This window comes from Lutimaribacter degradans, assembly GCF_023703375.1.
Lineage (GTDB): Bacteria > Pseudomonadota > Alphaproteobacteria > Rhodobacterales > Rhodobacteraceae > Lutimaribacter > Lutimaribacter degradans.
The window spans coordinates 111,793-168,638 of sequence record NZ_JAMQGO010000001.1 but is presented as its reverse complement, the minus strand read 5'-3'; the positions used below and the strand labels follow the sequence as shown (position 1 = coordinate 168,638).

Sequence of the window (56,846 nt, the reverse complement as noted above, 5' to 3'; positions counted from 1 at the left end):
ACCGCACCGCCCTCGCCCGGCATATCGATATCCAGCACACCGCGCCCGATATTCCCGGCCAGCTGGGCATCGCGCCCGGCCTCCTGCAACAAGTGATGGATCAGCGCGGCCGTGGTTGATTTCCCGTTCGAGCCCGTCACCGCGATCACCCGGGGCGGGCTGTCATAGGCGTCGAATCCCGCCGCGAAAGAGCGAAAGAACAAGCCGATATCATTGTCCACCGGCACGCCCGCCACCCAGGCCGCCGCAACCACCGGGTTGGGCCTTGGGTAAAGATGCGGGATGCCCGGGCTGACGATCAATGCCGACACGCCGTCAAGGGCACCCGCCCGCGAAAGATCACGAACGGTCAGCCCTTCGGCCTCGGCCCTTGCGCGCGCATCGGGGTTGTCGTCCCACGCCACCACCTTGGCGCCCCCGGCCTTCAGCGCCCGCGCTGCGGACAGGCCCGAACGCCCCAGCCCCAGAACCGCAACAACCTGTCCTTCGAACCCTTGCACCGGGATCATGCGTGCCTCCGCCATTGCCTTGGGCCAGATCGCTACCGCAAAGCAGGCGACGGCGAAAGCCCCTGCAACACCGGGGCCCGAAGTCTCAGCGCCGTTCGTCGGGGCCGGGCACCAGCCCGTAGTGCGCCGCAACACGCCAGACATGGGCCGGCACCATGTTCTTGACCCGCGCCGGATGGGCGCGGCGCAGATGCAAGATACTCTCGATCGCCTTCATCTCGACACGCGCCCGGGCGAATTCCAGGCCGCGCGGCCCGATACGCGGCTGCAACCACGCCACGATTGGACGCACCCAACCGGGCATCCGCCGCAATGGCAAGCCGCCTGCCGCACGCTCGGTATTGGCCAGGAATCCCTTTACAGCCGCCTCGCGCCGCCCCTTGTCGACCAGCGGACGCGTGACAACGCGCTCTCCCATTGCGGCCAACATCTCGGCCCCGCGCGCGTTGCGCACGATCAGCCATTGGTCCCCGTCACCGCCCATGTAGCCCACCGTGATATCGGCCAGCCGGTTGGTGTAATCCACGCATGTCTTGCAGGTCATCGGAAAGAAATCCGCCGGCAAGTCCGAAATCGGCAACTTGAGAAACGGGATGAACCGCGGCTTGCGCCCGTCGTCAAAGCGCAGCTCGACCCGGTAATCGGCACGAAACTCCAGGTAGGTGACGCGCTCGGGCCGATCCTCCAGCAAGGCAAGAAACTCGTGAAACCGCGCCGTGGTGGTATTGTCCGAACAGGGCGTACCAATCACGTAAAGCCGCTCCAACTCCAACTCGGCCTCGAGCGCGCGCAGCGCGTAGACCTGGCAGGGGATACCAACAACCGCCAAACGCCTGTGACCTGCCGCAATCGCGGGCTCCAGCAGCGCCAGTAACGGGCCAAACCCCATGCGCATGCCCCGGCACTCAGCCATCGCTTGCGGGTCGGTCACGATAACCGGGCGTGGCGCCCACCTGTCATCGGGGTCTGGCGCGGTGGCCAGAACCGCGTCGACCACGCCGGTGCGCAACAGCTCGGCCGCCAGCCCGGTGGTCAACCCGGTCCATTGCGCCCCCGGCGCGGGCGGGGCAAGCCGCGCGCGCAGCATGGCCTGCGTCACACCGAAAAACGCCTCGTCCCCGACGCCCGGCCGGCGGCCATGCACGCGCGCCTCGGCCGCCTCGTAATCGGGTTGAATGAACTGGCAGGCGCGCCCGCAGGCCCGGCCATCCCCCATGCGCGACACGCCGCAATCGGTGCACAGCCCGGCACGCGGCGCGCCCGACAGGGCTGGCGCCTGCAGTCCCTTTTCCGCATCGAACATGGCCAAACCTCCCGTCAATATGTGTCAACCATAGTTGACAGCGCAGGGTTTGGCCAGCCTGCCCGCTTCCTCTTGCCGCAAATACCCCGGGGGAGGCGCGCAGGGCGCGCCGGGGCAGCGCCCCCATCATCCGAGCCGCAGGCGAGATGTCATGCGCGCGGCACAGCCGCGCCCATTCGGATCAGCGCACCTTCAAAGTCGCAAGGCCGATCATCGCCAGGATCAGCGCGATGATCCAGAACCGGATCACGATCTGCGACTCGCTCCAGCCCTTCTTTTCATAGTGGTGGTGGATCGGCGCCATCAGGAAAACGCGCTTGCCCGTACGTTTGAAATAGCCGACCTGGATGATCACGCTCAATGCCTCGACAACGAACAGCCCACCGACGATTGCCAGCACGATCTCGTGCTTGGTGGCAACGGCAATGGCGCCCAGGGCACCGCCAAGGGCCAGGCTGCCGGTATCGCCCATGAACACCGCCGCCGGCGGCGCGTTGTACCACAAGAATCCCAGCCCGCCGCCGATCAGGCCGGCCACGAAAACAAGGATCTCGCCCGTTCCGGGCACGTAATGCACATCAAGGTAGTCGGTGAAATCGACCCGCCCCACCGCGTAGGCGATGACGCCGAACGTGCCGGCCGCGATCATGACCGGCATGATGGCCAGGCCATCCAAACCGTCGGTCAGGTTCACCGCGTTCGCCGCCCCCACGATCACGATCATCGCGAAGGGAATGAACAGGTAGCCCAGGTAAAGCAGCGTTTCCTTGAACACCGGGAAAGCCAGGTGGTTCGACAACGGCGTGGGGTGGTAGTGAGCGGCCCACCAGGCCGCGATACCCGCGATCAGAAAGCCCAGACCAAGGCGCAGCTTGCCCGACACGCCCTTGGTGTTCTGCTTGCTGACCTTGGCGTAATCGTCCGCGAACCCGATCAACCCGTAGCTCATGGTCACGAAAAGCACCATCCAGACGAACGGGTTGTCCAGCCGCGCCCATAGCAGGGTCGATGACAACAGCGCCCCCACGATCAGCAGCCCGCCCATGGTGGGCGTGCCCGCCTTGGCCATGTGCCCTTCGGGGCCGTCATCGCGAATGGGTTGGCCCCTGCCCTGGCGCTTGCGCAAAACATTAATCAGCGGACGGCCGAACAGGAAGCCGAACAGAAGCGCGGTAAAGAACGCCCCGCCCGAACGGAAAGTGATGTAGCGAAAGAGATTGAAGACATCGCCGCCATCCGACAGCTCGGTCAACCAATACAGCATCTATTCGGCCCCTTTTTCAGATGATCGCGCGGCATGGCCCAGTTTGCGCAGCGCGTCAACCACCGCGGACACCTTGCTGCCCTTCGATCCCTTGACAAGCACCACGTCCCCCGCGTCAAGCAGGCGCCGCACGCGGGCTGCCATGGCACCGGCATCGGCGTGCCATTCTCCACGCATGTTCGCGGGCAATGCCTCGTGCAGGTGGCGCATCCGCTGGCCAACGCAATGCACCCTGTCCAGGCTGGCGATCCATGGCAAGTCGGCGATGGCCACATGCATGGCGATCTCGTCCTGACCCAGTTCCAGCATATCGCCCAGTATGGCAATGCGCCGCCCCTTCGAGACACGCCCGATGCCATCGTCGGTCCGGGCGGCGGCCAACACTTCAAGCGCGGCCGCCATCGAACTGGGGTTGGCGTTGAAGGCATCGTCGATCAGTTCGAACACCAGGTCCTCGTTGACCGTGTCCATGTGAATGCGTTCGCGCGCGCCGCGCCCGGCGGGGGGCGCCCATCGACCCAGGTCGCTGGCGGCGATGCCGAGGTCAAGCCCAAGCGCGCTGACCACCGCCAGCACCCCCATGCCGTTGACCGCGAAGTGCCGGCCCGCGGCCTGCACCTTGAACAGCATCGGCCGACGCCAGGCCCGGCCACGCACGACCGTGGTTGTGTCGATCAACCGGATCACGGTCGCCCGGTGGTGGTTTCGCGCGGCCTCGCCGAATGTCAGCACCTTCGCGCCCATCGCGCGGGCGCGGTCTTGCAGGATATGCGTCGTGTCGATGTCGCCGTTCAGCACGGCAAAGCCCGCGGGTTCCAGCCCGTCGGCGATGCTGGCCTTTTCATGGGCGATACCATCGAGGTTTTCAAAGGCTTCCAAGTGCGCTGCGGCCACGGTTGTGACCATCACCACATGCGGGCGCGCCAGCCTTGACAGCGGCGCGATTTCGCCCGGTGCGTTCATGCCGATCTCGATCACCGCGAACTCGGTATCCGCCGGCATCCGCGCAAGGGTCAGCGGTACGCCCCAATGGTTGTTATAGCTTGCCTCGGCCGCATGGGTGCGGCCCTGCCCCGACAACACCATGCGCAGCATTTCCTTGGTCGAGGTCTTGCCGACCGAGCCGGTCACCCCGATCACCTTGGCCCGCGTGCGATCCCTGGCCGCCCGGGCCAGGTCCTCGAGCGCCGCCAACACGTCCGGCACGATCAACAGCGGCGCATCGGGGGGCACCCCATCGGGCACATGGCTGACAAGCGCGGCAGCGGCCCCCTTGGCCAGGGCCTGCGCGACGAATTCATGCCCGTCGCGCGCCGCCTTGAGCGCCACGAAAAGATCGCCCTCCTGCAGGGTGCGGGTGTCGATCGAAACGCCGGTGGCCGACCAGGAAGCGGTGGCGTCGCCGCCGGTGGCGCGGGCGGCATCCGCCGCAGTCCAGAGCACGGGCGCGTTCATGGCATCAACCCGTCCAGCGCGGCCACGGCGACGCTGGCCTGTTCGGCATCATTGAAGGGATAGACCGTGTCGCCCACGATCTGGCCGGTCTCGTGCCCCTTGCCGCAGATCAGCAGGGCATCGCCGGGTTGCAGAGCATCGACGCCGCGCAGGATGGCCTCGGCCCGGTCGGCCACCTCGATGGCCGAGGCGGCCGATGCAGTGGTGGCCAAACCTTCCATCACCGCCGCGCGAATGGTGGCGGGGTCTTCGCTGCGCGGGTTGTCATCGGTCACGATCACAAGATCGGCGTTTTCGCCTGCCGCCCGCCCCATCAGCGGGCGCTTGGCACGGTCTCGATCGCCGCCGGCCCCCACGATGGCCACCAGCCGCCCCATCACATGCGGGCGCAATGCGCGCAGCGCGGTCGCCACCGCGTCGGGCGTATGGGCGTAATCGACGAAAACCGCTGCCCCGTTGTCGCGCGTGGCCGCCAGTTGCATCCGGCCCGGCACGGTTTCCAACTGTGGCAAGACGCGCAGCACCGCCTCGGGGTCGGCCGCCCCCGCCGCGATGACCAACCCCGCCGCGATGGCCACGTTCTCGGCCTGGAAACCGCCGATCAGCGGCAGTCGAAGCAGATGCACCTCGCCCTGCCAGGCCAGCCGCAATTGCTGCCCGGTGGCATCGAACCGCTGCGCCTGCAATTGCAGGTCCATGCCGGGATTGTGCCCCACGCGGATAACCTGCTGGCCGCGATGCTCGGCGATTTGCGCCATGTCGGGACCGCGCGGATCATCCATGTTGATCACGGCGGTGCCATCCTGGGGCAGAACGCGACCAAAAAGCCCGGCCTTGGCGGCGAAATACGCGTCGAACGTCTTGTGATAATCAAGGTGATCCTGGGTGAAATTCGTGAAACCCGCCGCGCGCAGGTGCACGCCATCCAGCCGTTTCTGATCCAACCCGTGGCTGGATGCTTCCATGGCGGCATGGGTAATGCCGGCGGCGGCGCAATCGGCCAGGGCACGATGCAACGTGATGGGCTCGGGCGTGGTGTGGGCCAGAGGCGCGGTATAGGCCCCCTCGACCCCGGTCGTGCCCAGGTTGACGGCCTGCGCGCCCAACGCGATCCAGATCTGGCGGGTGAAGGTCGAGACCGATGTCTTGCCGTTGGTGCCGGTCACCGCCACCATCGTGGCAGGCTGCGCGCCGAACCACAGCGCCGCCGCCCCGGCCAACGCCTCGCGCGGATCTTCCGCCACGACCACGGCGGGATCATGGGCGTCGATCTGCTCGGCCGCCAAGGCTGCGCCTGCCGCATCTGTCAGCACCGCCACCGCGCCCAGGCCCAGCGCGTAGCGGATGAACTCGGCCCCGTGCACCCGGCTGCCGGGCAAGGCTGCGAAAAGAAAACCCGCTTTCACCTCGCGGCTGTCCACGGCAAGGCCCGTGATCGAAACCTCGCGGCCGCCTGAAGCGGTCAGCCCCAGCTGTGCCAGTGTCTTTGTCTGCCCGCCCATGCACCCTGCCCGCGTTCATTCAGATGATGTGAGCGTTATATCAGCCAGGTTGCCCGGTTCAATCTCGGGCCACAGGCCAAGCAGGGGCGCAACCCGGCGGATCATCTCGGCGGCCACCGGCACGGCTGTCCAGCCCGCGGTGCGGCGCGGCTCGTCGCCGCTGGTTTCCACCGGCTCGTCCAAAGTGACGACAAGAACGTATTTCGGATCATGGGCTGGGAACATGCTGGCGAAGGTCGCAATCACCTTGTCCTCGTAATAGCCGCCGCCGCGCTCCTTGGGCTTGTCAGCCGTGCCGGTCTTGCCGGCCACGGCGTATCCCGGCACGTCGCCAAAGCTGGCAGTGCCCTCGGTCACGACCTTGCGCAACATCTGCCGGCTGGCCTCGGCCACGTCGGGCGACAGCACGCGCGGCCCGTATTGCGGCCGGTCCTGCTTGATAACGGTGGGTGCGACATACATGCCCCCGTTGGCTATCGCGGCGTACCCGGCCGCAAGATGAAGTGGCGTTGCCGACATGCCGTGGCCATAGGAAACCGTCATGGTGCTGAGTTCGGACCAGTTGGGGGGCAACAGCGGGCGCCCGCCTGCCGCCTCGACGATTTCCAGCGGTGTCGGCTCGAACATCCCGATGCTGCGCAGAAAGTCTTGCTGTCGCTCTTCGCCGATCATCTGCGCGATCCGGGCGGTGCCGATATTCGAGGATTTGACGATCACCTTCGTGGCGGACAGTTCCGGCCCGTAATTGCGAAAGTCGCGAATTCTATGCTTGCCCCAGCGCAACGGGCCCTTGGTGTCGATCACGGTCGATGGATTGATCAACCCCAGTTCCATCGCCTGGGCCACTGCGAAGATCTTGAAGGTCGAGCCCAGCTCATACACACCCTGCACCGCGCGGTTGAACAGCGGGCTGTCGCTGGGGTTGCCCTCGGTCGGGGCGCGCGGCCTGTCGTTGGGGTCGAAATCGGGCAAGCTGACCAGCGAAATAACCTCGCCGGTATGCACATCCATCAATACCGCCGCCGCGCCCTTGGCGTTCATCAGGCGCATACCGCCGTGCAACACCCGTTCGGCTGCAGCCTGCACCGACAGGTCCAGCGACAATTCCAGCGGCTGTCCGCCGCGTGCCGCGTCGCGCAGCAGCTCGTCATATTGCTTTTCGATCCCCGCGACGCCGATCACCTCGGCGGCATGCACACCCTCGCGGCCGAAACTGGCGCCGCCCAGGATATGCGCGGCCAGTTTGCCATTGGGGTAAAGGCGCATCTCGCGCGGGCCGAACAACAGGCCCGGCTCGCCGATGTCATGCACGGCCTGCTTTTGCTCGGGGCTGAGTTTTTTCTTGATCCACAGGAACTTGCGCTTGCCGGTGAAATCCTCCAGCAGATCGGACTCGTTCAGGTCGGGAAAGATCTGTGCCAATTCGCGGGCTGCGCGCGCTGGTTCGATCATCTGCGGCGGCTGTGCATAGAGCGAATAGGTATCGAGATTGGTTGCCAGCACGCGGCCCCTGCGGTCGACGATATCGGCCCGCTGCGCGATAATCGCTGCCCCTGCGGCGCTGGCGCGCGGTTCAGCCGGTTCCGACGCGGCCAGGTGGCCCATGCGCGCACCGATCACCGAAAAGGCGCAGAAAAACGCCAGGCCCAGCACCAACAACCGCCCCTCGGCCCGGCGCCGCGCGCGGTCGCGCATTTCCTCGTGGCGCAGGCGAATGTTCTCGCGCTCGATCGCGTCGGGGTTTTCGCCCTTTTGCCGTGCATCAAGGATACGCGCCAACGGGCGCAGCGGTGTGCGGATCATTCGCTTGCCTCCGTCGCGTTCATGGCCGAGGACACGTCAACCGGCTGTGTAACCGGCAGCATCTGGCCCTGCGGCGGATACGGCACCTTGTCGACCCGACCGAACTGCTCGGGCGCGAAGGGCAGCAGCCCCAGCTTGTCGAAATTCAGCGTTGCCAGCTCGCGCAGACGGTCGGGCCGGTTGAGATAGGCCCATTCGGCGCGCAGCACCGAAAGCCGGGCGCGCGCCGAGGCGATATCGCGCTGCAATTGCTCGCTCTTGGCCAATGCTTCCTGCGTCTTGTAGTTCTCGTGATAGGCCCAGAAGGCAAGGCCGATCACGGCGCAGGCGGTCAGGATTGACAGGATCGATCGCATCTCAACGCTCTCTCTTCACTTGCGGCAGCCCCAGCGCCTTGCGGTCGCTTTGCCCGGGCGGGGCATCGGTGCGAATGCCGACACGCAGCTTGGCGCTGCGCGCACGCGGATTCTCGGCCAACTCATCGGCGTCGGGGCCGATGGCCTTTTTCGTTGGCAGGGTAAATTGCGGCGCCACCTCTTCGGGTTGCGGCGCATAGCGGTTGGCACGACCGCCCCCGCCCGACCGGTCGATCAGGAACCGCTTCACGATCCGGTCCTCGATCGAATGAAAGGTGACCACCGCCAGCTTGCCCCCGGGTTTAAGCGCGCGTTCCGCGGCCTCGAGCCCGGAAACCAGTTCGCCATATTCGTCATTCACCGCCACGCGCAGCGCCTGGAAAGTGCGTGTCGCCGGGTGAGTCTGGCCGGGCTTCGGCCGTGGCAGGCAACCCTCGACGATCTCGGCCAGGCGCAGGGTCGTGGTAATCGGCGCCTCGGCCCGCGCGCGCAGGATGGCCCGCGCGATACGACGGCTCGCCCGCTCTTCGCCGTAATGGAACAGTATATCGGCCAGCGCCGCCTCATCGGCGGTGTTGACGATGTCGGCGGCGCTTTCGCCCGCCTGCGCCATCCGCATGTCGAGCGGGCCGTCGCGCATGAAGGAAAACCCGCGCTCTGCCTGGTCGAGCTGCATCGAGCTGACGCCGATATCGAGTACCACGCCATCAAGGTCTTGCCCGTATTCATCCAGCCGCGAAAACAGGCCCTCGACCATCTGCAAGCGGTCGCCGTACCCGTCGGCCCAACCCGCGGCCATCCGGAATGCCAGCGGATCACGATCAACCGCGATCACGCGCGATGCGCCCGCCGCAAGCAGCGCACGGGTATAGCCGCCCGCGCCGAACGTGCCATCCAGCCAAACGCCCGAAACCGGATTGATGGCCCGCATAAGCGGACGCAGCAAAACCGGAACATGCGGAGCGGTATCAGGGGTGGCGGCAGCAGACATCGGCCTACCCCGCCTGTGGCCCATCAAGCAGGACGAGCGGATCGAAATCCTCGGGCAATTCGTCAAGCCAGGCTTCGGTCTTGGCCAGTTCTTCCTGCTCGTATGTCTCGGGCTTCCATATCTGGAACGTGTCGCCGGCGGCGATAAAGAATGCCTCGGCCTCGATCCCGATTTTCTGGCGCAGCTTGGCGCTCAGAACGATACGGCCCGTTTCATCGACCCTGGCCGGCTCCGACTGGCCGCTGAACAGCCGCTCAAGCAGGCGGCGTTCTTTCGATCCACGCGGCAGAGCGGCGATTTTTTCGTCAACCTCGTCGATCGCTTCCATCGTGTAACATTCAAGGTATTTGCGGCGATGGTCGCCGTAGACGATCACGAATTCGGGGCTCAGCCCATCGGTCCAGTTCGGGTCGCCCGCCTCGAGCACACGGCGAAAAGAGGCCGGAATCGAGACCCGCCCCTTGCTGTCCACCTTGTGGTGGCTTTCACCTCTGAACCTGCGAACCACTGTCCCGTGATCCTCTCATTTCCCCCGGATGCAGCGATTGACCCCTTGGAAACGAAACGGCGGATTGAGCTGCTGCCACTGCCCAATCCGCCGCCCTCGTCCCGCTCTGCGGGGTGTCCGACTGCGCGCGCCACCTGGGGGGATGTCTGCTCGCTCGCGCGCCGGATCTCTCATTCTGATGAAGCGGGTGCCTGTATGAAACCTGACTTGGGAGTGTTTCGGGAGCTTGGCGCCCCTCTTTGATCCCGTCCTCATCGTGCAAACAGGGATGACATGGGAATTCATGGAAATCAACAAGAATTTGACCCCAAGCGCCACAGGATATTGTTCACGCCCTACCTGCCAAACAAGATATTGGGGTAATTTTTGACCAATTCACACCTAATATGGGAAATAATTCGAAACCCAACACAATATATTGAGAAACCCGGCGCGCCCCCAAACCTCCCACGATTTCCCGAAAAAATTTGCCGTGGCTCTGCAGGAATGGCTTTTTCCATGAATTCTTCCACGAATCCAGCCAGATTCAAGCCAATCAACCAGAGCGTGATTCGAATGTCACGGGGCCGGACCACGAATTCCCATGGCATATCCCATGGCATACTACGCGGGCCCGCGTGGTGCGGTCGCGGGCACCGAATGACGTGAAGACTTGAAGAACTGGTGCGGCGTCAGGCCATGCCGCCGGCCACAAGACCCTGTGCCAGCTTGGCATAGGCCTCGGATACCGGGCCGTCGCCCGCTGCGACGGGGGTACCGGCATCGCCCGCGACCCGTGTTTCCAGATCGATGGGCAACTGCGCCAATAGCGGCACGCCCATCTTTTCGGCCTCGGCCGCAACACCGCCATGCCCGAATATCTGCGACTCGTGCCCGCAATTCGGGCAAACGAATGTCGACATGTTCTCGACAAGGCCCAGGATCGGAGTTTTAAGCGTATGAAACATGTCGATCGCCTTGCGCGCATCCAAAAGCGCCACATCCTGCGGCGTTGACACCACGATGGCGCCGGTCAGGTCGGATTTCTGGCACAGCGTCAGTTGCACGTCGCCCGTACCGGGCGGCAGGTCGACGATCAACACATCCAGATCGCCCCATTCCACCTGCCCCAGCATCTGCTGCAGCGCCCCCATCAGCATGGGTCCGCGCCAGACAACCGCCTTGGCCGGGTCCAGCATCAGCCCGATGGACATCATCGTGACACCATGCGCTTGCAGCGGAATGATCGTCTTGCCGTCAGGGCTGGCGGGGCGCTTGCTGACGCCCATCATGCGCGGCTGGCTGGGGCCGTATATATCGGCATCCAGCAAACCGACGCGGCGGCCCTGCTTCGCCAGCGCCACGGCCAGGTTCGATGAAACGGTGGATTTGCCGACCCCGCCCTTGCCCGAGGCAATCGCGAGGATGCGGTCAACGCCCGCCGGTTTCATGGGGCCAGCCTGCGGCTTGGGATGCCCCCCGACCTTGAGGCTGGGCGCCGGCTTGGGCGCGGCCTGTGACGGGCCATGCGCGGTCAGCGCCACCGAAACGCGCCCGACACCGGGCAGGCCGGAAACCGCCTGTTCAGCCGCGGCGCGCAATGGCTCCATCTGGCGGGCGGCGTCGGCACTGGGCGCCTCGATCACGAATCGGACCGCGTCGCCATCAACCGTCAACGCACGCACAAGATCACTTGAAATCAGGTCGCGGCCATCGGGCAGGCGCAGTTTCGCCAAAGCCTGTTCCACCGCCTCTTTCGATACAACCATACCGCTCGCCTCCTTATTATACATCATAGGTGTAGATTTTGAGCCGCAACGCAACCCCCGGCCAGAAACCTATTCACAAAGCGCCCAATATCACGGCAGACGCGACGTAAAGTAGGGCAGCAATGCTTATGCATTTTCTGCATGGCAGCATTGCGCAGGAATTTATTGTGCAGCCGCAGCATTTCCCTACATAAAGCTCGTAACAGCGGCGCAACGGCGTCGGACGAGACAGCAGCAAGGACCACCAAGATGGCTTTCGCATCGAACATCCACGACAGCGTTCGCGCCCCCCGCCGGGCCGGCCTGTTTGCCAACCTTATCGAGCGTGTATCGCGCTATCGCCAATATCGCCAGACGGTGAACGAGCTTGGCGCCCTGAACGCGCGCGAATTGGCTGACTTGGGCATCTGCCGTGCGCAGATCCGCGCCCTGGCCTTTGAAGCGGCCTACCGCGACCAGGCCTGAAGAACACCGAGTTCAGGTGCTCCTCTCCTCCTCCCTGGGGCATCTGTGAACTGGCGGCAGCGTCTCTCCTCCTCCCTGACGCTGCCGCACCTTATAACGGCCCGCACGGGCCAACCGGATACGGTCCTGCCTCTCCTCCTCCCTGGCAGGCCCGTTGTAAGGTCGGCGGCACCCTCTCCTCCTCCCTGGGTGCCGCCGAACGTCACGACGCCCCGACCGGGGCACCGGATACGGGGCGTTCCTCCTCCTCCCTGAACGTCTCGTTGACCAAACGGCGGCACCCCTCCTCCTCCCTGGGTGCCGCCGTTTCCTTTTCCAGCCACCGCCAAGAATACCGCGCCCCATGACAAGGGGTCGGATACAAGCATTGCAAGGGCATTCGCCTTAGTTTGCGGGGTCCGGCCAGTCAGCGGGATCGAGCCGAAACAGCTTGCCCATCTGCGCATATATTTCCGGGGCATCGCGTTTGAGCGCTTGCGGCTTCTCAAAGAACATCTCGACCGCGACGGCAAAGAACTCTTCGTGATTTTCCGCGCCATAGGCATCGATCGCGGTCTTTCGCCCACGGCTGACCTGGTGGGTGTGGTCCTTGTAGGCGGTCAGGAACGCCTTTTCCCATTCGGCAAAACTTTGGCCCGGCCCAAGAACGGGCACCCCGTTGGTAGCTCCGGTCAGCGCGTCGATCTGGTGGGCAAACTCGTGGAACACGACATTCTGCCCGTCGCGGTCATTCAATGCACCTTGCCGCGAATGTGCCCATGACAGGATCACCGGCCCATGCAACCAGCTTTCGCCCGAGCGAACGATTTCCTTTTCAGTCACGACATAGCCGCTGTGGTGACGCTGCACCGATTTGAACGCGTTGGGATAGACAAGGATAGTGGTCAACCCGTCATACCACTGGTCCGAGTTGACCAGCAGCAAAGATGCCTGCGCCGCGATTGACAGCTTCATCTCTTGCGTCACGTCCAGGCCGTTGCACCCATGGAAATCGACCTGGTCGAGGAAACGGTTGATCCGGCCCTCCAGTGCGGTGCGCAGATCGGCGGGCAGCCGACGGGTCAACGGCACCTCTTTTTCGACCAGCGCGCGCTGCGCCGGGGTAAGCGGCGTTGACAGCAGGCCCGCGATGGCCCGTGCCCGCGCCCTGCGGCGCCAAAGCAGCAGCCCGGCCACGGCGGCGGGACCAAGGAAAAGCGCCAGATACAGCATCTCGGTCAGAACGGGATGTCATCGGCGGCCATCACGAACTTGGCCACCACCTTTTTCACCCCGGCCTTTTCGAATGCGATTTCGAGCTTGTCGCCCTCGATCGCCTCGATACGGCCATATCCGAATTTCTGGTGGAACACCCGCTCGCCCACGGTATGCGCGCTGACGGCCTGGCTGTCGATCACCGCGTGGCGGGTTTCGCTTGGCTGGCCAACCGGGCGCTGATCACGCCGCGCCTGCAACCGCCTCCATCCCGGCGAGTTATACACATTGGCCTCGGCCGCGCGGTCCATGACGCCTGCGCCGCCCATGCCCGAAGCACCGTAGCCCCCGCCATACAGCCCCGGAGGCGTCAGCACCTCGACATGCTCTTCGGGCAATTCGTCGATGAAACGGCTGGGCATCTGGCTTTGCCACTGGCCGAATACCCGGCGGTTCGAAGCAAAGGATATCGTGCACACCTCCTCGGCCCGCGTGATGCCCACATAGGCCAGGCGCCGCTCTTCCTCGACCCCTTTCAGCCCGCTTTCATCCATGCTGCGCTGCGACGGGAATAACCCGTCCTCCCAACCCGGCAGGAACACGGCGGGAAATTCCAAGCCCTTGGCAGCGTGCAGGGTCATGATCGACACCTTCTGACCGCCATCGTCGCTGTCATTGTCCATCACCAGGCTGACATGCTCCAGGAACCCTTGCAGGTTCTCGAACTCTTCCAGGTGATTCACCAGTTCCTTCAGGTTCTCAAGCCGCCCCGGTGCCTCGGGCGTCTTGTCGTTCTGCCACATGCCGGTATAGCCGGATTCGTCCAGGATGATGCCCGCAAGCTCGGAATGGTCCACGTCGGCATCACCCGCCATCCGGCCCCAGCGATCCAGGTTTTCCACCAGGAAGGACAATTGCGCCGCACCCTTGCCTGTCAGGCGCCGCTCGGCCACGGCGATGCGCGCCCCTTCGACCAGGTTGACGCCAAACTCGCGCGCGGTGCGCTGGATCGTTTGCTGGGCCTTGTCGCCCAACCCCCGCTTGGGCGTGTTCACGATACGCTCGAACGCGAGGTCATCCTCGGGGCTGATCACCACCCGGAAATAGGCCATCGCGTCGCGAATCTCCATGCGCTCGTAAAAGCGCGGGCCACCGATCACCCGGTAGGGCAGACCGATGGTCAGGAACCGATCCTCGAAGGCGCGCATCTGGTGCGAGGCCCGCACGAGAATGGCAATCTCGTCCAGGCCGAAGGGCCGCATCCCACGGGTGCCACCCTGCATCGCCTCGATCTCTTCGCCGATCCACCGCGCTTCTTCCTCGCCATCCCAATGGCCGATCAGGCGCACCTTCTCGCCATCCTCGGCGTCTGTCCACAGTTCCTTGCCCAGCCGCCCCTCGTTGCCGCGAATAACGCCGCTGGCCGCGGCCAGGATATGCGGGGTCGAGCGATAATTCTGCTCCAGCCGCACCACCTTGGCGCCTTCAAAATCCTTCTCGAAGCGCAGGATGTTGCCCACCTCGGCCCCGCGCCAGCCATAGATCGACTGGTCGTCGTCGCCCACGCAGCAGATGTTGCGATGCCCGCCCGCCAACAGCCGCAACCACATGTATTGCGCCACGTTGGTATCCTGGTACTCGTCCACCAGGATGTAACGGAACCAGCGGCGGTATTGCTCCAACACATCGTCATGGGCCTGGAAAATCGTGACGACATGCAGCAGCAGGTCGCCGAAATCCACCGCGTTCAACTCTTTCAGGCGCGCCTGGTATTGCGCGTAAAGCTCAACCCCACGGTTGTTATAGGCCCCGGCCTCGGAGGCGGGCACCTTTTCGGGCGTCCAGCAGCGGTTTTTCCACTGGTCGATGATGCCCAGCAACATCCGCGCCGGCCAGCGCTTGTCGTCGATATTGGCCGCCCTTACCAATTGCTTGAGCAACCGCAGCTGGTCGTCGGTATCGAGAATCGTGAAATTGCTTTTCAGACCTGCCAGTTCGGCATGCCGGCGCAACAGCTTTACACAGATCGAATGAAAGGTGCCCAGCCAGGGCATGCCCTCGACCTGCTGGCCCAACAGCCGGCCCACCCGCTCTTTCATCTCGCGCGCGGCCTTGTTGGTGAACGTCACCGACAGGATCTCGTTCGGGCGCGCGCGTCCGGTGTTCAGCAAATGCACGATCCGCGCGGTCAACGCCTTGGTCTTGCCCGTGCCGGCGCCTGCCAACATCAAAACAGGGCCATCCAGCGCCTCGACCGCGGACCGCTGCGCGGGGTTCAATTCGTCCAGGTAGGGCGCTCCGCGCGCAGCCATCGCCCGCGCCGACAATGACGCCCCTTCGAACGCATCCATTTCGTCAAAACTGCTCATGGGCAGACAATAGCGCGGGCCATGGGTGAATTAAAGATATGTTCAGCAATTGTTCCACTTCGCCTTGCCAAATAATTGCCGAGCAACCGCCAGACGCGCGTTTTCGACAATTCCAGGCGGCCCGACAGGGGCAGGCTGGACAATCGCGCATGGACCGCGCCAAATGCACGCATGGATCTGCACACGCTTTACCCCGGCCTTGACGACCTGAAACGCCGTGCCCGCGCACGCTTGCCGCATTTCGTCTGGGAATATCTCGACAGCGCCACGGGGGCCGAGACCACCAAGGCCCGCAACCGCGCGCAGCTTGATGAAATCCTGATGCGCCCCTCGATCCTGCATGGCCCGCTTGATCATGACCTTTCAACCCGGCTGATGGGGGCGGAATGGGCGCTGCCCATTGGCGTGGCGCCGGTGGGCATGTCCGGGCTTGTCTGGCCCGAAGCCGAGATCCTGCTGGCGCGCAACGCCGCGCGCGCGAACATTCCCTATTGCCTGTCCACCGTGGCCTGCAAGACGCCCGAACAGGTGGGCCGTCATGCGCAGGGGCGCGGCTGGTTCCAGCTATACCCGCCGAAAGACCCTGAAATCCGCCGTGACATGGTCAGGCGCGCCCGAGACGCAGGGTTTGACACGCTGGTGCTGACGGTGGACCTGCCCGCGCCTTCGCGCCGCGAACGCCAGACCCGCTCGGGCATCACGCAACCGCCGCGGCTGACCCCGCGCCTGCTGACACAGATCGCGCGTCGCCCGCATTGGGCGCTGGCCACCGCGATGAATGGCCGCCCGCGCATGCCCACCATCGCGAAATACGCCGACGACACGCCCGGCATGGCCCCGACCGAACATATCGGCTACATCCTTCGCACCTCGCCCGACTGGGAATACCTGCGCTGGCTGCGCGACAATTGGCAGGGTGCGTTCGTCGTCAAGGGCGTGCTGAACCCGCAGGATGCCACGGCGCTGGAGGCCGAGGGCGTCGACGGGATATGGGTATCCAACCACGCCGGCCGGCAATTCGACGCCGCGCCCGCCAGCATCGAGGTGCTGCCCGCGATCCGTGCGGCCACGACCTTGCCGATCATTTTCGACAGCGGCGTGGGTGGCGGGCTGGATGTCCTGCGCGCCGTGGCGCTGGGGGCCGACATGGTGATGATGGGCCGCGCATGGCATTACGCGCTGGCCGCGCTGGGGCGCGACGGCCCGCGCCACCTGACCGAGATGTTCGAGCGCGACATAATCGCCAACATGGGCCAGGTCGGCGCCACGCGACTGGCCGAGGTGGCCGATCGGCTGATCCGCGCCTGAGCCTGGATGGCGTCGCGGGGCCCATGAATTGTTGCAAGAATATTGCCAGCTCGGCGCTACAGCCTATTGCGCTGCGGCGCGGCATGACGCTAGCAATACCTGATTCACCACGCGGTGATGACCAAGAAGGAACCTCTGCATGACCGACTTCAAGAAAATCCTCATCGCGAACCGGGGCGAAATTGCCATTCGGATCATGCGTGCCGCCAACGAGATGGGCAAACGCACGGTCGCCGTCTTTGCCGAAGAGGACAAGCTGGGCCTGCACCGCTTCAAGGCCGACGAGGCCTATCGCATCGGCGAGGGTCTGGGCCCCGTGGCCGCGTATCTCGCGATTGACGAGATCATTCGCGTTGCAAAGCAATCAGGCGCCGACGCGATCCACCCGGGCTATGGCCTGCTGTCGGAAAACCCCGATTTCGTCGATGCCTGCAAGGCAAATGGCATCACCTTCATCGGGCCGAAAGCCGAAACAATGCGCGCGCTGGGTGACAAGGCCAGTGCCCGTAAGGTCGCGATCGAGGCGGGGGTGCCCGTCATTCCTGCGACCGATGTTCTGGGCGATGATTTCGACGCGATCGCCAAGGAGGCCGAGAAAATCGGCTATCCGCTGATGCTCAAGGCGTCATGGGGCGGTGGCGGGCGCGGCATGCGCCCGATCAACGGCCCGAAAGAGTTGAAGGACAAGGTGCTTGAGGGCCGCCGCGAGGCCGAGGCCGCGTTTGGCAACGGCGAGGGGTATCTTGAAAAGATGATCACCCGCGCGCGCCATGTCGAAGTGCAGATCCTGGGCGACCGTGACGGCAACATCTATCACCTGTTCGAACGCGACTGCTCGGTCCAGCGCCGCAACCAGAAGGTCGTGGAACGCGCCCCTGCGCCCTACCTCTCCGAGGCGCAGCGCGAAGAACTGTGCGAGTTGGGCCGCAAGGTCTGCGCCCACGTGAATTACGAATGTGCCGGCACCGTCGAGTTCCTGATGGATATGGACACGGGCCAGTTCTACTTCATCGAGGTCAACCCGCGCGTGCAGGTCGAACACACGGTGACCGAAGAGGTCACCGGCATCGACATCGTCCAGGCCCAGATCATGATTGCCGAAGGCAAATCGCTGGCCGAGGCGACCGGCAAGGCCAGCCAGTACGACATTCGACTCAATGGCCACGCGCTGCAATGCCGGGTGACGACCGAGGACCCGCAGAACAACTTCATCCCCGATTACGGCCGCATCACCGCCTATCGCTCGGCCACCGGCATGGGCATCCGCCTGGATGGCGGCACGGCCTATGCCGGCGGTGTCATCACGCGCTACTACGACAGCCTGCTGACCAAGATCACCGCCTGGGCCCCCACGCCCGAAAAGGCCATCGCGCGGATGGACCGCGCCCTGCGAGAGTTCCGCATTCGCGGCGTCAGCACCAACATTGCCTTTGTCGAGAACCTGCTTAAACACCCGACTTTCCTGAACAATCAATACACCACCACCTTCATCGACGACACGCCCGCGCTGTTCGAGTTCACCAAGCGGCGCGACCGGGGCACCAAGGTTCTGACCTATATCGCCGACATCACCGTGAACGGGCACCCCGAAACCGCCGGGCGCACCACCCCGCCCGCCGACCTGAAAGACCCGAAACCCCCGGCGCCCCGTGGCGAACCCACACCAGGCACGCGCAACCTGCTGGAGGAGAAGGGCCCCAAGGCGGTCGCAGACTGGATGCTGGCGCAGAAACGGCTGCTTCTGACCGACACCACCATGCGCGACGGGCACCAATCGCTGCTGGCCACGCGGATGCGGTCCATCGACATGATCAAGGTGGCACCCGCCTATGCCGCCAACCTGCCGCAACTGTTCAGCGTCGAATGCTGGGGCGGGGCCACCTTCGACGTGGCCTATCGCTTCTTGCAGGAATGCCCCTGGCAGCGCCTGCGTGACCTGCGCGCCAAGATGCCCAACGTGATGACGCAGATGTTGCTGCGCGCCTCGAACGGGGTTGGCTACACGAACTACCCCGACAACGTGGTGCAGGAATTCGTGCGCCAGGCGGCGGTATCGGGCATCGACGTGTTCCGCGTTTTCGACAGCCTGAACTGGGTCGAAAACATGCGCGTCGCGATGGACGCGGTGATCGAAAGCGGCAAGATCTGCGAGGGCACGATCTGCTATACCGGCGACATCCTCGATCCCGATCGCGCCAAGTACGACCTGAAATACTATGTCGGCATGGCACGGGAATTGCAGCAGGCGGGCGCGCATGTTCTCGGGCTCAAGGACATGGCGGGTGTGCTGAAACCGCAGGCCGCCCGCGCGCTGGTCAAGGCCCTGAAGGACGAGCTGGACATCCCCGTGCATTTCCACACCCATGACACCAGTGGGATCGGCGGGGCCAGCATCCTGGCCGCGGCCGAGATGGGCGTTGACGCCGCCGACGTGGCGATGGACGCGTTTTCCGGCAATACCAGCCAGCCCACACTGGGCTCGGTGGTCGAGGCGCTGCGCTGGAGCGACCGTGACACCGGGCTGGACATGGCCGAGATACGGCAGATCTCGGATTACTGGGAAAACGTGCGCCAGCACTACGCCGCTTTCGAATCCGCGCAGCAGGCGCCCAGCTCCGAGGTCTACCTGCACGAGATGCCCGGCGGCCAATTCACCAACCTGAAGGCACAGGCCCGCAGCCTCGGCCTGGAAGAGCGCTGGCCCGAAATCGCGCGCACCTATGCCGATGTGAACCAGATGTTCGGCGATATCGTGAAGGTCACGCCAAGCTCCAAGGTTGTGGGCGACATGGCGCTGATGATGGTCAGCCAGGGCCTGACGCGGGCGGAAGTCGAAGACCCCGAAAAGGACGTGGCATTTCCCGACAGCGTGGTCGACATGATGCGCGGCAACCTGGGCCAGCCGCCGGGCGGATTTCCCGAGCCCATCGTCAGGAAGGTGCTGAAAGACGAGAAACCCAACACGGAACGACCGGGCAAACACCTGGAGCCGGTCGACCTCGAGGCGACACGCGCCGAGTTGTCCGAGCAATTGGAAGGCCGGACCGTGGATGACGAGGACCTGAACGGTTACCTGATGTATCCCAAGGTGTTTCTCGACTACATGGGCCGGCACCGGATGTATGGCCCCGTGCGCACCCTGCCAACGCGCACCTTCTTTTACGGGATGGAACCGGGCGAAGAGATCAGCCCCGAGATCGACCCGGGCAAGATCCTGGAAATCCGCCTGCAGGCAGTTGGCGAAACCGACGAAAACGGCGAGGCCAAGGTTTTCTTCGAGTTGAACGGTCAGCCGCGCATCATCCGCGTGCCCAACAGAAAGATGAAATCCGAAACCGCCGCGCGCCCCAAGGCCGAGCTTGGCAACACCGCCCATCTCGGTGCCCCGATGCCCGGCGTGGTCGCCTCGGTCTCGGTCACCGCGGGCCAGTCGGTGAAGGAAGGCGACCTGCTGCTGACCATCGAGGCGATGAAGATGGAAACCGGCATCCATGCCGAACGCGACGCGGTGGTCAAAGCCGTGCATGTGCAACCGGGCGTGCAAATCGACGCCAAGGACCTGTTGGTGGAGTTCGAGTAGACCCGCGTGATCCAAAGGGCTGCGCCCCAAGGGCGCAGGCCGGGTATCTCGGCGCGTTCCGCGCCTCGGGCATGGGGGCTCTGCCCCCGTCGCCCGTTCCGGGCGCCCCCCCGGGGTATTTCCGGCAAAAGGAAGGGGAAGGCCAGCGACCTTCCCCCAAGGAAGACACCTCTTCCCCTTGCGCGGTCATCGGCACCCCTGCCTGTACCGCAGCAACCAGTTTGCAGAAAAATCGCAAAGAATCCGTTTTCCTCTTGCTTCAAATACCCCCGCCGGAGGCACCTGTCCGCTTCGCCTGCCCGTCCGTCCGGGTCTCTGCCGTAACCGCGCCGCCCACGGCCCGAGGTGGAAGGCGCAGCCTTTCGCCGAGACACCAGGCGCGCCGAAGGCGCACATCATGATCGCGTCGATGCTTGCCCATGCCGGGGCCGTGAAGGTCCATCTTTTTTCACCGCATCGTCATTTTTCCTCTTGCAAGCCCGGCGCAGAATTTATACCTCCTCAGCACCCAAGGACGCGGGCGTAGCTCAGGGGTAGAGCATTACCTTGCCAAGGTAAGGGTCGTGAGTTCGAATCTCATCGCCCGCTCCAATGGGTTCGGATCAAGGCGCCGACAGGCGCCTTTTCCTTTGGCCGACGGGCATCTGATGCGGGCGTAGCTCAGGGGTAGAGCATTACCTTGCCAAGGTAAGGGTCGTGAGTTCGAATCTCATCGCCCGCTCCAGATGTCGATGTACCCCCCCTGCCTTATGCCTTGTTGCCCAGCGTGACACGCCGCCCCCTTTCACACCGCGCGTCATGGCCCTATAAGCGGGCGCAAGACGGATATGGAGGCGCGAATGCGCAAGGCCGACATCACCCGCAAGACAGCGGAAACCGATATCTCGGTCCAGATCGACCTGGACGGCACCGGCATCTATGACAATGCCACCGGCGTGGGGTTTTTCGACCACATGCTGGATCAGCTCGCGCGGCACGCGCTGATCGATATGACCGTACGCTGCACTGGCGACACCCATATCGACGACCATCACACTGTCGAAGACGTGGGTATCGCCCTGGGCCAGGCGCTGGCACGGGCGCTTGACGACAAGCGTGGCATCCGCCGTTACGGTGAATGCGCCCTGCCGATGGATGACGCGCAGGTACGCTGCGCGCTTGATCTGTCGGGCCGGCCTTTCCTCGTGTGGGATATCACCATGCCGACCGGCAAGATCGGCAGTTTCGACACCGAATTGCTGCGGGAATTCTTCCAGGCGTTCAGCACCCATGGCGGCATCACGCTGCACCTGCACCAGGTCTGCGGCTTCAACAGCCACCACATTGCCGAGGCGGCTTTCAAGGCGGTGGCGCGCGCGCTGCGCGTGGCGGTCGAGACCGACCCGCGCAAATCCGATGCGGTACCGTCGACAAAGGGAACGCTCTGACCGTGACAACCGTCATTATCGATTACGAAAGCGGCAACCTGCATTCCGCGGAAAAGGCGTTTCAGCGCATGGCGCACGAAATGGACGCAGGCCCCGTCACCGTTACCGCGGACCCCGACCTGGTACGCTGCGCCGACCGGGTGGTTTTGCCGGGCGATGGCGCCTTTCCGGCCTGCCGGGCGCAGCTCTTCGACCATCGCGGCCTGTTCGAAGCGATGGAAGAGGTGGTGATCGGAGCCGGAAAACCGTTTCTCGGCATTTGCATCGGTATGCAAATGCTGGCCACGCGCGGCATGGAATACGCGGAAACCGCCGGGTTCAACTGGATCGGCGGCACGGTCAACCGGATCACGCCGGCGGATGCCACGTTGAAAGTGCCCCATATGGGCTGGAACGACCTGGTGATCGACCAGCCGCACCCGGTGTTCGACGGGGTGCAAACGGGTGATCACGCCTATTTTGTGCATTCCTACCACATGCAGGTCGTCGATAGGGCGCAGATGCTTGCGCATGTCGATTATGGCGGCCCGGTCACCGCCATCGTCGGGCGCGACAACATCCTGGGCATGCAGTTCCACCCCGAAAAAAGCCAGGCGACGGGGCTGCGCATGATCGCCAATTTCCTGAACTGGCAGCCTTAACGGGCCCAAAGGCGAGGTTCGGCCATCTCCAGCGAGTTTCCGGCAGGATCGCGAAAATAGATCGACCGCGCCCCGTTGGGCCAGGCGAAATCCGCCTCGATCTCGACCCCCGCGGCCTCCAGCCGCGCGCGCCACGCCGTCAGCGCCGGCGACTCGACCGCGAAACAGAAATGCCCCTCCCCGTGCGCACCATGCGGCGGAACGGGCATGTCGGGGTTACCGGGCGGTTTGACCGTTTCCTCGGGGTTGAAGATCAGCAAAACGCCCCCGCCTACGCGGTAGAACACGTGCCGTTCGCCGACGCGCAGGATTTTCTCCAAGGCCAGGATCTCGCCATAGAACGCTTCGGCCGCGTCCAAGTCGGGTGCATAAAGCGCGGCCTCCAGCAAGCCAAGCGGTGGAGGCGCCTTGGGCAGGTCCTTGTGTGTCATGCACGCAGGCTAACCTCTTGCGCAGACACTTGCAAAACTCAGTGAACCCGTGTCCAGCTTTGCGTTCGGCAAACAGGGCCCATACATCCCTTTAACTTCAGCCGGTCGCCTACCACACTGAACAGCCCATCAACGGTCGTCCTGTAAAGCGGCAGCAATACCTTGCCGCGGTACGTACCACTGCCTTGCGCCGTCACATCCCAGATCACGCGCTTGCCCACGTTCGGCGTGGTCACCTGCTGGCCCTCGGACCCGAAGGCCCGCAGAACCTTGCCACAGAACGATGCGCCGCAGGACGTGATCTGCATATGCGCCACCTGGTCCTTGTTGTCGGGGCCGGTAAGCCATGTGCCGACGATCGGTTCTGCTTGCGCCGCGCCGCCCGTAAGCAGCACAAGCGCAAGTATCGCACTTTTGCGTGTCATCTTGAATCCTCAAGGGTTAAGATGACTGTAATATACATGAAAACCGTTCGTCTGCCACCTGTCGGCAAAGGCCATGCGCGGTTCAGCGCCGACGTCCTAGCGCACCCGCGTCCAGTCCTGCTTGGCGCAAATCAGGCCACCGGCAACACACCCGGCCATCTTCAACGAATTGCCGTTCAGGTCGATCTTGCCGATATAGACCTTGTCGTTCGACGGTCGCCATACCCTGCCCTCGTAGCGGCTATTGCCGGCGGGGGTCATGTTGCGCACCAACTGCTTGCCGATATTGGGTGACTGGTACTCGCCATCGGCATTGAACGTTCGCACGATCGTGCCGCAATAGGCCGGGCCGCAAGGCGCGATCTCGACATGGGCATACGCGCCGTCATCTTCCTGCGTCCTCCAAAGACCTTCGATCGGGTCGGCCATCGCCCCGCCCGCCCCGGCCAACACGACGGCTGCCGCGATGATCCACTTTTTCATTGAAACTCCTCCCTCGGTACCTGGTCGCGACCCTGTGCGCCGCGAAGCCGCCGGTCAAACCCTACACGAGGTTGCGTTGCATTTCCACGCGCCGCGTGCATAACGACGCCCAGAAGACGCGAAAGGGCACATCATGATCCTCTACCCCGCCATCGACCTGAAGGACGGCAAGGCCGTGCGCTTGCTCAAGGGCGACATGGACAAGGCCACGGTATTCAACGAAGACCCGGCCGCACAGGCGTTGGAATTCGTCTCTGCGGGCTGCGAGTGGCTGCACCTGGTCGATCTCAACGGCGCCTTCGCGGGGCAACCCGTCAACGCCGCCCCGGTCGAGGCGATCCTCAGCCAAACCAAGACGCCCGCCCAGCTGGGCGGCGGCATCCGCGACATGGCCACGATCGAGCGCTGGCTGTCGCTGGGCCTGGCCCGCGTGATCCTGGGCACGGTGGCGGTGGAAAATCCCGCGCTGGTGCGCGAAGCCGCCCGCGCCTTTCCCGGGCAGGTCGCCGTCGGGATCGACGCCCGCAACGGCCGCGTCGCCACCAAGGGTTGGGCCGAGGAAACCGATATACAGGCGACAGAGCTTGCCAGATCCTTCGAAGACGCCGGGGTGGCGGCCATCATCTATACCGACATCAACCGCGATGGCGCGATGAAAGGGCCCAATATCGAGGAAACCGCGGCCCTGGCCCATGCCGTGTCGATACCGGTCATAGCGTCGGGCGGCGTCAGTTCCCTCGATGACCTGCGCGCCCTGCGTGACTGCGGCGCCCCGCTCAACGGCGCGATCTCGGGCCGTGCCCTCTATGACGGCGCCATCAACTTGCAAGAGGCGTTGACGCTTTTGCAAAGCTGACATCTTTCTCTTGCCGAAAATACCCCGGGGGAGTCGCGCAGCGCGCGACGGGGGCAGCGCCCCCTCCCCGACGCCCCACAGGGGCCCATGAAAAAAAGCGCGCGGGCGGGCGCATATCTAGAAACCGCCATCGACACGCGCCGCACCGCTGTAGCTCAGCCGCCCGCAGCATCCGAAGTCAACTTGTCCAGGGCGCCCTGCATCTTGCCAATGTAGCCCGCGTCATCGCCGATGCCCTGCATATCGCCCAGCGTCTCCGCCGGGTTCTCGTAGGCCAGCCAGACCTGGCCCTTCGCATCCTCGTAGACCAGCACCTTGAGCGGCAGATACAGCCCCGCCAGCGCATCATCCTGGATAGCGGGCGTGCCCAGAACCGGGTTGCCGAAAACCAGCACCTGGTTTGGCGCAAGCGTCATTCCGGCATCCTGCGCCCCCTTGGCATGATCGATCCGTGCGAAAACAGTGGCGCCGGCACCGTCGACCGCCGCCACCAGCGCATCCATCACCTCGGGCACCGTTCCCTGGGCTTGTCGCTTCGAAATGTCCGGCCCGGCCGCGGCCGCGGACACCGCGCCGAACCCCACAAGGACCACTGCGGTCAAAAACTGTTTCACACTCACCTCCCGTTACCATTCGATGGCACCATGCTCTGGAAACCCGCGCGCTTTGCCCATAAACAAGGCCGTGAACCGTTGTGATGGGCTGATCCATGCTGAAAACCCGTATCATTCCCTGCCTTGACGTGGCCGATGGCCGCGTGGTCAAGGGCGTCAATTTCGTAGATCTGCGCGATGCGGGCGACCCGGTGGATGCCGCGCGCGCCTATGATGCGGCCGGCGCGGACGAGCTGTGTTTCCTCGACATTCACGCAACCCATGAAAACCGGGGCGTCATGCTCGATGTCGTCACCCGCACCGCCGAGCAATGTTATATCCCGCTCACGGTGGGCGGCGGCGTGCGCACGGTCGCCGATGTACGCGCCTTGCTGCTGGCCGGCGCCGACAAGGTCAGCTTCAATTCGGCCGCGGTCGCCAACCCCGACGTGGTGCGCGAAACCGCCGACCAGTTCGGCAGCCAATGCATTGTGGTGGCCATCGACGCCAAGACCGTCGAACCGGGCCGCTGGCAGATATTCACCCATGGCGGGCGCAAACCCACCGGCATCGACGCCGTGGAATTCGCAAAGCTGGTCGAGGCCAAGGGCGCGGGCGAAATCCTGCTCACCTCGATGGATCGCGACGGCACGCGGGCGGGCTTCAACCTGCCGCTCACCCGCGCCATCTCCGACGCAGTGGATATCCCGGTGATCGCCAGCGGTGGTGTCGGCACGCTCGATCACCTGGTCGAAGGTGTCACAAAGGGCGGCGCAAGCGCGGTCCTGGCGGCGTCGATCTTCCATTTCGGCGACTATTCGATCCAGCAGGCCAAGACATACATGGCTGCCGCGGGCATCCCGATAAGGACAGGCGCATGACACTGGAAGAGTTGGAACAGATTATCGCCACCCGCGCCGCGGCCAGCCCCGATGAAAGCTGGACCGCCAGGTTGCTGGCCAAAGGACCCGAGAAAGTGGCCGAGAAATTCGGCGAAGAGGCGATCGAGGCCCTGATCGAAGCGGTCCGGGGCGACCCCGACCGCCTGGCATCCGAGGCTGCGGATGTGCTGTTTCACCTGTTGGTCATGCTACACGCGCGCGGCGTCAGCGTCGCGCAGGTGATGGACGAGCTTGCCCGGCGCCAAGCGCAATCGGGCCTTGCCGAAAAGGCCGCGCGCAAGACGTGATGCCCGTATCACGCCCGCCAGCTGTTTGCCGATCAACGGGATGGCGGGCGGGGCGCCTTGCGGCCCAGGCCGCAACAGCGGCGCGCGCCGTCACAGCTTCGACGAGATGACCCCGGTGGCGAACCCGCCCATGCGTAGCTCGCCGAACAGGCGCTGGTATTCGATCTTGGGGCACAGATCCATGATCACGTCGACACCCCGCGCCCGCGCCGTTTCCGCGGCGTCCTCGTTCACCACGCCGATCTGCATCCAGATGGTCTGCAAGTCGGGAAAGGTTGCCAGCGCCTCGTCCACGATGCCGGGCACGTGTTCGGGCCTGCGGAAGATATCGACCATGTCGACCCCGCCCTCGATCTCGGACAGGCTGCCGATCACGGTTTCGCCCAGCAACTCCTTGCCCGCATGGCCCGGGTTTACCGGCACCACTTCGTAGCCCTTGAGCTTCAGGTATCGCGCCACGTAATAGCTGGGGCGCACGGGGTTGGTGGACACCCCGACCACGGCAATGCGCTTTGTTCGCTTAAGCACGTCGCGCAGGAATTCGTCTGTGTATGTCTCGCTCATGCCCCCTTGATAGCGCGGATCGGCGAAACAAAAAAGCGCCCAAGGAAAGCCTTGGGCGCCAGTCACGGAACGAGGGACAGTGAAGAAACACAGGCGTTCCGGGCCTGTGCCTCGCTATTAGATGTAGGAAGGATGGATGATTTATGAAGGGCCACGGCCCGCGCCATGATCACATCTTCGTGGTCGCCGCTCGAATCGGGCTCGAGTCAGTCGAATATATCCTCGACCACGTCCCAAATCTCGCTCAGAACCCGCGCGCCCAGCGATTTGCGACGTTTCCCGGGTCTAGACGGGTGGCGCGGCGCGGGCCGGGCGGTGCCCTGCCCCAGGGCGTGGCGACGCTCGGCCGCCCAATCCACCGAAACCTTCTTGCGGGTTCCGGGCGCGGGCTTGGCCCGGGCCGGCTTCGACGCGGTTCCGCGCACCAGCGGCATCGGCTTCATGTCGTGCAGCGGCGCACCGCAGGTGCCGCAGACAAGTTCGTGCCGCCCCTGGTCCAGAACCAGCGCCGCGCGCGTGCCGCAATAGGAACAGGTGGCGATCTTGGTGCTTTGTGGCATGGGCTCTCTCGTTGCGCGCTACATCTAGGCACACAGCCGTGATGCGGCAAGCCCCCGTCTAGCGCGGCAAACTGGCATAGAGCGCCACGGCGGCGGCGTTCGACACGTTGAGCGATCCGAAATCGCCCGCGAAATCAATGCGCACAAGGGCGTCACAGGTATCGCGGGTCTTTTCGCGCAGGCCCGGCCCCTCGGCCCCCAGCACCAGGGCCACCGGATCGTCGCGGCGGCCCTCGGTCGCGACTTCGATGGACTGTTCGGACGTGCCGTCGAGGCCCAGAACAATATATCCCATGGCCTGCAACCGCTCGATCGCCTGGGCCAGGTTGGTGACGCGCAGATAGGGCTGGCGTTCAAGCGCGCCGCTTGCGGTCTTGGCCAGCGCCCCGGTCTCGGGTGCCGAATGATGGCGCGGCGCGATCACCGCAGCGGCACCGAACACCTCGGCCGAGCGCAAGATCGCCCCCACGTTATGCGGATCTGTCACCCGGTCCAGCAAAACGACGCGCGGCACGCGGTCAGGATGCCCGGCGCAGACATCCTCCAGCCGGCCCCAGTTCAGCGGTTTGACCTCAAGCGCCGCGCCCTGGTGAACCGATTGCGGATCGAGCGGGGCGGAAAACTTGCGCGGGTCGTTGATCTCGGGCGTGATACCGGCGGTGGCGATCGCGTCGGCCAGCTTGTCGGCGGCATTCCGGGTGACGACCAGGCGCAGCTTTTCACGCGCGGGGTTCATCAATGCATCGCGCACCGCGTGCAGGCCGAACAGCCAAACGGTTTCAGACGTGGCCTTGCGCCGTGCCTGTTCCTTTTCAATGACCCAGGTGGGTTTCTTGGCCAAGGGGGGCGCCCTCCATCCATAGTAAGCTGACAATCCCCGGTTACGCCCGTGCGGCGCGAAAGCCAAGGCTTGACGCGTCGATGCGCGGCGGCCGGCATCTGCCACGGCCGCAATGCCGCCGTGGAATCGGGGTGAAAGAATGACTTTGCGCCGCGGTGGTGATTTTTTGCGTTGACGCCTCCGGTGGGCGCTTGTAATCACGCCCCCACGTTGGCCGCAAGACGGCAACGTGGGCGACGAGCTGCAAGGTGCGGCAGCGGACTGTAACTCCGCCGGGGAGACCCATGCCTGGTTCGATTCCAGGGTCGCCCACCATTTCCTCCCCTGTCACGACGTTCAGGACAACCGTGCACGCCCATGCTGGCCTTGCGCTTGCGCCCAATGCCCACTCGGCGGTGTTGCAAAACAGGCGGGTGCCTTCAGTTTTTCTGGGCAATGCAGCACCAAATTCGCATCCCGCGCCCCTTCTGCCCCGGGGCTTTCCTGCCTATAGTGGCTGCAAACAGGTTCGGGGCAGTGACGAGTATGGGCAAAGCCACAGGCAAAAAGGAAAGCGCCGCACGCATGGAAGCCGGCGCAACGTTCAACATCGTGATCGTCGGTCAGACCGGCCGCCTGCAATACGAGGCCGTGTTGTTCGCGGCATCGCTGCGCGCCAACAGCCCCGATTTTCGAGGGCGGCTGCTGGTGGCCGTGCCACAGCCGGGGGCGTTATGGTCCGATGACCCGTCGATCCGCGATCAAGAAATCCTCGACCTTCTCGAAAGGTTCGGGGCAGAGATCGTGCCCTTCGAAAGCGTCCATTTCGGCCAGTCCTATCCCTATGGCAACAAGATCGAGGCACTGGCTGCCATGCCAAAGGACGAGCCTTTCGTTTTCTTCGACACCGACACGCTGATTCTGAACGATATCGCGCATGTCCCGTTTGATTTCGAACGGCCCGGCGCCTCGCAGCGGGTCAGCGGCACCTGGCCCGAGATCGAGCTTTACGGCCCCGGTTATACCCGGATCTGGAAATCGCTTTACGACAAGTTCGGGCTGGATTTCGAAACTTCGCTCGACCTGTCGCAGCCCGACGAGTTCTGGCGGCGCTACCTTTATTTCAACGCGGGATGGTTCTTCGGCCGTTGCCCGGTAGAATTCGGGCGGTTGTTCACCGATTACGCCGTGTCCATACGCGATGACGCCCCGCCCGAGTTGGTGTGCCAATCGCTCGATCCCTGGCTCGACCAGGTGGCCCTGCCGCTTGTCATCCACGCGCTTGGGGGCGGGCGCGACACCATTCCGCAGGGGCTGCTGGACGGGGCCGTATCGTGCCATTACCGGATGCTGCCACTGCTTTACGCGCGCGAAAGCGACGCGGTTGTTACCACCCTTGAACAGATCGCCGCGCCCAACCGTGTAAAGAAGGTCATCAAGAGATACGAGCCGATCCGGCGCATGATCTACCAGGGACGCGGCCAAAAGGTGCGCGCGCTTTTCGATCAGGACAACCTGCCCCGCAAGGAACAGGCGATCCGCAACAGGATCAAGAAAAACGGATTCTGGATGCGGTGAGCCAGCCCCGGCCCATGTGGGTGGAAGGGTCAGGCGTGCCCGGCGTCAAGTCGAGGGCATGATGTTCATGGCCGGGCGATCATGGGCTGATGTTCCAGGCGGATCAGATGCCCGGCCTGCCCCGTTCCAGAAAATGCGCGGTTTGGCGAACAAATCGCGCGCACGATCTTTATGTGGAATATCATCGTCCTTTCCGCGCGCGCCCGATTGTCGCAGCGCGGCCAATCGCGTAACCCTATGGTCAACATTCTTGATGTGAGGACGACATGACAGACGCACCCACCTACGGTTTCGACACGCTGGCCATCCATGCCGGCGCCCGCCCCGACCCTGCAACCGGCGCCCGGCAGACGCCGATCTACCAGACCACCGCCTACGTTTTCCGCGATGCCGACCACGCCGCGGCGCTCTTCAACCTGCAAGAGGTCGGGTATATCTATTCGCGCCTGACCAACCCCACCATTGCCGTGTTGCAGGAACGCATGGCGATGCTCGAGGGCGGGGCCGGCGCGGTCTGCTGCTCATCGGGGCACGCCGCACAGATCATGGCACTGTTCCCACTGATGGGGCCGGGCCTGAACGTGGTGGTCTCGACCCGGCTTTACGGCGGATCGATCACCCAGTTCAGCCAGACGATCAAGCGCTTCGGCTGGTCGGCAAAGTTCGTCGATTTCGACGATCTTGACGCGATCGAGGCCGCCATCGACGAAAACACCCGCGCGGTGTTCTGCGAATCCATCGCCAATCCGGGCGGCTACATCACCGATCTGGACGCGGTGGCCGGCGTCGCCGACAAGGCGGGGCTGCCGCTGATCGTCGATAATACCAGCGCCACTCCCTACCTGTGCCGGCCGATCGAGCACGGCGCGACGCTTGTTGTGCACTCGATGACCAAGTTCCTGACCGGCAATGGCACGGTGATGGGCGGTGTCGTGGTCGACAGCGGTAAATTCGATTGGTCGGCCAGCGACAAGTTCCCCTCGCTGTCCGAGCCCGAGCCCGCCTATCATGGGTTGAAATTCCACGAAACCTTCGGACCGCTGGCCTTTACTTTCCACGGTATCGCCATCGGGCTGCGGGACCTGGGCATGACGTTGAACCCCCAGGCCGCGCATTACACCCTGATGGGCATCGAAACCGTGGGCCTGCGGATGGAACGCCACGTGCAGAATGCCACGAAGATCGCCCAATGGCTGGAAACTCATGATGCGGTCGAGGCGGTGACATATGCCGGCCTCCCCTCCTCGCCCTATAACGACCGGGTTGCGCGCATCTGCCCCAAGGGCGCGGGCGGGCTTTTCACCGTTGCGCTGAAAGGTGGCTATGACGCCTGCGTCAAGTTCGTCGACAGCCTTGAGCTGTTCAGCCACGTGGCCAACCTGGGCGACACGCGCAGCCTGGTGATCCACTCGGCCTCGACCACCCACCGCCAGTTGACCGAGGAACAGCAGGTTGCCGCAGGCGCAGCGCCGAACGTGGTGCGGATCTCCATCGGGATCGAGGATGCCGACGACCTGATCCGCGACCTTGACCAGGCGCTGGCAAAGGCCGGCGGCTGACAAAAGGCCAAAAGCGAACCGAAGGGGCGCGCCGGCCAGGCGGCGCGCCCCTTTTTTTCTTTCTTCACTCGATCTCGTAGACCAACGTGACCGCGGCGTTCAGCGTCAACTCGCCCTCGGCCAGCGGCACAACCGACTCGGCGGCCATACGCGCCATCGGCATCGGATCGGGGTTGCCGCCGCCCACTTCGCGGATATCGCGCAAGGCGCCAAGCTGCACGCCCGCGGCCTCGGCCAGAAGCGTGGCCTTGCGGCGGGCATCGGACACCGCGTCACGGCGGGCGTCATCCATCGCCTTGGTGCTGTCTTGCAGGGCGAAAGATACACGCCCGATGCGGTTGGCCCCGTCTTCCACCAGTGCCCCGAGGATCGAACCGGCCTTGGCCAGCTCGCGCACCCGCACGGTCACGGTGTTCGAGGCGCTGAACCCGGCCAATGTCCGCTGGCGGTCGGGCTGGTTGTCATACACCGCATCAAGCGAAACCTGCGTGGTCTGAATGTCGCGCGGCGCGACCCCCTCGGCTTGCAACCGTTCTTGCAGGCGCGTCATCGCGGCCGAGGTTTCGGCCATCGCCTCTTGCGCGGTCTTCTTGCGGGATTCGACCCCCACCATGACTATCATCATGTCCGGCGCCTGCGTAGTCACGCCATTGCCCGTCACCGTCATGATGCGGGCCGTGTCTTGGGCCAGCGCGGGGACGGCGGCCATGATCAGGGCTGCGGCCAGAATCAGGTTTTTCATTTTTTTTCTTTCCTTCGGTCTGTCACGTTTGCGCATCGTCGCACCGCGGCCTACACGCAACAAGGGAATACATCGCGCCATCTTCCCCTAGGCAATAAGCTGCTATAGGTTACGGGAACGCGCCGGGGGACTCCCCCAAAACTGCAAGGGATGATAAACGCGCGGCGATGAAACCGAATTTCGCCCTCATTCTCTCGTTCAACGGCATCCGCCTGCTGCATCGCGCGCCGGCGGGTTGGCTGGTTGCGGGGGACGTGGCGCTGGATGTGCCCGACCTGGGCGCGGCGCTGGAACGTCTGCGCAAGACAGCGCATGCGCTCGAGCCCGAGGGGCTGCGCACCAAGCTGGTGATTCCCAATGAGCAGATTCGCTTTCTGACGATCGACACCGGCGATGTCGACGATGAGGAGCTGCCCGCGCGCGTGGCCGCCGCGCTGGACGGTGCGACGCCCTATGCCGTGAGCGAACTGTCGTATGACTGGGTGCGCGACGGCACGCAGACCCACGTTGCCGCGGTTGCCCAGGAAACCCTGGACGAGGCCGAGGCTTTCGCACTCGAACACGCGTTCCGCCCTGTCAGCTTTGTCGCCATTCCCGAAAGCGGCACGTTCTCCGGCGAACCCTTCTTCGGCGTGGCGCCCTCCTCGGCGTCATGGCTTTCGGCAACAGACAGCCTGTCGCGCGACATGCAGCCGATCCACGTGATCGGAACCGTCGAATCGCAAGGGCCCGACAAGGCAATGGCAGAAGTGGAAGCGCCTGCCAGTCGGGAAATGGACGCAACCAGGGATACCTCGGCGGACGGGGCGCAAACGCCCGCGGCGACCGCGTCAGGCGACACCGAACAGCCTGAAGTTCCGGCGCCGGATGATCGGGCAGGCAAAGCGGCAGATGACACACAGCCGCCCCCGTCAACCGATGCGCCGGAGGCCGAGACGCCTGCCGATGAGCCGCCCACCCAAGCGGATGAATTACTTGAATCCGATGCACCGCGCGTCAACACGGGTTCCACAGGTGACGGCGAGGCGGCCCCCTCGGCGGATGCCAGCCCGGACGTGAGCGGCGCCCCCGACGATGCCGATGACGCGCCCGATGCTCTTGCCGCGCCCTCTGACACGCCGCCTGCACCGCCGGCCTTTGCCTCGATCCGGGCCGCTCGCGACGTTCCGCCGGCGCCACCCAAGGTTGGCACCACGGCCCCGGTGATCGACATCGACGACCAGGGCGAGCCGGCAAGGGCCCCGGCCGTGACCGGAAACCCCTCGGGTGCAGTTCCCGAAGACCGTGCGCCTTCCCCGCCCCGGGCGCGGCAGGGCAAATCGGTCGGTGCCGGGTTTGGCTCGTTCCTGTCGCGCCGCGACCGTGGCCCGCGGCAGGCGCCCAAGCCACCGGCGCCGAGCCCGGCCAAGCTTGACCCGGCACCGACAACACCGCTCGCAGAAGGTGAGAGCATCAGCCCGGTGCTTGCGCAGCCGGCCATCGGCCCCGACCCCGAGGCCGAACGCCAGCGCATGACGATATTCGGGGCGCGCAAACCGGCCAAACCCGCCCGCAGCACGCAAAAGGTTGGCGGCAAACCGCGTTACCTGGGCCTGGTATTGACGGCGATCTTGCTGTTGTTCCTGGCGGGTGTCGCGGCCTGGGCCTCGATCTTTTCCGAGGATAGCCGGTTGTCGCGCTTGTTCGGCGCGCCTGTGGCCGAGATGGAAACCGCGCTCGGCCCGGAAGACCTTGAACCTGAGGGGGACACCGCGCCGCTCGATCCGGCAATGGTCGAGGGCGACGAGGCCGCAGGCGAGGACGTGGCCGCGCTCGGGCCCGATATTCTGTCCGACGACCTATCCTCGGACTTGCCGCAGGCGCTGCCGGACCCGGCGGTGCCGGACGACCTGACCCCCGAAGAGGCCGCCGTACGCTATGCGGCCACCGGCATCTGGCTCATGGCGCCGAAACAACCGGAAACGCCGGGCTTCAGTCAGTTGGACGATGTCTACACCGCGTCCATCGACCCGGACGTGAACATGGGCGATGCCGTGGCCCTGCCCCCGCTGTCGGCCCTGCAAAGCGACCAGGCGCCAGAGGAACAGGCCTCGCCCGTGGCGCGGGGCACCGCGTTCGACATGGATGACCGCGGGCTTGTGCGTGCCACCCCGGAGGGCGCTTTGACGCCCGATGGCGTGGTGGTTATCGCCGGCCGCCCGCCAATTCTGCCACCAAGCCTGCCGCAGCGTGTCGATACGGCGCCCGCGCTGGCCGCCGCCGAACAGGCACGGCTGGCCGCTTTCCGGCCCCGCGCCCGCCCGGACGACCTGGTGCAGCAGAACGAGCGAAGCAACCTGGGCGGCCTGACCCGTGCCGAACTGGGCGAAATACGCCCGCGCCTGCGCCCCGAGGTCGAGAAGGCCGAGGAAGAAACAGACGAAACCGCAACCGCGCAGGCGGTGGCGCAATCGCTGAAACCGCGCCCCCGCCCGGGCAATTTCGAACGGGTCGTGCGCCGCACGGAACAAGATCAACCCGAACCAGTGCAGACAGCCGCCGCCGTGGCGCCGCGCACGGTGGCGCCCCCGGTACCATCCACGGCAGATGTCTCGCGCGCGGCAACCGTGCGCAACGCGATGCGCATGAACCGAGTGAACCTGATCGGCGTCTATGGCAAACCGTCAAGTCGCCGCGCCCTGATCAGGCTGTCCAACGGACGCTACCAGAAGGTTCAGGTAGGCGATCGGCTGGATGGCGGCCGCGTGCAGGCCATCGGCGAAAGCGAGCTGCGCTATACCAAGGGCGGCCGCTCGGTCACGCTGACGATGCCAAGGGGTTGACCGGCACGGATGGCCCGCCAGATCGCAGCAGAAGGGTCGCCCTGCCTGACAGGCGGGCAACACCACCTGATTGCAGCGCACCATCATTGATTTCATAATGGTTTCGCGGTCGATACGCAGTATGAAGGCACCGCGCCGCATCTGTCGCCGCGCCATTTAGGCTGCCCCGCCAAGGGCCTTCGCCTTGTCCGCAACCCTGTTCCCGGCCCGACGTGCCACCCCGAAGGAGTCAGCATAGTGCAAGAGTTTCTGTTCCAGGCCTCGATTTACCTGATGGCGGCGGTCATCGCCGTGCCGCTGGCGGCGCGGCTGGGGCTTGGATCGGTCCTGGGCTACCTGATGGCTGGCATCGTGATCGGCCCGATTCTGGGCTTGATCGGACAGGACAACCAGGACGTACAGCATTTCGCCGAGTTCGGCGTGGTGATGATGCTGTTCATCATCGGGCTTGAACTTGAGCCGCGCACGCTGTGGGACATGCGCAACCGGCTGATCGGGCTGGGCGGGCTGCAAATCACGCTGACCACCCTGGCGGTGATGGCCGGCGCGATGGCGTTGGGGTTCTACTGGTCCGTGGCGCTGGCCATTGGGATGACCGTGGCGCTGTCGTCAACCGCGATCGTATTGCAAACCCTGTCGGAAAAGGGCCTCGTCCAGACCGTCGGCGGGCGCGCCACCTTTTCGGTTCTACTGACACAGGATATCGCGGTTATCCCGATGCTGGCGGTATTGCCGCTGCTGGCGATACCCTCGGCACCGCAGCTGTCGCCGCAGGGCAACGTGATGCGGTCGAGCGAACTCGAGAATGCCGGCGACGCGCATCACCAGGCGATGAGCCTGGTCGAAGGGCTGCCCGGCTGGGGCGTGACGCTGGTCACGCTGGGTGTGGTTGCCGCCATCATACTGGCGGGCATTTACCTGACGCGCCCGATCTTTGCCTTCATCCATCATGCCCGCCTGCGCGAGATGTATACCGCGCTGGCATTGCTGATCGTCCTGGGCATCGCCTTCTTGATGCAGATGGTGGGCCTGTCGCCGGCACTTGGTGCATTCCTGGCCGGGGTGGTTCTGGCCAACAGCGAGTTCCGCCACGAGTTGGAAAGCGATATCGAACCCTTCAAGGGGCTTTTGCTGGGTCTGTTTTTCATCACCGTGGGCGCCGGCATCAATTTCCGCGTGCTTTGGACAGCCCCCCTGACCCTGATCGGGCTGACACTGGGGCTGATCCTGGTGAAAGGCGTGATCCTTTACGGGTTGGGCCGCGTGTTCAAGCTGAAGGGGCGCGATCAGTGGCTGTTTACGCTCGGGCTGGCGCAGGCAGGCGAATTCGGCTTCGTTCTGCTGTCGTTCTCGGTGCAACAATCGGTCCTGCCGCGCGATCTTGCAGATCGGCTGCTGCTGATCGTGGCGCTGTCGATGCTGATCACCCCGCTGCTGTTCATCATTTACGAATGGCTGTCCAGGCACATGGCAGACGAGCACCCCACCCGCTCGGCCGACGAGATCGACGAGACAGGCCCGGTGATCATCGCCGGTATCGGACGGTTCGGGCAGATCGTGAACCGGCTTGTGCAATCCTCGGGGTACAAGACGGTCGTGCTGGATCATGACATGGAAACCATACAGCTTATGCGCAAATTCGGCTTCAAGGGCTTTTTCGGCGATCCGACCCGCCCCGAGCTGCTTCATGCGGCGGGCCTGGCGCAAGCGCGGGTTCTGGTGGCGGGGCTGGATGATCCAACGGCCACCAACCAGTTGGTGGCCTATGCGCGGCGCGAACGGCCCGACCTGCACATCGTCGCCCGCGCGCATGACCGCAACCACGTGTTCGAGCTGTATCAGGCGGGAGCCAACGACATCGTGCGCGAGATGTTCGACAGCAGCCTGCGTGCAGGCCGCTACGTGCTGGAGCAGGTGGGCCTGACCGAATACGAGGCCGCCGAGGCCGAGCGCCTGTTCTACCGCCATGACCGCGAAAGCGTGCGCGAACTGGCCAAGCTGTGGCGAAAGGATATTCCCGCCTCACAGAACGAGGCATATGTCGCCCGAGCCCGTGAACTGGAGAAAGACCTGGAGGCCGCATTGAGCCAGTTGGAGGTTGCCCGCGATTCAGCCCGCGATGAAGGGCATGACGCCTGATCGCGCCCGTCGCGCCGTGCGAGATACCTTGCCCTTTGGCCCAACTGCGCCTAAACCCCGCGAAACCTGATCGACGGGAGAAGACATGCCCATTCTCGTTATGAAATTCGGCGGAACGTCCGTCGCAACGCTTGATCGCATCAAGCGCGCGGCCAAGCGCGTGGGCGTCGAAGTGGCCAAGGGATATGACGTGATCGTCATCGTCTCGGCCATGGCGGGGGAAACGAACAAGCTGGTGGGCTTTGTCGGCGAAACTTCGCCACTTTATGACGCACGCGAATACGACGCCATCGTCAGCTCGGGCGAGAATGTGACCGCCGGCCTGATGGCGCTGACCTTGCAGGAAATGGACGTGCCCGCACGCAGTTGGCAGGGCTGGCAGGTGCCGGTGAGCACCAACAGCGCCCACTCCGCTGCCAGGATCGAGGAAATCCCCACCGACAACATTTCCTCGAAATTCGCCGAGGGCATGCGCGTGGCCGTGGTTGCAGGATTCCAGGGTGTCAGCCCCGAAGGCCGTATCACCACGCTGGGACGAGGCGGCAGCGACACCACGGCAGTTGCTTTTGCCGCGGCGTTCGGCGCCGAACGCTGCGACATCTACACCGATGTCGACGGGGTCTATACGACCGATCCGCGCGTCAGCAACAAGGCCCGAAAACTTGAAAAGATCGCGTTCGAGGAAATGTTGGAACTGGCCAGCCTGGGCGCCAAGGTACTGCAAACCCGCTCAGTCGAATTGGCGATGCGCTATAACGTCAAGCTGCGCGTGCTGAGCAGTTTCGAGGAACAATCAGACGAGGCGGGCACGCTCGTTTGCGATGAGGAGGAAGTGATGGAAAACCGCCCCGTATCTGGTATCGCCTACAGCCGCGACGAGGCCAAGATGACCCTGGTCAGCGTTGCCGACCGCCCCGGTATCGCCGCGTCCATTTTCGGCCCGCTGGCCGAGGCCGGCGTGAACGTGGACATGATCATCCAGAACATCGCCGAGGAAGGTCGCACCGACATGACCTTTTCGTGCCCGATAGACCAGGTGAAACGCGCCGAAAAGGCCCTGAGCGAAGCCAAGGCCCGGGGAGAGATAAACTATCACGACCTGGTCGCCGATACCGAGGTCGCCAAGGTCAGCGCCGTTGGCATCGGGATGCGCAGCCAATCGGGCGTGGCGGCCAAGATGTTCCAGACGCTGCGCGACGAAGGCATCAACATCAAGGTGATCGCCACCTCGGAAATCAAGATTTCTGTCCTGATCGACCGCAAGTACATGGAACTGGCCGTGCAAGCCCTGCACGACGCGTTCGAGCTGGAAAAAGCCTGACCATCCGCGCCGCGCAGGCCGCTAGCCGGCGAACCTGCGCGGAAAAAGGGCATGTTGCCGCCACAATGCAACCCACCCGTCAAGAAACCCGTTCAAATTCCGCGCGTCCTGTGCTCTAAAAGGGCGGTCGGGAAAAACCGGCCAACACTCTGGGGGACAGCGGCGCGACAATGCCCGAGCAAACGGAAACCGAAAGCCGCAAACTGCTGCGCCGGTTGCGCGACACCATGGCCGAAGAGGCCGCGGGACAAGAGCGGCTGGACAAGATCACCCATCTGATCGCGGATTCGATGGGCACCGAGGTGTGCTCGGTCTACCTGTTTCGCGACGAAGAAACGCTGGAACTCTGCGCGACCGAGGGGCTGAACCCGCAGGCGGTTCACGAAACCCGGATGCGCCTTGGCGAGGGGCTGGTCGGCCGTGTCGCGCGCACCGGCAAGATCATCAACTCGGCCGATGCCCCAAAGGAAAAGGGCTTTCGCTACATGCCGGAAACGGGCGAAGAGATCTATTCTTCGTTCCTCGGAATCCCGGTGCAGCGACTGGGCGAGAAGCTGGGCGTGCTGGTTGTGCAATCGAAAGAGGCACGGCTGTTCTCCTCGGACGAGGTCTATGCCCTCGAAGTCGTGGCGATGGTGCTGGCCGAAATGACCGAGCTGGGCGTTTTTGTCGGCGAAGGCGCGGCGCTCAAGGCGCGCCACCAGCAGGCCGTGATGTTCCGAGGCACGACCGGCCAGGAAGGCGCGGCGCAAGGGCATGTCTGGCTGCACGAGCCACGCGTGGTGATCACGAACCCCGTTGCCGAAGACCCTGAAAAGGAACTGACCCGCCTGCGCGAGGCGGTCGACGACCTGCGGGTGCGCGTCGATGAAATGCTGGCCGGGGCTCCCAGCGGGGACAAGGAACAGATGGAGGTGCTGGAAGCCTACCGGATGTTCGCCAATTCCAAGGGCTGGTTGCGCCGCATGGAAGAGGATATCGGCCGGGGCCTTTCAGCCGAGGCGGCCGTGGAAAAGGAACAATCCACCGCCCGCGCTCGGATGGCCGTGATTTCCGACCCCTACCTGCGCGGGCGCCTGCACGACCTGGATGACCTTTCCAACCGGCTGCTGCGTATCCTGACCGGCCAGGGCGCGCAGACTGGCGCGGAAATGCCCCCCGACCCGATCCTGATCGCGCGCAATATCGGCCCTGCCGAACTACTGGATTATGGCCGCAGCCTGAAAGGTATCGTCCTGGAAGAGGGATCGGTCGGCAGCCATGCCGCCATCGTGGCGCGTGCCCTGGCGATTCCGCTGGTCATTCACGCCGAGCGCATCACCACCGAGGCGCTGAACGGCGATCACATCATGGTCGATGGCGACCAGGGCGTGGTGCACCTGCGCCCCGACGAAACCGTGGTGGCGGCCTTTCGCGACAAGATCGCGATGCAGGCCAAGGCGCAGGAACGCTATGCCTCGATCCGCGACAAGCCGGCCACCACGCTGTGCGGCAAGACGATCAGCCTGCAAATGAACGCCGGGCTCATGGCCGACCTGCCCAGCCTTGACGGATCGGGTGCCGAGGGCGTCGGCCTGTTTCGCACCGAGTTGCAATTCCTGGTGCGCAACCAGATGCCGCGCCGTAGCGAACTGGCGGCCCTGTATTCCCGCGTTCTCGAAGCCGCGAATGGCAAGCGCGTCGTCTTTCGCACGCTCGATATCGGGTCGGACAAGGTCTTGCCCTACATGAAACCAAATGACGAGCCGAACCCCGCGCTGGGGTGGCGCGCGATCCGGGTCGGGCTCGACAAGCCCGGCGTGTTGCGGATGCAGCTTCAGGCGTTGTTGCGTGCGGCCAACGGACGACCGCTGTCGGTCATGTTCCCTTTCGTTGCGCAGTACGAGGAGTTCACCGCCGCCCGCGCCGAGATGGACAAGGCCTTGGCGCGCGAGCGCATACTGGGCCACGCCATCCCCGAGCATATCGAGGTTGGCGCCATGCTGGAAACGCCCAGCCTGGCCTTCGCCCCCGACAAGTTCTTTGAAATGGTCGACTTCCTGTCGATCGGGGGCAATGACCTGAAACAGTTCTTCTTTGCCGCCGACCGCGAGAACGAGCGCGTGCGCCGCCGCTATGACTCGCTGAACGTGTCGTTCCTGACCTTCCTGGAACAGATCGTGGCGCGCTGCGCGGCCTCGAACACCGCGCTCAGTTTCTGTGGCGAAGATGCTGGCCGCCCGGTTGAGGCAGCCTGCCTTGCAGCCATCGGCATGCCCACCCTGTCGATGCGCCCCGCGTCCATCGGGCCGGTTAAAAGCGTGCTGCGCCGGGTCAACCTCGATGCATTGCGCGGGGTGATCCATGACGCGCGCGACCGTGGTGACATGTCGGTGCGCGGCGCGGTGATGGAGCATCTGCGCAACGGGGGCTGATGCGCATGCCTAAAGGGGCTGCAACTGACGCGGTGATGGCAGAATAGCCCGCCCGTGCGGGTCGGGTGTGGGCCGAAACAGCCAAGCAGCCATTCGCGCGCTGCGTCGGCCGACGGCAGGGCCGCTTTCGCAACACGGGGCTTACTTGCGCGTCACCGCGGGGCGTACGCGCTGGCGCAGGTCCGCCAGCAGCTCGGGATGCGGGCGGTCAGCCTCGATCGCAAGGCGGCGCAGGCGGAAATGCACGTGGGCCATTTCCTGGTAATAGCTGGTATAGGCATAATTTGTCGCCGCACCGGCCACCGCGCCAAGCAATGGCACGGTTTGCGCGGCCAGTTTCTGCCCCAAAACCGTAGCCAACCGCGGCGCCACACGCGCAATCAACCCGTTCAGCGTGGCACCGGTCAGGGTCAGGCGCGTGCCGATAAAGGCCAGGTCGCTTCCGTCATCCTCGTCCAGCGGCCCGGCGCTGGCCAGCACGCGGATGCAATCGAACTGCACGTTCTCGGCCCCCGGATCGAAACCGTGTTCAGCCGCAACGCCCTGGATCGCACGCAACAGCACCGTGACCGTTACCGGCAGTTCGGCCATGGCCGAGGGCAGCCCGCCGAAACCACCAGCCGCCCCCATCGTCGTGGTAACAGCCGTGTTCAGCCAACCCGGCTGATCGGCCACCACCCCGCGCGAACTGTGCGCCGCGCGCATGGCCACCCGCAGCGCGCGCTCGGTCGTGCCGTCCAGGTTGTCGCGCACGCCTTTTGGCAGCCGGTCCAGCAGGCTTTCGGCCTGCCCGCCGATAAGGTTCAAAACCTGTATACCCACACCGCCCGCCGCGGCATAGCGCCGGGCAAGGGCGCGCATTTCCGCGTCCAGGTCGATGGGTGTCTGTTCGATGACTTCGATATCCATGGGTTCCCCGTGCTACCCTGCATAGATTGGCCATGCGGGCGCCAGGTTCAAGTCGGACGTGTCACACGGCCGGTCACGCCCTTCCATGCGCCATCGCACAGGGCACGGCCAAGCACCCGGTCGGGGTTGGTGGGTGGTGGCATTTCGACCCCGTCGAGCCGCACGAATCCGAACCGGGCGTAATAGGGCGCATCGCCAACCAGCATCACCCTGTCCCAGCCCAGCGCCTGCGCGCGCTCCAGGCTGTCGCGGATCAGCAAGCCGCCAAGCCCTTCGCCCTGCCGCGTCGGGTGAACCGCCACGGGCCCCAGCAGCAAGGCGCGACGCCCGCCCACCAGAACCGGCCAGAACCTGATGGCGCCGGCCAGAACACCGTCCGCATCGCGCGCGACCAATGACAGTTCGGGCACAGGCGGCACACCATCGCGCAAACGATAGCTCGACAACGCCTCGCGGCCGGGCGCAAAACACAGGTCGTAAAGCGCCTCGACCTCCCACCAGTCGTCATCGTGTTCCTGCGCCAGTTCGACCACCGCGCCCACCCCCTGAATTCGCTGGAAAGGCCCCTAGCATGGCGCTAGGTCTGGCACAAACACGAGCACGAGGGGACAGGAATGTTTTATCAACCAAAAGACGGCCACGGCTTGCCACACAACCCTTTCAACGCCATCGTCACGCCCCGGCCCATCGGCTGGATCTCGTCGCGCGGGCAGGACGGGGTCGACAATCTTGCACCCTATTCCTTTTTCAACGCCACCGCCTACGTGCCGCCACAGGTCATGTTTTCGTCAACCGGGGCCAAGGATGACCGCCCCGGTACCAAGGACAGCGTGACCAATATCCGCGAAACCGGCGTGTTCTGCGTGAACATCGTGGAATACGCGATGCGCGACGCGATGAACGCCTCAAGCGCGACCATCCCGGCCGACCAATCCGAATTCGACCATGCCGGCCTGAATCGCGTAGAGTGCGAAACCATCGCCTGCGCCCGCGTGGACGGCGTGCCCGCTGCGCTGGAATGTGAAATGGTCGACATCGTGCAACTGCGGGGGGCCGCGAATTTCCTGGTGCTGGGCGAGGTCACGGGCGTTTACATGCGCGACGATTGCCTGAAAGACGGAATGTTCGATGTCACCAGTTTTCAGCCGCTGACCCGGCTGGGCTATCGCGACTATTCGGTGATCACCGATCTGTTCACCCTTGCGCGCCCAGACGACTGATCGCCGCACCATCGGGCGTCATCGCTCGCCTCGCCCCTTGCGCGGCGGCGCGGGACGTTCGAACATGTGCCACAGGCGCAGCACAAGGGGCATGATAGAATGACGGAACGCATGGTCGCCATCATCGGCGGGTCGGGCCTGTATGAGATCGACGGGCTGGAAGGGGTCGAGTGGGTCACCGTGAAAACGCCCTGGGGGACCCCCTCGGATGCCATATTGACGGGCACGCTGCTGGGGTTGCGACTGGCCTTTCTGCCGCGCCATGGTAGGGGTCATGTGCTTGACCCGTCCTCGGTTCCTTATCGCGCCAATATCGACGCGCTCAAACGGCTGGGGGCGACAGATGTGATCAGCATGTCTGCCTGCGGTTCGTTCCGCGATGAAATGGCGCCGGGCGATTTCGTGATTGTCGATCAGTTCATTGACCGCACGTTCGCGCGCGACAAATCGTTTTTTGGCCCCGGCTGCGTGGCGCATGTCAGCCTGGCCCACCCCACCTGCCGCACGCTGGCCACCACCGTAGCCGACGCGGCCGAGGCGGCAGGCGCGCGCGTGCATCGCGGGGGCACCTACCTGGCGATGGAAGGGCCGCAGTTTTCCACCCTTGCCGAATCCAACATGTATCGCGACCACTGGGGCGCCGACGTGATCGGCATGACCAACATGCCCGAGGCCAAACTGGCCCGCGAGGCCGAGCTTTGCTATGCCTCGGTCGCGATGGTCACCGATTACGATTGCTGGCACCCTGATCACGATGCGGTCGCGGTTTCCGATATCATCCGAACGCTATCGGGCAATGCGGGGAAAGCCCGCCAGACCATCACCCAACTGCCCGAGCGGCTGGCCCCTGGCCGCCCACCCTGCCCGCATGGCTGCGACCGGGCGCTGGATACCGCCATGATCACCGCCCCGGACAAGCGCGACCGCGCCTTGCTGGCGCGGCTTGACGCGGTGGCGGGCCGGGTTCTGTCGTGATCCGGGCTGTGGCGCTAATCATGCTGATGCATGCGTTGCCGGCGCAGGCCACCGAATTCGTGCAGACCGAGGGCCGGCTGAACGACGACGATTTCTATCGCCTCGTCGCCTGCGGCGCCGCCCCGGACAGGCCCTGCACAAAGCCCGAGCTGCGCTGGCAAACCCGCTCGCCCCTGCGCGTAGCACTGACGCGGATCGACCGCGCGTTCCTGGGTGGCAAGCAGATGCGCGCCCGCGCGGCGCTGATCCGGGCGCTGCAATATCTAAACGATGCGGGCGCCGGTTTTCGCCTGGTGCAGACCGATGAGCCCGAGATTGCCGATATCCGTATCTACCTGCTGGATACCGATGGCAGCGCACCGATCGAGAACAGCGGGATCGAGGGCATCGACGGCGCCACCATTCGCGGCGCCACCGTGCGCATCTGGTGGGATACAGAAACCCGCCACATCACCCGCGCGACGATCGTGTTTTCCACCAACCTTCCCATCGCCCAGTACGAATCTGCCATGCTGGAGGAAGTCACGCAGGCCCTTGGCTTCATGACCGATATCCGCAATTCTGCCTATGATGGGCTGTCGATCTTTTCCGAAGACAGAAACGCCAGCAAACAGCTCGGCCCACAGGATATCATGGTCCTGCGCCGCCACTACCCGCCACGAGGACGCCCCTGATGCCGCTCGATCTTTGGCTTGCCTTCGTTGCCGCCGCGACCGCGTTGTTGCTGATTCCCGGCCCCACGGTCCTGTTGGTGCTCAGTTACGCGCTCAGCCAGGGGCGCAGCGTGGCGGTGGCCAGTGCAACGGGCGTAGCCCTGGGCGATTTCCTTGCGATGAGCGCATCACTGGCCGGGCTGGGGGCGCTGATACTGGCCTCGGCCACGATGTTTACCGTGCTGAAATGGGTCGGCGCGGCTTACCTTGTCTGGATGGGCTGGCATTTGCTGCGCAGCGCGTCGGGCAAGGGGCTTGGCGTGCAGGACACTGCGCCGGTGGCTTCTGGCGTGGTGTTCCGGCAAACCGCGATTGTCACCGCGCTCAACCCCAAATCCATCGCCTTCTTCATCGCCTTCGTGCCGCAATTCGTCGATCCGGGCGCACCGCTGATTCCGCAATTCGGCATCCTGATCGCTACCTTTGTCGCCCTGGCTGCGATCAACGCGCTGGCCTATGCCTTGGCCGCCGACCGGCTGAGGCGGGTGATAGCACGCCCCCGCGTGGTGACATGGCTGACCCGCATGGGCGGGGTGGCGCTGATCGGCATGGGGGTTTTGACCGCCAGCCTGCGGCGCGTGGCCTGACCTTTCAACCGTTCTTTTTCAGGAATTTTCGGATGAAACCGCGGATCTCCCGCGCGGCCGAGGTATCCATTTCCTTGCACAGCTCGACGAAAGCATCGCGTTCGGCCTTGTCCAGCCGCAAGATCAGCTGGCTGTCCTTGTTCTTGGCCTTCTTGGTGTCTTTGTCGGTTTTCCTGGCGCTCACATCCATGCCTCATCTGAAAATGTATATTAAAGGTATATACATAATATATGCGCTGCCAATGTCAGGAATAGCCATTCGTGCCGAGAAAGAAAAGACAAAACAACACCGGTCCAAGCACCCGCCTTCATGGCTCGTAGCCTGATGAAAGGGAAAACAGACCGGCAGTCATGCCGGCCCGCCTGCCCTTGCGGCACCGTGCGTCCGCGCGGCCATGCCCCCTTGCACCAGCCACGGGGATGCGCCAAACCGGACGGCGCGCAACACCGGGGAAGGCCATGAATACGCAAAAAACCGTTAAGGATTACATCCGCACCATCGTCGATTTCCCGCATGAGGGAATCCTGTTTCGCGATGTCACCACGCTTTTTGCCGACCCGCGCGGGTTTCGCATGGCCGTCGACCAGATGCTGCACCCCTATGCCGGCCAGCGTATCGACAAGGTCGTGGGGCTTGAAGCGCGGGGCTTTATCCTGGGCGGTGCGGTGGCACATCAACTGGGCTGCGGCTTCGTGCCGGTGCGCAAAAAGGGCAAGCTGCCCGGCGCCGTGATCTCCGAGGAATATACGCTTGAATATGGCGAGGCTGTCGTGGAACTGCACGACGATGCCATCACCGCCGGCGAGACCGTGCTGCTGGTCGATGACCTGCTGGCCACGGGCGGCACCGCCGAAGCCGGGATCAAGCTGATCGAGCGACTAGGCGGCCAGATCATCGGCTGCGCCTTCGTGATCGACCTGCCCGACCTGGGCGGGCGCGAACGGATCGAGGCATTGGGCATGGACGTGCATGCGCTTTGCGCGTTCGAGGGGCTTTAATCCGCCGCCCGCAGAACCGCGCCGGGGTTCAGGATGCCACGCGGGTCGAACTGCGCCTTGATCCCCCGCATGATCTCCAGCTTGACGGGGTCGCCATAGCGTTCCAGGTCGTCCACTTTCAAACGCCCAATCCCGTGCTCGGCACTGACCGAACCGCCCATTGCGTTCACCAGGTCATGCACGCATGTTTTTATTTCATCGCGCAGGTTCTGAAACTCGTTCTTGCTGCGCCCCTTGGGCGGAAACACGTTGTAATGCAGGTTACCGTCGCCCAGGTGACCAAAGCAATTGATGCGAAACGTGCCCAACCGCCCCAGCGCCGGGCCGCCCTTTTCAATGAACTCCGCCACACGTCCCATCGGCAAGCTGATATCGTGGCTTGAAATCGAGCCCACGCGCCGGTTCGCCTCGGGTATCTGCTCGCGCAGCTCCCACATCTCGTGTCGCTGCGCCTGTGATTGTGCGATCACACCATCGCTGACCAACCCGCGTTCGAACGCGTCGGCGAAAAGCGCCTCCAACGCTTCGGCCGGGTCCAGCCCCGCGGCCAGGCCAACATCGACAAGGACAAACCATTCGGGCGGTGCGCCAAAGGGCTGACGGATGTCGGGCAACGTCTCGGCCAGGAAATCCAGCCCCATCCGGTGCATCAATTCGAACGCGCTGATGCCCTCTCCCATCCGGTCCCGTGCCAGTGCCAGCAGCGATAGCGCGGCCGCGGGGCTTTCGACCACCATCAATGCCGTGCCCTCGCCCGCCGGCCTTGGCGCCAGCTTCAGGCTTGCCGCGGTGATCACGCCCAGCGTGCCCTCCGACCCGATCATCAGGTTGCGCAGGTCATAGCCGGTGTTGTCCTTGCGCAGCCTGCTCAGGCCGTTCCATATCCGCCCGTCGGCCAGCACGACCTCCAGCCCCAGGCACAGGTCACGCGCATTGCCGTAGCGCAACACGTTCACGCCCCCGGCATTCGTGGCCAGCAAGCCGCCAATCCGGGCCGAGCCCTTGGACGCGATCGACAGCGGATAAAGACGATCGACCGCTTCGGCCGCCGTGTGCACATCCTGCAGGATGGTGCCGGCCTCGACCTCGATCACGTTTTCCTCGGGGTGCACCGCGCGGATCTTTGTCATCCGCTCCAGCGATAGCAGCACGGGCACCGGGCCCGCCTGGGCCACCTGCCCGCCGACCAAACCGGTGCCGCCGCCATAAGGCACCACGGCCACCCCGGCATCGTTACAGGCGCGCAGCACCATTGACACCTCGTCAACCGAGGCTGGCGCGACAACCGCCCCGGCCTGGCCGGGCCAACGTCCACGCGGCTCTTCCAGGTATCGTGGTTCGACCGCGCGCACCGTGCGATCAGGCAACAGCCCGCGCAAATGATCGATGAATCCGGTGTCAGCGTCTTTCAGCATCGTCACTCCCTCGCTTGGGCCGCCAGATAGGCACAGCACCGGAAGGACGACAAGCCCACCAGCTTCATCTAGCCAGATAAACGCGGGCGACGTCACTAGGCGCGCGGCGGCAATGCCCCGGCAACACTCAATCCGCCGATGCGCGCAGGTAGTTGGGGCGCAACACCACCACCGTTGGGCGCGAAGGCAAGTCACGCAACGAAACCGTCAGCGAATGTGCGCCGTCATTGACGATGTCGAAATCGCCCGCCATTCCCTCAAGGAACGCTTGGAGGGTGAAATCCTGGAACCAGTGCATCGGGATCACGACCGAGGACTTCAGCCTTTTGAGCACCTTCAGCATGGTGGGCAAATCCAGCGTCATGCCGCCATCAACCGCCGCCATCACCACGTCGAGCCGGCCTAGCGCGGCATACTGTGCCTCTTCGGGTTCGTGGTGCAGATGGCCCAGATGCCCGATGCACAGCCCCTCGACCTCGAAAACGAAAATCGAATTTCCCCTTTCCTCGACCCCGCCGAAACTGCGGATATCCGTGGGCACGTTGCGGATATACATCTCGCCCAGGTCCAGCCGATGCTCGACCCCCTGCCCGAGTTCATCGCCCCAGCCCCGCAGCACATGCGGGATCGCGGGGTCGGGGTTGGCCGTCCAATGCGTGGAATGGGCATGGTTCATCGTCACCACGTCGGGGGTCAGGTCAACATTGCCGATGAAGCCAGTGTAATCGGTCACCACGTTCAGCCCACCCGGCGTCTGGATCAGGAACGAGGCATGGGCGATATAGGTGATCCGGCTCGAGAAATCCGGCACCGGATCGGCAAAGCTGGCCTTGTGCAGGTATTCGATGCCGGGGGCTGCGTCGGCAATTGCGATACAATGCGACATGCGCCGATCCTGCGCCGCGGCACCATGTGCGGTTACGGCCAGGACAAGGGCCAGGAAAATTCGGATCATCGGCATACCTCCCTTTCGTGGAGAAAGGATAGTCCGATTCCCGCCACGGGCGAGGATCACAGCCGCGTGATCGGGGGCTTGGCACCCGCGCCGGCCTAAAAATCAGGCGGGACGCCCCGGCGCTGACAGTTGTGCCTGCACCAAGATCAGCCGATATCGGTTCGTCCTCGCCGGTCGGCCCGCAGCGCGGAATAGAGCACATGCGTCCGCCAGCGACCGTCGATCTGCAAATAGGATTGGGCCACGCCCTCGTATTTGAAGCCGCATTTTTCCAGCACCCCGCGCGAGGCGGTGTTCTCGGGCAGGCAGGCAGCTTCGATCCGGCTCAATCCCATGTGGTGGAACGCGTGGTGAACCGTGGCCTCGATCGCTTCGCGCATGTAGCCGTTCCGCGCAAAAGCCTCGCCTATCCAATAGCCCAATGTCCCGGCCTGCGCGGGCCCGCGCCGGATGTTGTCCAGCGTGATAGCGCCCAAAAGCGCCTGGTCGTCGCGCCGGACCAGGAACAAGGGCAAGGCCGAACCGCTGGCGATTGCCCGCTGCGCCCAGTAAACCCGGTTGGTAAAGCCTTTGCGCGTCAGATGGTCCTCGGCCCATGTGGGTTCCCACCGGGCCAGGAAATCCCTGCTTTCGCGGCGCAAGCTCGTCCAGTCGCGGAAATCGCCATGCTGTGGGGCACGCAGGGTCATGCGCTCGGTCTCGATCCGCACTTTCCTGCGTGTAAACAGCATCAGGCCGCCCGTCGCGCCGCCAGCGCATCCCAGTCGGGCGCCTGGCCCACGGGGCCGTAAAGGGCCACGGCCATGGGCGCGGTGCTGGCCATGTGGCCCGCCATGGCGCGCAAATCGGGCAAGGTGACCGCGTCGATATGCGCCACCACCTCGGCTAGGTCGGGCACGCGGCCCCGTATCTGGATCATGCGCGCCATCCGCTCGGCGCGGGCCGACGGGCTTTCCAACCCCATCAGCAGACCGGCTTTCATCTGGGCGCGGGCACGCTCCAGTTCGGCCTCGCTCAGGCTGTCGGCGGCGCGCTTCATCTCGTCCAGGGTCAGATTGACCAGCGCCGGAAGATCATCGCCCGACGTGCCGGCATAGACCGTCATCATCCCCGAATCCGAATAGGCCCCGGCATGCGCGAAAATGGTGTAGCACAGGCCACGCTTTTCACGGATCTCCTGGAACAGGCGGCTCGACATGCCGCCTCCCAGGGCCGAGCCCAGGATCTGCGCGGTGTAGATGCCCGGATCGGTCACTGCCGGCGCCTCGAATGCCAGCGCAAGATGGGCCTGCTCCAGCGTCTTTTCCACGCGCAGATCGCCGCCGTCGAAATGGGCGGGCAGCGCCTGCGGCGCCCCGCGCGGCGCGAGGTCACCAAAGGTGGCCCGCGCAAGATCAACGATCTGGTCGTGATCCACGTCACCGGCAGCCGACAACACCATGTTGCCCGGCCCGTAATGCTCGGTCACGAAACCGGCCAGGTCTTCGCGGGAAAAACCGCGCACGCGTTCGGCCGGGCCCAGGATGGACCGGCCCAAGGGCTGTTCGGGATAGGCGCGTTCCTGCAACCAGTCGAAAATGATGTCGTCGGGCGTATCGAGCGCCTGGCCGATCTCTTGCAAGATCACGCCGCGCTCCATCTCGATCTCGCGCGGGTCCAGCGCGGAGTTGCGCAGGATATCGGCGATCACATCCAAGGCCAGCGGCACATCCGCCCCCAGAACACGGGCGTAATAGGCCGTCGCCTCGCGCGAGGTATAGGCATTGATGTAGCCGCCCACATCCTCGATCGCCTCGGCGATCTGCAACGCGCTGCGCGTTTCGGTGCCCTTGAACGCCATGTGTTCCAGGAAATGCGCGATGCCGTTCTGCTCGGGGCGTTCGTTGCGGGCACCGGTCAGCACCCAGACACCGATGGCCGCCGATTGCAGGCCGGGTATCCGTTCGGTCACGACGCGAAAGCCGTTGGGCAGGGTTTCGATCTGGACACTCACTTGGACAAACGCTCCTTTATCAGGGTTTCGATAGCCGCCAGGTCATTGGCCACGGGTGTCACGCGCTCGTCCCGCTCGTAAAGGTCGGCCATGCGCGGGGGCAATGGCGGGCGAATCCCGGCCGCCTCTTCCACCGCGTCGGGAAATTTCGCGGGATGCGCCGTGGCCAGCGTGATCATCGGCACGTCGGGGCGAATGTGCTCTTCGGCCACCTTCACGCCAACGGCGGTGTGCGGGCACAGCAATTCGCCTGTGGTGGCGCGCAAACGCTTGATCGTGGCGCGGGTTTCATCCTCGTCGCAGCGGCCGCTTTCGAAATGCGCGCGCAGCGTTTCAAGCGCCCCCTGGCTGACGTGGAACCCTCCCGACTTCAACTCGTCCATCAACTGGGCCACCGCACCGCCCTCACGCCCGTAGGCATCGAACAAGGCGCGTTCGAAATTGCTGCTGACCTGGATATCCATAGAGGGGCTGATCGAGGGGATCACCCCGTCGGGCGTGTAATCGCCCGCACTGAGGCAGCGGTGTAGAATGTCGTTCTGGTTGGTGGCCACCACCAGCCGGTCGATGGGCAGGCCCATGCGCTTGGCAATATAGCCCGCGAAAATATCACCGAAATTCCCCGTGGGCACGGTGAATGACACCTTGCGATGCGGCGCGCCAAGCGCCACCGCCGAGGTGAAGTAATATACAACCTGCGCCAGCACCCGCGCCCAGTTGATCGAGTTCACCCCGGCCAGCCGCACGCCATCGCGAAATTCGAAATCGTTGAACATGTCTTTCACGCGGGCCTGCGCGTCGTCGAAATGGCCGTCGATGGCCAGCGCGTGCACGTTGGATTCCGACGGGGTGGTCATCTGGCGGCGCTGCACCTCGGACACGCGGCCATGCGGGAAAAGGATGAACACATCAACCGCATCCAGCCCCTTGAATGCCTCGATCGCGGCGCTGCCGGTGTCGCCGCTGGTGGCGCCCACGATCGTCACCCGCTGCCCCGAACGTTTCAACGCCGCCTCGAACAACTGTCCGATCAATTGCATGGCGAAATCCTTGAACGCCAGCGTGGGACCGTGGAACAATTCCAGCAGGAAATGCCCCTGGTCAAGCTGCACCAGCGGCGCGCGGGCGGCGTGGCCGAAACCCGAATACGCGCGGGCGATGATGTCGCGAAACTCGTCATCGGTGAACGTGTCGCCAAGAAAGGGGCGCATCACGCGAAACGCCACCTCTTCATAGCTTTGCCCTGCAAGCGCGACGATATCTTCGGCCGCCATAACCGGCACTTCGGCAGGCACGTAAAGGCCACCGTCGCGCGCAAGGCCCGTCAACATCGCCTCTTCGAATGACAGCTCGGGCGCCTGGCCGCGTGTGGATACGTATTTCATCAACTGTCCGCCTGTGAGGTCGGGCGCCGATTGCGCCACAGGAAAAAGCCGGTCATCGTGGCCCATATGGCGGCCAGCGAAAACCAGGTTATCGCGTATTCAAGATGATCGTTGGGAATACCGCTGCTGTCGAGCGGCAAGGGCGTCACGCCCTGTTCCGCCGGCGAAAGGCTGCGCGCCACCACCAGCAGCGGCCGCGTGTTCAGCACTTGTGCCATCTGGTCGATGTCGCGCGCGAACCAGGTGTTTCCGCTCACGTCGTTTTCGGGGGTCGAGTCGTTGCGATCATCCGGCCAGTGCACGTTTCCGATCACCGTCACCGGGCCACCGGGCACGGGGGGCACATCGTCCGCCACGGGTATGAAGCCGCGATCCAGCAAAACGCGGCCCTGCCCGGTCTCAAGCGCAGAAATCAAACGGTAGCCCGCACCGACCTGTTTCTGGCTGACCAGCACGCGCAAGGGGGCGGCCGCATCCAGGCTTCCGGTGACCTGAACCGGCAAATACCGATCCTGCGTCGGGTCGGGCGTGTCGGGCAGCGCCACGGGGTCGGCGGCGATCCGCGCCTCGATATCGGCCAGAACACCCTGTTTCCACGCCAGGCGGTCCATCTGCCAGACGCCCAGCCAGACCAGCACGGCGACACCGGCCAGACCGAAAATCAGCGGAACAAGGATACGCTGCATTGCAGGGTCTTTCACGCAGGGCTTGGAAAGGAACAAGGCGCGCCATCACCGGCGCGCCTTGCTTTTGTCGGTTTACGCGGTGGATTTCAACCGCAAAGGCGCTGGCCTTAGCCGCCCCATACATAGACGGCTGCAAACAGGAACAGCCACACCACGTCAACGAAGTGCCAGTACCAGGCCGCGGCCTCGAAGCCGACGTGCTTTTCCGGTGTGAAATGCCCGCGCATCAGGCGCAGAAGGCATACAAACAGGAAGATGGTGCCGATGATCACGTGGAAGCCGTGAAAGCCGGTGGCCATGAAGAAGTTGGCGCCATAGATGTTGCCACCAAAGCCGAAGGCGGCATGGGTATATTCGTAAGCCTGGAAACCGGTAAAGATCACACCGAGGGCGACACCGATGATCAGGCCCCATTTCACGTCTTCGCGGTTGTTCTCATGTACCAGAGCATGGTGTGCCCAAGTAACCGCCGCGCCCGAGCACAGCAGGATCAGCGTGTTGATCAGCGGAAGGTGCCATGGATCAAAGGTTTCGATGCCCGCAGGCGGCCATTGCCCGTCAACCGCAGGGCTTTGCGGGCTCATCGGGTACATGGCGTGCTTGAAGAAGCTCCAGAACCAGGCGGCAAAGAACATCACCTCGGACATGATGAACAGGATAAAGCCATAGCGAAGCCCGATCTGCACCACCGGCGTGTGGTCGCCCACCTGGCTTTCGGCAACGACGTCGGCCCACCAGCCGAACATGACGTAAAGCACGCCGACAAAGCCGATCAGGAACACCCAAGGCCCGCTGTCATGCATCCAAATGACACCGCCGAACAGCATAACAAACGCTGCAACGGATCCAAGAAACGGCCACAGGGATGGGGCCAGAATGTGGTAATCATGGTTCTTTTCGTGCGCCATCGCGTTTCCCTCGTTGGCTTTTCTTAGTTAACGGTTTTGTCCTTGCCCGTAGCACGCGTGGCCTGCTCTTCGGGAAGGTCGATTTCATGGAACGTGTAGCCCAGCGTGATGCGGTGCACGTATTTCGCGTCGCGGTCATCGACGATTTCGGGATCTACATAGAAGGTGACCGGCATTTCAACCCGCTCGCCTGGTTGCAGTATCTGCTGTTCAAAACAAAAACAGTCGATCTTGGTAAAGAACCCGCCTGCTTCGTAGGGGGCCACGTTGTAGCTGGCGCTGCCTGCCACGGGCCGGTCGGTGGGGTTGTACGCCTCGTAGAAGGCCAGCCCCGTTTCGCCGATGCGAATATCCATCTCGCGCTGCAGCGGCTTGAACTCCCACGGCATGCCACGCTCTTTCGAGGCGTCGAAACGGATCTTGATGGTCTGGTCCAGGATCACGTCCGACCCCGCTTCCGCGACATCCGTTACCCCGCCGAACCCGGTCACGCGACAGAACCAGTCGTAAAACGGCACCGAGGCCCATGCCAGCCCGCCCATCAGGACGACGACCCCGACCGTTTGTGCCAAAGTCTTGGTTTTAGGATCCATTGCCATCAATCAGTTTCCTTCGACCTGGCCACGCGGCGGTTCGAAATCGCCACGGGTCACCTTGACCACCGTCAACCCGAAGACGATGCAAATCAGCGCCACCAGCGTAAGTCCAAGACCGATATTGCGGCCTTTTCGACGGGTGTGCAGTTCGTGTTCCTTGTGAAAGCTCATCGCTTACCAGCCCCCCATGCCCCAGGGGCGCAGTGCCGCCTCGGCCAAGATCGCCCCGAAATGCGCAAAGAGATACAGAAGCGACAGACGGAAAAACTTTTTTTCCACCAAGTATTTATCTAATGCCGCGCTGTCTTCGTCGCGGCGCCAGATGCGCCAAGCACCCAGCACGAACATCGCGTTCAGCACAACGGCCACGGCCATGTAGATCGGGCCGCCAATCGCGGTGACCCCCGCCCCCAGGGCCAGCACGGCCAGCAGCAGCGTGTACACGAAGATATGGGTACGGGTCGTGCGACGCCCATGGGTGACGGTCAGCATCGGCACGCCCGCGTTTTCGTAGTCGGAGTTCATGAAAAGTGCCAGCGCCCAGAAATGCGGCGGCGTCCACATGAAGATCAGCGCGAACATCAACACCGATTCCACCGAAACACCGCCCGTGGCCACGGCCCAACCGATCATCGGAGGAAACGCCCCAGCAGCACCGCCAATCACGATGTTCTGCGGCGTCCAACGCTTGAGCCACATGGTATAGACGACGGCATAGAAAAATATGGTGAAGGCCAGAATCGCCGCGGCGACCCAGTTGGTGGCCAGCCACAGCATCGTCACTGCCAGCCCCGAAAGGGCCACGCCCACGCCCAGCGCCTCGTCGGCCGTGACCTTGCCTGCGGGCACCGGCCGGCGCGCGGTGCGTTTCATCACCGCGTCGATATCAGCATCCCACCACATGTTCAGCGCGCCAGAGGCACCGGCCCCGATGGCGATGAACAGGATCGCGCAGAACGCGATGAACGGATGCACTGCGCCCGGCGCGGCCAATAGGCCAACGGCCGCGGTGAACACGACCAAGGACATCACACGCGGCTTGAGCAGCGCAACGTAGTCGCCAAAGCCAGCCTCGGGCTGGTTCACAGTGCTGTTGATCGTCGCGTCGCTCATCTTTTTCGTGTCCTGTCAGATGGTGCGGCGGCATACGCTGGCGGGCGCATGCCGCTTGGCGTGCGTCAGTCAGCCGAGGCCACCTGGATCGAGGCAGGGGTACCGGCGTATTCCGAGATCGCCCCCTGCAGCCATTCGTCGTACGCCTCCTGGCTCACGACCTTGACGGTGATCGGCATGTAAGCGTGATCCTTGCCGCACAATTCACTGCACTGGCCGAAATACACACCCTCTTTCTCGGCTTCGAACCAAAGCTGCGCGATACGACCGGGCACGGCATCCTGCTTTACGCCGAAGGCCGGGATGGTCCAGCTGTGGATCACGTCGGCGGCGGTCACATCCATCACCACGGTCTTGCCGACGGGCACCACAACGGCCGTATCGGTAGCCAGCAGGTACTCATCTTGGCCATAGCCGTAGTCTTCCAGCTCGTCGCGGGCCAGCATGAAGCTTTCAAAGCCGAATTCATGATCGGTATACTCGTAGCCCCAGAACCACTGGTAACCCGTCACCTTGATATAAACGTCACCCTCGGGGATCTCTTGCTGCTTGAACAGCACCGGCAGCGAAAACGCCCCGATGAAGACAAGAATCACGATCGGGCCGATCGTCCAGGCCACTTCCAGCGGCGAGTTGTGCGTGAAGCTGGCCGGCTTCGGGTTGGCGCGGCCATTGAAGCGGAAGATGATGTACAGCAGCAGGCCGCACACCAGGATGGTGATCGCGGTGATGATCACCAGGATGAGGCCATCCAGCCCCTGCAGATCGCGGGCCAGTTCGGTCGCAGCGGGCTGGAAGCCCATGCCGCCCTGCGTCGGTTTGCCAATGATTTCAAGCGCGTCCTGCGCAAAGGCCGGCGCGGCGCCGAAGGCTGCTGTTGCGGCCAGAAGGCTAGATAAAAGTCGCATGTGTCACCCTGATCGGTTGATCGCTCGTCATTTATGGTCCCCCGTGACTCCGCCCGGCGTTGTATACGGCGGAATCCCGTTCGGTCGGTCGTTGCCAGAAACCACATTCTACCCAATTGGACAACAATTTCGGTTGCGGCAAACGGACGCTTTTTTGACATAGATCAATTGAGCGCCTGCGAACAAGGCGGAAAAACACGTTTTTTGAATGTGTTTTCCGCCGAATCAAGAGGGCTGCACCCCGGAAACGGTGGAAAGCGGGCTGTCCTGCGTCTATATCTCGCGGCACCGGGCGCACCGTGTCCGGGTAGCAGCGAAAGGCCCCACCCCATGGTCCAGAATGAGTTTCGCCCGTTCGACACGATGCTCGACCACGATGCAGCCCTGCGCCAGTTGCAAGAGGCAACCGCCGGCGCCGATGATGGCGAGCTGTTCCTGGAACGCCGCCGCGCCGAGGCGCTGGTGTTCGACGATGGTCGCGTGAAAACCGCCAGCTACGATGCCTCCGAGGGGTTCGGCCTGCGCGCGGTGCGCGGCGAGGTATCTGGCTACGCCCATTCCTCCG

General features: G+C 64.1%; 54 protein-coding genes and 3 tRNA genes (2 of these 57 only partly in view). 23 read left to right on the top strand and 34 right to left on the bottom strand.

From position 1 onward, the window contains the following. The 10 genes from murD to M8744_RS00800 form a co-directional block, all read right to left on the bottom strand. A protein-coding gene (murD, locus tag M8744_RS00845; RefSeq protein ID WP_251409983.1) for a UDP-N-acetylmuramoyl-L-alanine--D-glutamate ligase crosses the window boundary here: on the bottom strand, positions 1-509 show its 5' portion. Its footprint begins 892 nt before the window's first position; only the first 509 of its 1,401 coding nucleotides appear in the window; it begins with the start codon at positions 507-509; its stop codon lies beyond the left edge, outside the window. Between the two features lie 85 nt (positions 510-594). Continuing rightward, positions 595-1,812, bottom strand: a complete 1,218-nt coding sequence (locus M8744_RS00840) for a Coenzyme F420 hydrogenase/dehydrogenase, beta subunit C-terminal domain (protein ID WP_251407940.1) — start codon at positions 1,810-1,812, stop codon at positions 595-597. A 181-nt stretch (positions 1,813-1,993) separates the two neighbouring features. Continuing rightward, the gene (mraY, locus tag M8744_RS00835; RefSeq protein ID WP_251407937.1) at positions 1,994-3,076 is read right to left on the bottom strand and encodes a phospho-N-acetylmuramoyl-pentapeptide-transferase; all 1,083 of its coding nucleotides are present in this window, start codon (positions 3,074-3,076) and stop codon (positions 1,994-1,996) included. Further along, positions 3,077-4,531, bottom strand: coding sequence for a UDP-N-acetylmuramoyl-tripeptide--D-alanyl-D-alanine ligase (locus M8744_RS00830; protein WP_251407934.1), 1,455 nt, complete (start codon positions 4,529-4,531; stop codon positions 3,077-3,079). Beyond that, positions 4,528-6,033, bottom strand: a complete 1,506-nt coding sequence (locus M8744_RS00825; protein ID WP_251407931.1) for a UDP-N-acetylmuramoyl-L-alanyl-D-glutamate--2,6-diaminopimelate ligase — start codon at positions 6,031-6,033, stop codon at positions 4,528-4,530. Before M8744_RS00825 ends, M8744_RS00830 begins: the two co-directional genes overlap by 4 nt. Positions 6,034-6,048: 15 nt before the next feature. Continuing rightward, a complete protein-coding gene (locus M8744_RS00820) occupies positions 6,049-7,836 on the bottom strand; it encodes a peptidoglycan D,D-transpeptidase FtsI family protein (protein ID WP_251407928.1) in 1,788 nt (595 codons plus the stop codon). Beyond that, entirely contained in the window at positions 7,833-8,192 is a 360-nt protein-coding gene (ftsL, locus tag M8744_RS00815) for a cell division protein FtsL (RefSeq protein WP_251407925.1), read from the bottom strand. Before ftsL ends, M8744_RS00820 begins: the two co-directional genes overlap by 4 nt. Position 8,193: 1 nt before the next feature. Then, positions 8,194-9,183 (bottom strand): 16S rRNA (cytosine(1402)-N(4))-methyltransferase RsmH, encoded by a 990-nt coding sequence (rsmH, locus tag M8744_RS00810; protein WP_251407922.1) that lies wholly within the window; start codon positions 9,181-9,183, stop codon positions 8,194-8,196. A gap of 4 nt (positions 9,184-9,187) precedes the next feature. Then, the gene (gene mraZ, locus M8744_RS00805; protein ID WP_251407919.1) at positions 9,188-9,691 is read right to left on the bottom strand and encodes a division/cell wall cluster transcriptional repressor MraZ; all 504 of its coding nucleotides are present in this window, start codon (positions 9,689-9,691) and stop codon (positions 9,188-9,190) included. 671 nt (positions 9,692-10,362) lie between these two features. After that, positions 10,363-11,439 (bottom strand): Mrp/NBP35 family ATP-binding protein, encoded by a 1,077-nt coding sequence (locus tag M8744_RS00800; protein ID WP_251407916.1) that lies wholly within the window; start codon positions 11,437-11,439, stop codon positions 10,363-10,365. A gap of 249 nt (positions 11,440-11,688) precedes the next feature. Between M8744_RS00800 and M8744_RS00795 the strand changes: the two genes are divergently transcribed. Then, positions 11,689-11,904: a DUF1127 domain-containing protein gene (locus tag M8744_RS00795; protein WP_251407913.1), complete on the top strand. Its 216-nt coding sequence runs from the start codon at positions 11,689-11,691 to the stop codon at positions 11,902-11,904. Between the two features lie 384 nt (positions 11,905-12,288). On the opposite strand, the gene M8744_RS00790 is transcribed toward M8744_RS00795, so the two are convergent. Together M8744_RS00790 and M8744_RS00785 are read right to left on the bottom strand one after the other, a co-directional pair. After that, complete coding sequence (locus tag M8744_RS00790; RefSeq protein ID WP_251407910.1) at positions 12,289-13,116, bottom strand: M90 family metallopeptidase; 828 nt, start codon at positions 13,114-13,116, stop codon at positions 12,289-12,291. A gap of 5 nt (positions 13,117-13,121) precedes the next feature. Then, the gene (locus M8744_RS00785) at positions 13,122-15,467 is read right to left on the bottom strand and encodes an ATP-dependent helicase (protein WP_251407907.1); all 2,346 of its coding nucleotides are present in this window, start codon (positions 15,465-15,467) and stop codon (positions 13,122-13,124) included. A gap of 171 nt (positions 15,468-15,638) precedes the next feature. On the opposite strand from M8744_RS00785, the gene M8744_RS00780 reads away from it, so the two are divergent. The 6 genes from M8744_RS00780 (at position 15,639) to hisH (ending at position 22,423) form a co-directional block, all read left to right on the top strand. Beyond that, positions 15,639-16,775, top strand: coding sequence for an alpha-hydroxy acid oxidase (locus M8744_RS00780; protein ID WP_251407904.1), 1,137 nt, complete (start codon positions 15,639-15,641; stop codon positions 16,773-16,775). A 139-nt stretch (positions 16,776-16,914) separates the two neighbouring features. Continuing rightward, on the top strand, positions 16,915-20,355 hold the full coding sequence (locus tag M8744_RS00775) for a pyruvate carboxylase (protein WP_251407901.1): 3,441 nt from the start codon (positions 16,915-16,917) through the stop codon (positions 20,353-20,355). A gap of 516 nt (positions 20,356-20,871) precedes the next feature. Then, positions 20,872-20,946: transfer RNA gene (locus M8744_RS00770), tRNA-Gly, on the top strand. Positions 20,947-21,004: 58 nt separating this feature from the next. Beyond that, positions 21,005-21,079, top strand: a tRNA-Gly gene (locus M8744_RS00765). A 115-nt stretch (positions 21,080-21,194) separates the two neighbouring features. Next, positions 21,195-21,782: an imidazoleglycerol-phosphate dehydratase HisB gene (gene hisB, locus M8744_RS00760; protein ID WP_251407898.1), complete on the top strand. Its 588-nt coding sequence runs from the start codon at positions 21,195-21,197 to the stop codon at positions 21,780-21,782. Positions 21,783-21,784: 2 nt separating this feature from the next. After that, entirely contained in the window at positions 21,785-22,423 is a 639-nt protein-coding gene (gene hisH / locus M8744_RS00755) for an imidazole glycerol phosphate synthase subunit HisH (RefSeq protein WP_251407896.1), read from the top strand. Here the strand turns inward: hisH and M8744_RS00750 are convergent. The 3 genes from M8744_RS00750 to M8744_RS00740 form a co-directional block, all read right to left on the bottom strand. Then, positions 22,420-22,854 (bottom strand): VOC family protein, encoded by a 435-nt coding sequence (locus M8744_RS00750; RefSeq protein WP_251407893.1) that lies wholly within the window; start codon positions 22,852-22,854, stop codon positions 22,420-22,422. The two genes, hisH and M8744_RS00750, sit on opposite strands and share 4 nt — an antisense overlap. 38 nt (positions 22,855-22,892) lie before the next feature. Further along, a complete protein-coding gene (locus M8744_RS00745; RefSeq protein ID WP_251407890.1) occupies positions 22,893-23,279 on the bottom strand; it encodes a DUF2147 domain-containing protein in 387 nt (128 codons plus the stop codon). Positions 23,280-23,375: 96 nt separating this feature from the next. Beyond that, entirely contained in the window at positions 23,376-23,762 is a 387-nt protein-coding gene (locus M8744_RS00740) for a DUF2147 domain-containing protein (protein WP_251407887.1), read from the bottom strand. A 133-nt stretch (positions 23,763-23,895) separates the two neighbouring features. Between M8744_RS00740 and hisA the strand changes: the two genes are divergently transcribed. Next, positions 23,896-24,618 carry a 1-(5-phosphoribosyl)-5-[(5-phosphoribosylamino)methylideneamino]imidazole-4-carboxamide isomerase gene (hisA, locus tag M8744_RS00735; protein ID WP_251407884.1) on the top strand — a complete coding sequence of 241 codons (723 nt, stop codon included), beginning with the start codon at positions 23,896-23,898 and terminating at the stop codon, positions 24,616-24,618. 155 nt (positions 24,619-24,773) lie between these two features. Here hisA and M8744_RS00730 read toward each other — a convergent pair whose 3' ends face one another. Then, the gene (locus M8744_RS00730) at positions 24,774-25,232 is read right to left on the bottom strand and encodes a DUF302 domain-containing protein (RefSeq protein ID WP_251407881.1); all 459 of its coding nucleotides are present in this window, start codon (positions 25,230-25,232) and stop codon (positions 24,774-24,776) included. A gap of 95 nt (positions 25,233-25,327) precedes the next feature. Between M8744_RS00730 and hisF the strand changes: the two genes are divergently transcribed. Both hisF and M8744_RS00720 read left to right on the top strand, forming a co-directional pair. Then, on the top strand, positions 25,328-26,092 hold the full coding sequence (gene hisF, locus M8744_RS00725; RefSeq protein ID WP_251407877.1) for an imidazole glycerol phosphate synthase subunit HisF: 765 nt from the start codon (positions 25,328-25,330) through the stop codon (positions 26,090-26,092). Beyond that, a complete protein-coding gene (locus M8744_RS00720; protein ID WP_251407874.1) occupies positions 26,089-26,400 on the top strand; it encodes a phosphoribosyl-ATP diphosphatase in 312 nt (103 codons plus the stop codon). The genes hisF and M8744_RS00720 overlap by 4 nt, the downstream gene beginning before the upstream one ends. Positions 26,401-26,490: 90 nt before the next feature. Here M8744_RS00720 and M8744_RS00715 read toward each other — a convergent pair whose 3' ends face one another. From M8744_RS00715 to rlmB, 3 genes are all read right to left on the bottom strand, one after another. Next, positions 26,491-26,964 (bottom strand): CoA-binding protein, encoded by a 474-nt coding sequence (locus M8744_RS00715; RefSeq protein WP_251407871.1) that lies wholly within the window; start codon positions 26,962-26,964, stop codon positions 26,491-26,493. 206 nt (positions 26,965-27,170) lie between these two features. Further along, on the bottom strand, positions 27,171-27,524 hold the full coding sequence (locus M8744_RS00710; protein ID WP_251407869.1) for a hypothetical protein: 354 nt from the start codon (positions 27,522-27,524) through the stop codon (positions 27,171-27,173). 58 nt (positions 27,525-27,582) lie between these two features. Beyond that, a complete protein-coding gene (gene rlmB, locus M8744_RS00705) occupies positions 27,583-28,365 on the bottom strand; it encodes a 23S rRNA (guanosine(2251)-2'-O)-methyltransferase RlmB (RefSeq protein ID WP_251407866.1) in 783 nt (260 codons plus the stop codon). 231 nt (positions 28,366-28,596) lie between these two features. Between rlmB and M8744_RS00700 the strand changes: the two genes are divergently transcribed. From M8744_RS00700 to M8744_RS00690, 3 genes are all read left to right on the top strand, one after another. Next, positions 28,597-28,680 (top strand) — tRNA-Tyr (locus M8744_RS00700). 249 nt (positions 28,681-28,929) lie between these two features. Beyond that, positions 28,930-29,922 carry a GT-B fold glycosyltransferase domain-containing protein gene (locus tag M8744_RS00695; protein WP_251407863.1) on the top strand — a complete coding sequence of 331 codons (993 nt, stop codon included), beginning with the start codon at positions 28,930-28,932 and terminating at the stop codon, positions 29,920-29,922. A gap of 266 nt (positions 29,923-30,188) precedes the next feature. Next, a complete protein-coding gene (locus tag M8744_RS00690; protein ID WP_251407860.1) occupies positions 30,189-31,481 on the top strand; it encodes an O-acetylhomoserine aminocarboxypropyltransferase/cysteine synthase family protein in 1,293 nt (430 codons plus the stop codon). 64 nt (positions 31,482-31,545) lie between these two features. On the opposite strand, the gene M8744_RS00685 is transcribed toward M8744_RS00690, so the two are convergent. After that, a complete protein-coding gene (locus M8744_RS00685) occupies positions 31,546-32,223 on the bottom strand; it encodes an SIMPL domain-containing protein (protein WP_251407857.1) in 678 nt (225 codons plus the stop codon). Between the two features lie 167 nt (positions 32,224-32,390). Between M8744_RS00685 and M8744_RS00680 the strand changes: the two genes are divergently transcribed. From M8744_RS00680 to ptsP, 4 genes are all read left to right on the top strand, one after another. Continuing rightward, positions 32,391-35,045 (top strand): hypothetical protein, encoded by a 2,655-nt coding sequence (locus tag M8744_RS00680; protein WP_251407854.1) that lies wholly within the window; start codon positions 32,391-32,393, stop codon positions 35,043-35,045. 237 nt (positions 35,046-35,282) lie between these two features. Then, positions 35,283-37,184 carry a monovalent cation:proton antiporter-2 (CPA2) family protein gene (locus tag M8744_RS00675; RefSeq protein WP_251407851.1) on the top strand — a complete coding sequence of 634 codons (1,902 nt, stop codon included), beginning with the start codon at positions 35,283-35,285 and terminating at the stop codon, positions 37,182-37,184. An 85-nt stretch (positions 37,185-37,269) separates the two neighbouring features. Beyond that, entirely contained in the window at positions 37,270-38,505 is a 1,236-nt protein-coding gene (locus tag M8744_RS00670) for an aspartate kinase (protein WP_251407848.1), read from the top strand. 170 nt (positions 38,506-38,675) lie between these two features. After that, the gene (ptsP, locus tag M8744_RS00665) at positions 38,676-40,919 is read left to right on the top strand and encodes a phosphoenolpyruvate--protein phosphotransferase (RefSeq protein WP_251407845.1); all 2,244 of its coding nucleotides are present in this window, start codon (positions 38,676-38,678) and stop codon (positions 40,917-40,919) included. A 141-nt stretch (positions 40,920-41,060) separates the two neighbouring features. Here ptsP and M8744_RS00660 read toward each other — a convergent pair whose 3' ends face one another. Next, entirely contained in the window at positions 41,061-41,828 is a 768-nt protein-coding gene (locus M8744_RS00660; protein ID WP_251407842.1) for an EcsC family protein, read from the bottom strand. Positions 41,829-41,875: 47 nt separating this feature from the next. Next, the gene (locus M8744_RS00655; RefSeq protein WP_251407839.1) at positions 41,876-42,361 is read right to left on the bottom strand and encodes a GNAT family N-acetyltransferase; all 486 of its coding nucleotides are present in this window, start codon (positions 42,359-42,361) and stop codon (positions 41,876-41,878) included. An 81-nt stretch (positions 42,362-42,442) separates the two neighbouring features. On the opposite strand from M8744_RS00655, the gene M8744_RS00650 reads away from it, so the two are divergent. The 4 genes from M8744_RS00650 to M8744_RS00635 all read left to right on the top strand — a co-directional run bounded on the left by M8744_RS00650 (position 42,443) and on the right by M8744_RS00635 (position 45,323). Then, positions 42,443-43,048, top strand: coding sequence for a flavin reductase family protein (locus M8744_RS00650; protein ID WP_251407836.1), 606 nt, complete (start codon positions 42,443-42,445; stop codon positions 43,046-43,048). 99 nt (positions 43,049-43,147) lie between these two features. Beyond that, positions 43,148-44,023 (top strand): S-methyl-5'-thioadenosine phosphorylase, encoded by an 876-nt coding sequence (locus tag M8744_RS00645; RefSeq protein ID WP_251407833.1) that lies wholly within the window; start codon positions 43,148-43,150, stop codon positions 44,021-44,023. 20 nt (positions 44,024-44,043) lie between these two features. Continuing rightward, positions 44,044-44,697 carry a DUF2927 domain-containing protein gene (locus tag M8744_RS00640; protein ID WP_251407830.1) on the top strand — a complete coding sequence of 218 codons (654 nt, stop codon included), beginning with the start codon at positions 44,044-44,046 and terminating at the stop codon, positions 44,695-44,697. After that, on the top strand, positions 44,697-45,323 hold the full coding sequence (locus tag M8744_RS00635; RefSeq protein ID WP_251407827.1) for a LysE family translocator: 627 nt from the start codon (positions 44,697-44,699) through the stop codon (positions 45,321-45,323). The genes M8744_RS00640 and M8744_RS00635 overlap by 1 nt, the downstream gene beginning before the upstream one ends. A gap of 4 nt (positions 45,324-45,327) precedes the next feature. Here M8744_RS00635 and M8744_RS00630 read toward each other — a convergent pair whose 3' ends face one another. Continuing rightward, a complete protein-coding gene (locus tag M8744_RS00630; RefSeq protein WP_251407824.1) occupies positions 45,328-45,507 on the bottom strand; it encodes a hypothetical protein in 180 nt (59 codons plus the stop codon). A gap of 275 nt (positions 45,508-45,782) precedes the next feature. Between M8744_RS00630 and M8744_RS00625 the strand changes: the two genes are divergently transcribed. Continuing rightward, complete coding sequence (locus tag M8744_RS00625; RefSeq protein ID WP_251407821.1) at positions 45,783-46,322, top strand: adenine phosphoribosyltransferase; 540 nt, start codon at positions 45,783-45,785, stop codon at positions 46,320-46,322. Here M8744_RS00625 and M8744_RS00620 read toward each other — a convergent pair. The 11 genes from M8744_RS00620 to coxB form a co-directional block, all read right to left on the bottom strand. Then, positions 46,319-47,737, bottom strand: a complete 1,419-nt coding sequence (locus M8744_RS00620) for an FAD-binding oxidoreductase (protein ID WP_251407818.1) — start codon at positions 47,735-47,737, stop codon at positions 46,319-46,321. The two genes, M8744_RS00625 and M8744_RS00620, sit on opposite strands and share 4 nt — an antisense overlap. A 127-nt stretch (positions 47,738-47,864) precedes the next feature. Continuing rightward, positions 47,865-48,692, bottom strand: a complete 828-nt coding sequence (locus M8744_RS00615) for an MBL fold metallo-hydrolase (protein ID WP_251407815.1) — start codon at positions 48,690-48,692, stop codon at positions 47,865-47,867. Between the two features lie 146 nt (positions 48,693-48,838). Next, positions 48,839-49,423, bottom strand: a complete 585-nt coding sequence (locus tag M8744_RS00610) for a GNAT family N-acetyltransferase (RefSeq protein WP_251407812.1) — start codon at positions 49,421-49,423, stop codon at positions 48,839-48,841. Next, positions 49,423-50,685, bottom strand: a complete 1,263-nt coding sequence (locus M8744_RS00605) for a M16 family metallopeptidase (protein WP_251407809.1) — start codon at positions 50,683-50,685, stop codon at positions 49,423-49,425. The genes M8744_RS00610 and M8744_RS00605 overlap by 1 nt, the downstream gene beginning before the upstream one ends. Beyond that, the gene (gene thrC, locus M8744_RS00600) at positions 50,682-52,070 is read right to left on the bottom strand and encodes a threonine synthase (protein ID WP_251407806.1); all 1,389 of its coding nucleotides are present in this window, start codon (positions 52,068-52,070) and stop codon (positions 50,682-50,684) included. Before thrC ends, M8744_RS00605 begins: the two co-directional genes overlap by 4 nt. Continuing rightward, complete coding sequence (locus tag M8744_RS00595; RefSeq protein WP_251407803.1) at positions 52,070-52,756, bottom strand: SURF1 family protein; 687 nt, start codon at positions 52,754-52,756, stop codon at positions 52,070-52,072. Before M8744_RS00595 ends, thrC begins: the two co-directional genes overlap by 1 nt. Positions 52,757-52,863: 107 nt before the next feature. After that, on the bottom strand, positions 52,864-53,664 hold the full coding sequence (locus M8744_RS00590; protein ID WP_251407800.1) for a cytochrome c oxidase subunit 3: 801 nt from the start codon (positions 53,662-53,664) through the stop codon (positions 52,864-52,866). A gap of 23 nt (positions 53,665-53,687) precedes the next feature. Further along, positions 53,688-54,263, bottom strand: a complete 576-nt coding sequence (locus M8744_RS00585) for a cytochrome c oxidase assembly protein (protein WP_251407797.1) — start codon at positions 54,261-54,263, stop codon at positions 53,688-53,690. Positions 54,264-54,266: 3 nt separating this feature from the next. Continuing rightward, the gene (locus tag M8744_RS00580; protein WP_251407794.1) at positions 54,267-54,431 is read right to left on the bottom strand and encodes a cytochrome c oxidase system small membrane protein; all 165 of its coding nucleotides are present in this window, start codon (positions 54,429-54,431) and stop codon (positions 54,267-54,269) included. A gap of 3 nt (positions 54,432-54,434) precedes the next feature. Then, positions 54,435-55,373 (bottom strand): heme o synthase, encoded by a 939-nt coding sequence (cyoE, locus tag M8744_RS00575; RefSeq protein WP_251407792.1) that lies wholly within the window; start codon positions 55,371-55,373, stop codon positions 54,435-54,437. A 65-nt stretch (positions 55,374-55,438) separates the two neighbouring features. Beyond that, on the bottom strand, positions 55,439-56,281 hold the full coding sequence (gene coxB / locus M8744_RS00570) for a cytochrome c oxidase subunit II (RefSeq protein ID WP_251407789.1): 843 nt from the start codon (positions 56,279-56,281) through the stop codon (positions 55,439-55,441). Between the two features lie 330 nt (positions 56,282-56,611). Here coxB and tldD point away from each other — a divergent pair, with 330 nt between their 5' ends. Then, positions 56,612-56,846 carry the start of a metalloprotease TldD gene (tldD, locus tag M8744_RS00565; RefSeq protein WP_251407785.1) on the top strand. Its footprint extends 1,187 nt past the window's final position, so the window shows 235 of its 1,422 coding nt (coding positions 1-235); the start codon lies at positions 56,612-56,614; the stop codon falls past the right edge of the window.

Excerpts from the sequence above, each read along its gene's own strand:
- M8744_RS00840 (WP_251407940.1), bottom strand. The coding sequence starts at position 1,812 with ATGTTCGATGCGGAAAAGGGACTGCAGGCGCCAGCCCTGTCGGGCGCG.
- mraY (WP_251407937.1), bottom strand. The coding sequence starts at position 3,076 with ATGCTGTATTGGTTGACCGAGCTGTCGGATGGCGGCGATGTCTTCAAT.
- M8744_RS00830 (WP_251407934.1), bottom strand. The coding sequence starts at position 4,531 with ATGAACGCGCCCGTGCTCTGGACTGCGGCGGATGCCGCCCGCGCCACC.
- M8744_RS00825 (WP_251407931.1), bottom strand. The coding sequence starts at position 6,033 with ATGGGCGGGCAGACAAAGACACTGGCACAGCTGGGGCTGACCGCTTCA.
- M8744_RS00820 (WP_251407928.1), bottom strand. The coding sequence starts at position 7,836 with ATGATCCGCACACCGCTGCGCCCGTTGGCGCGTATCCTTGATGCACGG.
- ftsL (WP_251407925.1), bottom strand. The coding sequence starts at position 8,192 with ATGCGATCGATCCTGTCAATCCTGACCGCCTGCGCCGTGATCGGCCTT.
- rsmH (WP_251407922.1), bottom strand. The coding sequence starts at position 9,183 with ATGTCTGCTGCCGCCACCCCTGATACCGCTCCGCATGTTCCGGTTTTG.
- M8744_RS00800 (WP_251407916.1), bottom strand. The coding sequence starts at position 11,439 with ATGGTTGTATCGAAAGAGGCGGTGGAACAGGCTTTGGCGAAACTGCGC.
- M8744_RS00795 (WP_251407913.1), top strand. The coding sequence starts at position 11,689 with ATGGCTTTCGCATCGAACATCCACGACAGCGTTCGCGCCCCCCGCCGG.
- M8744_RS00790 (WP_251407910.1), bottom strand. The coding sequence starts at position 13,116 with ATGCTGTATCTGGCGCTTTTCCTTGGTCCCGCCGCCGTGGCCGGGCTG.
- M8744_RS00785 (WP_251407907.1), bottom strand. The coding sequence starts at position 15,467 with ATGAGCAGTTTTGACGAAATGGATGCGTTCGAAGGGGCGTCATTGTCG.
- M8744_RS00780 (WP_251407904.1), top strand. The coding sequence starts at position 15,639 with ATGGATCTGCACACGCTTTACCCCGGCCTTGACGACCTGAAACGCCGT.
- M8744_RS00775 (WP_251407901.1), top strand. The coding sequence starts at position 16,915 with ATGACCGACTTCAAGAAAATCCTCATCGCGAACCGGGGCGAAATTGCC.
- hisB (WP_251407898.1), top strand. The coding sequence starts at position 21,195 with ATGCGCAAGGCCGACATCACCCGCAAGACAGCGGAAACCGATATCTCG.
- M8744_RS00750 (WP_251407893.1), bottom strand. The coding sequence starts at position 22,854 with ATGACACACAAGGACCTGCCCAAGGCGCCTCCACCGCTTGGCTTGCTG.
- M8744_RS00745 (WP_251407890.1), bottom strand. The coding sequence starts at position 23,279 with ATGACACGCAAAAGTGCGATACTTGCGCTTGTGCTGCTTACGGGCGGC.
- M8744_RS00740 (WP_251407887.1), bottom strand. The coding sequence starts at position 23,762 with ATGAAAAAGTGGATCATCGCGGCAGCCGTCGTGTTGGCCGGGGCGGGC.
- hisA (WP_251407884.1), top strand. The coding sequence starts at position 23,896 with ATGATCCTCTACCCCGCCATCGACCTGAAGGACGGCAAGGCCGTGCGC.
- hisF (WP_251407877.1), top strand. The coding sequence starts at position 25,328 with ATGCTGAAAACCCGTATCATTCCCTGCCTTGACGTGGCCGATGGCCGC.
- M8744_RS00720 (WP_251407874.1), top strand. The coding sequence starts at position 26,089 with ATGACACTGGAAGAGTTGGAACAGATTATCGCCACCCGCGCCGCGGCC.
- M8744_RS00715 (WP_251407871.1), bottom strand. The coding sequence starts at position 26,964 with ATGAGCGAGACATACACAGACGAATTCCTGCGCGACGTGCTTAAGCGA.
- M8744_RS00710 (WP_251407869.1), bottom strand. The coding sequence starts at position 27,524 with ATGCCACAAAGCACCAAGATCGCCACCTGTTCCTATTGCGGCACGCGC.
- M8744_RS00695 (WP_251407863.1), top strand. The coding sequence starts at position 28,930 with ATGGAAGCCGGCGCAACGTTCAACATCGTGATCGTCGGTCAGACCGGC.
- M8744_RS00690 (WP_251407860.1), top strand. The coding sequence starts at position 30,189 with ATGACAGACGCACCCACCTACGGTTTCGACACGCTGGCCATCCATGCC.
- M8744_RS00685 (WP_251407857.1), bottom strand. The coding sequence starts at position 32,223 with ATGAAAAACCTGATTCTGGCCGCAGCCCTGATCATGGCCGCCGTCCCC.
- M8744_RS00680 (WP_251407854.1), top strand. The coding sequence starts at position 32,391 with ATGAAACCGAATTTCGCCCTCATTCTCTCGTTCAACGGCATCCGCCTG.
- M8744_RS00670 (WP_251407848.1), top strand. The coding sequence starts at position 37,270 with ATGCCCATTCTCGTTATGAAATTCGGCGGAACGTCCGTCGCAACGCTT.
- ptsP (WP_251407845.1), top strand. The coding sequence starts at position 38,676 with ATGCCCGAGCAAACGGAAACCGAAAGCCGCAAACTGCTGCGCCGGTTG.
- M8744_RS00660 (WP_251407842.1), bottom strand. The coding sequence starts at position 41,828 with ATGGATATCGAAGTCATCGAACAGACACCCATCGACCTGGACGCGGAA.
- M8744_RS00650 (WP_251407836.1), top strand. The coding sequence starts at position 42,443 with ATGTTTTATCAACCAAAAGACGGCCACGGCTTGCCACACAACCCTTTC.
- M8744_RS00645 (WP_251407833.1), top strand. The coding sequence starts at position 43,148 with ATGACGGAACGCATGGTCGCCATCATCGGCGGGTCGGGCCTGTATGAG.
- M8744_RS00640 (WP_251407830.1), top strand. The coding sequence starts at position 44,044 with ATGCTGATGCATGCGTTGCCGGCGCAGGCCACCGAATTCGTGCAGACC.
- M8744_RS00635 (WP_251407827.1), top strand. The coding sequence starts at position 44,697 with ATGCCGCTCGATCTTTGGCTTGCCTTCGTTGCCGCCGCGACCGCGTTG.
- M8744_RS00625 (WP_251407821.1), top strand. The coding sequence starts at position 45,783 with ATGAATACGCAAAAAACCGTTAAGGATTACATCCGCACCATCGTCGAT.
- M8744_RS00620 (WP_251407818.1), bottom strand. The coding sequence starts at position 47,737 with ATGCTGAAAGACGCTGACACCGGATTCATCGATCATTTGCGCGGGCTG.
- M8744_RS00615 (WP_251407815.1), bottom strand. The coding sequence starts at position 48,692 with ATGATCCGAATTTTCCTGGCCCTTGTCCTGGCCGTAACCGCACATGGT.
- M8744_RS00610 (WP_251407812.1), bottom strand. The coding sequence starts at position 49,423 with ATGCTGTTTACACGCAGGAAAGTGCGGATCGAGACCGAGCGCATGACC.
- thrC (WP_251407806.1), bottom strand. The coding sequence starts at position 52,070 with ATGAAATACGTATCCACACGCGGCCAGGCGCCCGAGCTGTCATTCGAA.
- M8744_RS00595 (WP_251407803.1), bottom strand. The coding sequence starts at position 52,756 with ATGCAGCGTATCCTTGTTCCGCTGATTTTCGGTCTGGCCGGTGTCGCC.
- M8744_RS00590 (WP_251407800.1), bottom strand. The coding sequence starts at position 53,664 with ATGGCGCACGAAAAGAACCATGATTACCACATTCTGGCCCCATCCCTG.
- M8744_RS00585 (WP_251407797.1), bottom strand. The coding sequence starts at position 54,263 with ATGGCAATGGATCCTAAAACCAAGACTTTGGCACAAACGGTCGGGGTC.
- M8744_RS00580 (WP_251407794.1), bottom strand. The coding sequence starts at position 54,431 with ATGAGCTTTCACAAGGAACACGAACTGCACACCCGTCGAAAAGGCCGC.
- cyoE (WP_251407792.1), bottom strand. The coding sequence starts at position 55,373 with ATGAGCGACGCGACGATCAACAGCACTGTGAACCAGCCCGAGGCTGGC.
- coxB (WP_251407789.1), bottom strand. The coding sequence starts at position 56,281 with ATGCGACTTTTATCTAGCCTTCTGGCCGCAACAGCAGCCTTCGGCGCC.